At 68.5% G+C, this 57,283-nt stretch carries 46 protein-coding genes, 1 tRNA gene and 8 pseudogenes (2 of these 55 only partly in view); 22 read left to right on the forward strand and 33 right to left on the reverse strand.

From position 1 onward, the window contains the following. Positions 1-492 carry the 5' portion of a helix-turn-helix domain-containing protein gene (locus tag J7656_RS04715; RefSeq protein ID WP_017344133.1) on the reverse strand. Its footprint begins 249 nt before the window's first position, so the window shows 492 of its 741 coding nt (coding positions 1-492); its start codon is at positions 490-492; the stop codon falls past the left edge of the window. Positions 493-845: 353 nt separating this feature from the next. On the opposite strand from J7656_RS04715, the pseudogene J7656_RS04720 reads away from it, so the two are divergent. Beyond that, a pseudogene (locus J7656_RS04720) lies at positions 846-2,144 on the forward strand (RNA-guided endonuclease InsQ/TnpB family protein). Between the two features lie 772 nt (positions 2,145-2,916). On the opposite strand, the gene J7656_RS04725 reads toward J7656_RS04720, so the two are convergent. Next, positions 2,917-3,990 (reverse strand): aldo/keto reductase, encoded by a 1,074-nt coding sequence (locus J7656_RS04725; protein ID WP_017344136.1) that lies wholly within the window; start codon positions 3,988-3,990, stop codon positions 2,917-2,919. 145 nt (positions 3,991-4,135) lie between these two features. On the opposite strand from J7656_RS04725, the gene J7656_RS04730 reads away from it, so the two are divergent. Together J7656_RS04730 and J7656_RS04735 are read left to right on the forward strand one after the other, a co-directional pair. Next, positions 4,136-4,324, forward strand: coding sequence for a hypothetical protein (locus J7656_RS04730; RefSeq protein WP_017344137.1), 189 nt, complete (start codon positions 4,136-4,138; stop codon positions 4,322-4,324). Positions 4,325-4,387: 63 nt separating this feature from the next. Next, positions 4,388-5,290: an acyltransferase gene (locus J7656_RS04735; RefSeq protein ID WP_017344138.1), complete on the forward strand. Its 903-nt coding sequence runs from the start codon at positions 4,388-4,390 to the stop codon at positions 5,288-5,290. Positions 5,291-5,322: 32 nt separating this feature from the next. On the opposite strand, the gene J7656_RS04740 is transcribed toward J7656_RS04735, so the two are convergent. Then, positions 5,323-6,213, reverse strand: a complete 891-nt coding sequence (locus tag J7656_RS04740) for a hypothetical protein (protein WP_017344139.1) — start codon at positions 6,211-6,213, stop codon at positions 5,323-5,325. Between the two features lie 658 nt (positions 6,214-6,871). On the opposite strand from J7656_RS04740, the gene J7656_RS04745 reads away from it, so the two are divergent. Genes J7656_RS04745 through J7656_RS04755 form a run of 3 tightly spaced genes read left to right on the forward strand, consistent with a single transcriptional unit; the run spans position 6,872 to position 13,203 of the window. Next, positions 6,872-10,024 carry a tubulin-like doman-containing protein gene (locus tag J7656_RS04745; RefSeq protein WP_017344140.1) on the forward strand — a complete coding sequence of 1,051 codons (3,153 nt, stop codon included), beginning with the start codon at positions 6,872-6,874 and terminating at the stop codon, positions 10,022-10,024. 5 nt (positions 10,025-10,029) lie between these two features. Beyond that, positions 10,030-11,472, forward strand: a complete 1,443-nt coding sequence (locus tag J7656_RS04750) for a hypothetical protein (protein ID WP_017344141.1) — start codon at positions 10,030-10,032, stop codon at positions 11,470-11,472. Between the two features lie 6 nt (positions 11,473-11,478). Beyond that, the gene (locus J7656_RS04755) at positions 11,479-13,203 is read left to right on the forward strand and encodes a carboxypeptidase-like regulatory domain-containing protein (RefSeq protein WP_017344142.1); all 1,725 of its coding nucleotides are present in this window, start codon (positions 11,479-11,481) and stop codon (positions 13,201-13,203) included. A gap of 442 nt (positions 13,204-13,645) precedes the next feature. Here the strand turns inward: J7656_RS04755 and J7656_RS15250 are convergent. Then, positions 13,646-14,536 (reverse strand): annotated as a pseudogene (locus J7656_RS15250) (AAA family ATPase); the annotation flags it as partial. A gap of 283 nt (positions 14,537-14,819) precedes the next feature. Between J7656_RS15250 and J7656_RS04765 the strand changes: the two are divergent. Genes J7656_RS04765 through J7656_RS04775 form a run of 3 tightly spaced genes read left to right on the forward strand, consistent with a single transcriptional unit; the run spans position 14,820 to position 16,756 of the window. Continuing rightward, positions 14,820-15,413, forward strand: a complete 594-nt coding sequence (locus J7656_RS04765; protein ID WP_017344143.1) for a DJ-1/PfpI family protein — start codon at positions 14,820-14,822, stop codon at positions 15,411-15,413. A gap of 14 nt (positions 15,414-15,427) precedes the next feature. After that, positions 15,428-16,285: an Nmad3 family putative nucleotide modification protein gene (locus J7656_RS04770; protein WP_017344144.1), complete on the forward strand. Its 858-nt coding sequence runs from the start codon at positions 15,428-15,430 to the stop codon at positions 16,283-16,285. A 60-nt stretch (positions 16,286-16,345) separates the two neighbouring features. Further along, positions 16,346-16,756: a DoxX family protein gene (locus J7656_RS04775; RefSeq protein WP_017344145.1), complete on the forward strand. Its 411-nt coding sequence runs from the start codon at positions 16,346-16,348 to the stop codon at positions 16,754-16,756. A gap of 136 nt (positions 16,757-16,892) precedes the next feature. Here the strand turns inward: J7656_RS04775 and J7656_RS04780 are convergent, their stop codons facing one another. From J7656_RS04780 to J7656_RS04795, 4 genes and pseudogenes are all read right to left on the reverse strand, one after another. Continuing rightward, positions 16,893-18,266, reverse strand: coding sequence for an ABC transporter substrate-binding protein (locus tag J7656_RS04780; RefSeq protein WP_017344146.1), 1,374 nt, complete (start codon positions 18,264-18,266; stop codon positions 16,893-16,895). Positions 18,267-18,474: 208 nt separating this feature from the next. Further along, positions 18,475-20,132, reverse strand: a pseudogene (locus J7656_RS04785) (gamma-glutamyltransferase family protein). A gap of 100 nt (positions 20,133-20,232) precedes the next feature. Next, the gene (locus J7656_RS04790; protein WP_017344148.1) at positions 20,233-20,538 is read right to left on the reverse strand and encodes a putative quinol monooxygenase; all 306 of its coding nucleotides are present in this window, start codon (positions 20,536-20,538) and stop codon (positions 20,233-20,235) included. 119 nt (positions 20,539-20,657) lie between these two features. After that, entirely contained in the window at positions 20,658-20,861 is a 204-nt protein-coding gene (locus tag J7656_RS04795; RefSeq protein WP_017344149.1) for a hypothetical protein, read from the reverse strand. 87 nt (positions 20,862-20,948) lie between these two features. Between J7656_RS04795 and J7656_RS04800 the strand changes: the two genes are divergently transcribed. Beyond that, a complete protein-coding gene (locus J7656_RS04800) occupies positions 20,949-21,158 on the forward strand; it encodes a DUF1328 domain-containing protein (RefSeq protein ID WP_017344150.1) in 210 nt (69 codons plus the stop codon). A gap of 665 nt (positions 21,159-21,823) precedes the next feature. On the opposite strand, the pseudogene J7656_RS04805 reads toward J7656_RS04800, so the two are convergent. Next, positions 21,824-22,479: pseudogene (locus J7656_RS04805) on the reverse strand (HVO_0476 family zinc finger protein). A gap of 151 nt (positions 22,480-22,630) precedes the next feature. Here J7656_RS04805 and prs point away from each other — a divergent pair. Further along, complete coding sequence (gene prs / locus J7656_RS04810) at positions 22,631-23,491, forward strand: ribose-phosphate diphosphokinase (RefSeq protein WP_211554272.1); 861 nt, start codon at positions 22,631-22,633, stop codon at positions 23,489-23,491. A gap of 3 nt (positions 23,492-23,494) precedes the next feature. Here the strand turns inward: prs and J7656_RS04815 are convergent, their stop codons facing one another. From J7656_RS04815 to J7656_RS04840, 6 genes and pseudogenes are all read right to left on the reverse strand, one after another. Further along, positions 23,495-24,058: a maltose acetyltransferase domain-containing protein gene (locus J7656_RS04815; protein ID WP_211554274.1), complete on the reverse strand. Its 564-nt coding sequence runs from the start codon at positions 24,056-24,058 to the stop codon at positions 23,495-23,497. Positions 24,059-24,708: 650 nt separating this feature from the next. Next, positions 24,709-25,862 (reverse strand): annotated as a pseudogene (locus J7656_RS04820) (ATP-NAD kinase family protein). A 494-nt stretch (positions 25,863-26,356) separates the two neighbouring features. Beyond that, complete coding sequence (locus J7656_RS04825; protein WP_211554277.1) at positions 26,357-27,055, reverse strand: competence/damage-inducible protein A; 699 nt, start codon at positions 27,053-27,055, stop codon at positions 26,357-26,359. Between the two features lie 75 nt (positions 27,056-27,130). Continuing rightward, a complete protein-coding gene (locus tag J7656_RS04830; RefSeq protein ID WP_017344159.1) occupies positions 27,131-27,910 on the reverse strand; it encodes a DUF5803 family protein in 780 nt (259 codons plus the stop codon). Positions 27,911-27,925: 15 nt separating this feature from the next. Further along, positions 27,926-28,621, reverse strand: coding sequence for a DUF2110 family protein (locus tag J7656_RS04835; protein WP_017344160.1), 696 nt, complete (start codon positions 28,619-28,621; stop codon positions 27,926-27,928). Further along, positions 28,621-29,145, reverse strand: a complete 525-nt coding sequence (locus tag J7656_RS04840; protein ID WP_017344161.1) for a transcription factor — start codon at positions 29,143-29,145, stop codon at positions 28,621-28,623. Before J7656_RS04840 ends, J7656_RS04835 begins: the two co-directional genes overlap by 1 nt. A gap of 148 nt (positions 29,146-29,293) precedes the next feature. On the opposite strand from J7656_RS04840, the gene J7656_RS04845 reads away from it, so the two are divergent. Further along, the gene (locus J7656_RS04845; RefSeq protein ID WP_017344162.1) at positions 29,294-30,259 is read left to right on the forward strand and encodes a hypothetical protein; all 966 of its coding nucleotides are present in this window, start codon (positions 29,294-29,296) and stop codon (positions 30,257-30,259) included. A 28-nt stretch (positions 30,260-30,287) separates the two neighbouring features. On the opposite strand, the gene J7656_RS04850 is transcribed toward J7656_RS04845, so the two are convergent. Next, a complete protein-coding gene (locus J7656_RS04850; protein ID WP_211554278.1) occupies positions 30,288-31,808 on the reverse strand; it encodes a PAS domain-containing protein in 1,521 nt (506 codons plus the stop codon). A 72-nt stretch (positions 31,809-31,880) separates the two neighbouring features. On the opposite strand from J7656_RS04850, the gene J7656_RS04855 reads away from it, so the two are divergent. Next, positions 31,881-33,371, forward strand: coding sequence for an ATPase domain-containing protein (locus J7656_RS04855; RefSeq protein ID WP_211554279.1), 1,491 nt, complete (start codon positions 31,881-31,883; stop codon positions 33,369-33,371). 6 nt (positions 33,372-33,377) lie between these two features. Here J7656_RS04855 and J7656_RS04860 read toward each other — a convergent pair whose 3' ends face one another. Then, a complete protein-coding gene (locus J7656_RS04860) occupies positions 33,378-33,995 on the reverse strand; it encodes a tRNA (cytidine(56)-2'-O)-methyltransferase (RefSeq protein WP_211554280.1) in 618 nt (205 codons plus the stop codon). Positions 33,996-34,144: 149 nt separating this feature from the next. Between J7656_RS04860 and J7656_RS04865 the strand changes: the two genes are divergently transcribed. Then, positions 34,145-35,191 (forward strand): phosphoribosylaminoimidazolesuccinocarboxamide synthase, encoded by a 1,047-nt coding sequence (locus J7656_RS04865; RefSeq protein WP_211554281.1) that lies wholly within the window; start codon positions 34,145-34,147, stop codon positions 35,189-35,191. A gap of 97 nt (positions 35,192-35,288) precedes the next feature. Next, positions 35,289-35,993 (forward strand): DUF47 domain-containing protein, encoded by a 705-nt coding sequence (locus J7656_RS04870; RefSeq protein ID WP_017344167.1) that lies wholly within the window; start codon positions 35,289-35,291, stop codon positions 35,991-35,993. Between the two features lie 26 nt (positions 35,994-36,019). Here J7656_RS04870 and J7656_RS04875 read toward each other — a convergent pair whose 3' ends face one another. Beyond that, positions 36,020-36,577, reverse strand: coding sequence for a diadenylate cyclase (locus J7656_RS04875; RefSeq protein WP_017344168.1), 558 nt, complete (start codon positions 36,575-36,577; stop codon positions 36,020-36,022). 69 nt (positions 36,578-36,646) lie between these two features. Beyond that, the gene (locus J7656_RS04880; protein WP_017344169.1) at positions 36,647-39,421 is read right to left on the reverse strand and encodes an AAA domain-containing protein; all 2,775 of its coding nucleotides are present in this window, start codon (positions 39,419-39,421) and stop codon (positions 36,647-36,649) included. 134 nt (positions 39,422-39,555) lie between these two features. Here J7656_RS04880 and J7656_RS04885 point away from each other — a divergent pair, with 134 nt between their 5' ends. After that, positions 39,556-40,107, forward strand: a complete 552-nt coding sequence (locus J7656_RS04885; protein WP_017344170.1) for a hypothetical protein — start codon at positions 39,556-39,558, stop codon at positions 40,105-40,107. 37 nt (positions 40,108-40,144) lie between these two features. Here the strand turns inward: J7656_RS04885 and J7656_RS04890 are convergent, their stop codons facing one another. From J7656_RS04890 to J7656_RS04925, 8 genes are all read right to left on the reverse strand, one after another. After that, positions 40,145-40,582: a toxin-antitoxin system TumE family protein gene (locus tag J7656_RS04890; RefSeq protein WP_017344171.1), complete on the reverse strand. Its 438-nt coding sequence runs from the start codon at positions 40,580-40,582 to the stop codon at positions 40,145-40,147. 2 nt (positions 40,583-40,584) lie between these two features. After that, on the reverse strand, positions 40,585-41,112 hold the full coding sequence (locus J7656_RS04895) for a DUF7342 family protein (RefSeq protein WP_017344172.1): 528 nt from the start codon (positions 41,110-41,112) through the stop codon (positions 40,585-40,587). A 99-nt stretch (positions 41,113-41,211) separates the two neighbouring features. Continuing rightward, the gene (locus J7656_RS04900) at positions 41,212-41,610 is read right to left on the reverse strand and encodes a DUF7975 family protein (RefSeq protein WP_211554282.1); all 399 of its coding nucleotides are present in this window, start codon (positions 41,608-41,610) and stop codon (positions 41,212-41,214) included. 82 nt (positions 41,611-41,692) lie between these two features. After that, a complete protein-coding gene (locus tag J7656_RS04905) occupies positions 41,693-42,850 on the reverse strand; it encodes a DUF7118 family protein (protein ID WP_017344174.1) in 1,158 nt (385 codons plus the stop codon). Positions 42,851-42,853: 3 nt separating this feature from the next. Then, positions 42,854-43,237, reverse strand: coding sequence for a phosphoribosyl-AMP cyclohydrolase (hisI, locus tag J7656_RS04910; RefSeq protein WP_017344175.1), 384 nt, complete (start codon positions 43,235-43,237; stop codon positions 42,854-42,856). A gap of 139 nt (positions 43,238-43,376) precedes the next feature. Continuing rightward, entirely contained in the window at positions 43,377-43,868 is a 492-nt protein-coding gene (locus J7656_RS04915; protein WP_017344176.1) for a GNAT family N-acetyltransferase, read from the reverse strand. After that, on the reverse strand, positions 43,869-45,203 hold the full coding sequence (locus J7656_RS04920) for a DUF92 domain-containing protein (RefSeq protein WP_017344177.1): 1,335 nt from the start codon (positions 45,201-45,203) through the stop codon (positions 43,869-43,871). It abuts the gene before it with no gap. 275 nt (positions 45,204-45,478) lie between these two features. After that, positions 45,479-46,258 (reverse strand): HAD-IIA family hydrolase, encoded by a 780-nt coding sequence (locus J7656_RS04925; RefSeq protein WP_017344178.1) that lies wholly within the window; start codon positions 46,256-46,258, stop codon positions 45,479-45,481. Between the two features lie 155 nt (positions 46,259-46,413). Here J7656_RS04925 and J7656_RS04930 point away from each other — a divergent pair. The 4 genes and pseudogenes from J7656_RS04930 to J7656_RS04945 all read left to right on the forward strand — a co-directional run bounded on the left by J7656_RS04930 (position 46,414) and on the right by J7656_RS04945 (position 49,132). Then, positions 46,414-47,186, forward strand: a pseudogene (locus J7656_RS04930) (GTP cyclohydrolase III). 107 nt (positions 47,187-47,293) lie between these two features. Continuing rightward, positions 47,294-47,533, forward strand: a complete 240-nt coding sequence (locus tag J7656_RS04935) for a hypothetical protein (protein WP_004596760.1) — start codon at positions 47,294-47,296, stop codon at positions 47,531-47,533. 163 nt (positions 47,534-47,696) lie between these two features. After that, entirely contained in the window at positions 47,697-48,608 is a 912-nt protein-coding gene (locus tag J7656_RS04940; protein ID WP_017344180.1) for a 1,4-dihydroxy-2-naphthoyl-CoA synthase, read from the forward strand. Between the two features lie 86 nt (positions 48,609-48,694). After that, positions 48,695-49,132, forward strand: a complete 438-nt coding sequence (locus J7656_RS04945; protein WP_017344181.1) for a CBS domain-containing protein — start codon at positions 48,695-48,697, stop codon at positions 49,130-49,132. Between the two features lie 10 nt (positions 49,133-49,142). Here J7656_RS04945 and J7656_RS04950 read toward each other — a convergent pair whose 3' ends face one another. Together J7656_RS04950 and J7656_RS04955 are read right to left on the reverse strand one after the other, a co-directional pair. Continuing rightward, positions 49,143-51,566, reverse strand: a complete 2,424-nt coding sequence (locus J7656_RS04950; RefSeq protein ID WP_026046286.1) for an amino acid permease — start codon at positions 51,564-51,566, stop codon at positions 49,143-49,145. Positions 51,567-51,769: 203 nt separating this feature from the next. Then, a complete protein-coding gene (locus J7656_RS04955) occupies positions 51,770-54,055 on the reverse strand; it encodes a nitric-oxide reductase large subunit (protein WP_211554283.1) in 2,286 nt (761 codons plus the stop codon). 147 nt (positions 54,056-54,202) lie between these two features. Here J7656_RS04955 and J7656_RS04960 point away from each other — a divergent pair, with 147 nt between their 5' ends. Further along, a complete protein-coding gene (locus tag J7656_RS04960) occupies positions 54,203-54,646 on the forward strand; it encodes a MoaD/ThiS family protein (RefSeq protein ID WP_017344184.1) in 444 nt (147 codons plus the stop codon). Positions 54,647-55,418: 772 nt separating this feature from the next. Here J7656_RS04960 and J7656_RS04965 read toward each other — a convergent pair. The 4 genes and pseudogenes from J7656_RS04965 to J7656_RS04980 form a co-directional block, all read right to left on the reverse strand. Next, positions 55,419-55,503 (reverse strand) — tRNA-Leu (locus J7656_RS04965). Positions 55,504-55,549: 46 nt separating this feature from the next. Then, the gene (locus J7656_RS04970; protein WP_017344185.1) at positions 55,550-55,921 is read right to left on the reverse strand and encodes a ferredoxin; all 372 of its coding nucleotides are present in this window, start codon (positions 55,919-55,921) and stop codon (positions 55,550-55,552) included. Between the two features lie 86 nt (positions 55,922-56,007). Further along, on the reverse strand, positions 56,008-56,247 hold the full coding sequence (locus tag J7656_RS04975; protein ID WP_017344186.1) for a DUF7508 domain-containing protein: 240 nt from the start codon (positions 56,245-56,247) through the stop codon (positions 56,008-56,010). 19 nt (positions 56,248-56,266) lie between these two features. After that, positions 56,267-56,724: pseudogene (locus J7656_RS04980) on the reverse strand (DUF5796 family protein). 180 nt (positions 56,725-56,904) lie between these two features. On the opposite strand from J7656_RS04980, the pseudogene J7656_RS04985 reads away from it, so the two are divergent. Continuing rightward, positions 56,905-57,283 (forward strand): annotated as a pseudogene (locus J7656_RS04985) (hypothetical protein); it runs 964 nt beyond the window's last position.

The raw sequence follows: 57,283 nt of genomic DNA on the forward strand, positions 1-57,283 counted from the left end.
GGACGCCGGGAGCTGCGGCGAGCGCTCGATCGACGCCAGCTCGACGTTGCGCGCCAGCTCCACCTCGTTGCCGCCGCGTTCGAGTTCGCGCATCACCGCCGAGAGGTCGTCGTCGTCCTCCAAGTACGCCGTCCAGCGCTCGACGCCGCCGGAGATGGTCGTCCCCGTCCGGTAGTGGATCCCCATCCGCGAGAACCGGTCGCCGATCCCGTCCCAGTCGGCGGCGTCGACGTCGATCGTCAGGGCGACGTAGGCGTGCGTCCCCTCGATCGGCGCCAGCGGCTCCGCGGAGACGATCAGGTCGAACTCGCGGAACTCCTCGACGAACGCCTCGATCTCCGCCGACGGCCCGGTGAGCTCGGCGATCCGCTTGTGCTCGGGGCCGCTGCCGGTCATCGAGGAGACAGACCGGTAGCGCACCTCCGGGTGGCGCGCGCTCACCTCGCACTCCGGCTCCCCCGCGTGGTGGATCCGGAACGTCACTTCCCGCATGGTGGCGTCTGAGGCGTCCGAGGTTCAAACGGGTTCCGGACCGTCGCGAGCCATTTATACCCGCGACCGCGCAACGATCGGCGTGGTGGCGATGACATGTAGCGAGCGGAAGCCCACCCCTTCAGGGGTGGGTCTGAGCGATATCATTCCGTAGTAAACCACACGCTACGACTCGTCTGGATGTTCCACGTTAGCGAGTCCAGTGTTGACTAACTCGATATACGCTTCGGTGAGGGTTCGGTCAGTTTCTTCGGCCCACTCTTTCACCTGTCCGTGGAGCGACCACGGAATATCCACGTTTGGACGCATCAGTGACAAGACTTTAGGACCACAAGACTATATTAATTGGTGTCGTGAGGCGAACCAACACGTTCGCGATACGCCCGCTCTCCGACAACGACAAGCGGCTACTGCGGGACCTGTTGGACGCCTCTGCGAGCCTGTGGAACGAGTTGAACTACGAGCGCCGCCAGCAGTTCTTCGACGGCAAAAGCGTGTGGGACACCGCCGACTACCGGAAACAGTATATCGATGTTCTCGGCTCTGCCACTGCACAGCAGGTCATTCGGAAGAACAAATCGGCGTGGCAGTCGTTTTTCGCCACCCACGGGAACGGCGAGGACACCGCACCGCCGGGCTACTGGGGCAACGAGGACGACGGTAGAGAACTCCGCACGTTTATCCGCAACGACCAGTACACGCTGGAAACCGGCGAGCGGTCACGAATCGAGATACCAGTCGGTCAAGCCCTGAAAGACGAGTACGGGCTTGGGTATCACGACCGCCTTCGCCTCGAAGTGTGTGGCGCTCCGAAATGGGACGGCGAACAGGGCCGATTGGAGATACAGTACGACGAGACAGACGACACGTTCAGGGCCTTTCAGCCTGTCACCGTACCTGATTCTCGGCAGGATTCACCACTGGCTTCTCACGAAGCCGCGCTGGACGTGGGCGCAAACAATCTCGTCGCCTGTACCACCACGACCGGCCAGCAGTACCTCTACGAAGGCCGCGACCTGTTCGACTGCTTCCGGGAAACCACCGAGGAGATTGCCCGGTTACAGTCCAAACTCCACGAGGGACGATACAGCAGTTAGCGGATTCGGCGGCTGTATCGCACACGGACGCGACGGCGCAACCACGCACAGGACGCGCTGGTTCGAGACCTGATGGAACGGCTCTATGCCGAAGGGGTCGCAACGGTGTACGTGGGCGACCTCACGGACGTTCTTTCGACGCATTGGTGTGCTGAGGTGAACGCAAAGACGCACCACTTCTGGGCGTTCCGGGCGTTCATCGAGCGGCTGTCCCACACCGCCGAAGAATACGGTATCACGGTCGAAGTACGGTCAGAAGCCGACACAACGCGAACGTGCCCAGCGTGTGGCGAGCAGGACGACACCGACCGGGACGGCGACGTGTTCCGGTGTCCGTGCGGTCACGAAGCCCACGCCGACCTGTGCGCGTCTCGCACGTTCCTCGACGAGCAGGCTGGCGAAGCCGTTAGGTCGATGGCACGGCCCGTGCGCCTCAAGTGGGACGACCACACCTGGTCGGAGCTATCACACTCTCCCGAGAGGGCCAGTCCCAACGAGGAGCGCACAAACCGGAGTACCGGGGACGGGAAAGTTGCCTCTGTGGGGACAGCATAGCCAACATCCTCACCGGAGGAATCCCACTCCTGAACGGGTGGGGGGATGTCAAGAGTCGGTTACCCCTACGTGAGTCGATTCTTATTAGTAGATGTTAATTGACAAGTAGAATGCAGCGATACAATCAGCTGCTACAGTGGAATCCGACCTAGGTTAGAGAAGAGGTTTGGCCGTTCCAATTTGTACTTCGCACAGTTCCAAGAATATATTACAATTGAGGCTTTTAATTAAGTTAGACTTGTGAAGTTCGGTTTAGTAGACTCATTTACACAGATACAGTCATATTATAAGTCATGATGAAGAAATGACGTTGCTCTCTCTTCTTCAGAAGGAATGTAATGAATCTGGTTACCTACCTATCTATCAATGAAAGCATCTTCTATCGCAATCAGTTTATAATCGTGAGCGAGTACGTCGGACCGTGGTGGCCATGACGATCCGTTACCCCCTCTCGAGCCCCTTATGATGAAGACTTCCTACCGAGCCACCACTTCGACGCTCTGAGTAACAACTCTCGCTGATCCCACCGAGAAATCTACTAATAGTTCTCGCCCCTCCCCCACTGAGCCCCCTGTGACGACGGGTTTCCACCGAGCCACCGTTCCTACCGCCGCCAGCGACGCGGTCGCCGGTCGCGGCGGCGTCGGGAGCGTGGTGAAAGTGTTTCACACACGCCCTAACCGCTCGCAGTCGTGCGGTTTCGAGGCGAAAAAGGCGGGTCGAACGGCAGCGTCGAAACGGGCGGCGTCGAAGCGGGCGGCGGGCCCGCCGCTCAGTACGAGGCCGCGCGCTTGTCGAGGCCGGCGGCCTCGATGTCCTCGCCGTCGACGGAGGTGCGGAGGACGTCCATGCCGTCGTCGCGGTCGATATCGAAGTTGCGGGCGTACAGCGCTTCGAGGCGGTCGTACTCGGCGTCGGAGACCGGCGGCACGTCCGCGGCGGCGCTCCACTCGGCGATGTCGTCGCCGTCGCGGAAGGTGGGCGTGACGGAGGCGACCTCGTCGTGCGCGAGCAGCCAGCGGATCGCGGCCTGCGCCATCGTGCGGGTCCCCTCGCTGTGGTCCGGGTCCTCGAGGAAGCGGATCGCGTCGACCTTCTCCCAGCCCGTCTCGTACCACTCCTTCGGGCGGTGCGAGCGGTGGTCGCCGTCTTCGAGGACCGTGTCGGGCGTCACCTGCTCGTTGAGGAGGCCGGAGGAGTGCGGGACGCGGGCGATGACGGAGGTGTCCGAGCCGCTCTCGCGGATCGTCTCAACGAAGTGGCGGCCCGGCTCCTGCTCGAAGAGGTTGAAGACGGTCTGGACCGCGTCGAACTCCTCGTACTCGACGGCGGCGTCGCCCTCGGCGAGCCAGCCGATCGAGGGGCCGAGCGCCCAGCCGAGCGCACGGACGCGGCCGTCCGCCTTCCACTCGGCGAGGAGGTCGCGCACCTCGGGCGTCACCTCGTCGACGTCGGCGTTGTGGAGCTGGAGCACGTCGACGTAGTCGGTGTCGAGGCGGTCCAGCGAGGCCTCGAACGCCTCGGTGAGGTACTCCTCGTTGAGCTCCTTCGGGAGCTCGCCGTGGCCGGCCTGCGGGTTGTCGTAGAAGTCGTAGCCGATCTTCGTCGACAGCGTCACCTCGTCGCGGCGGCCGTCGATCGCCTCCCCGATGATCTCCTCGCTGTCGCCGTGACCGTACACGTCGCCGGTGTCGACGTAGGTGACGCCCGCGTCGAGCGCCTCCTCGACCATCCCGACCGCCTGCTCGTCCGAGCGGTCGCCCCACCAGTCGGTGCCGACGACCCACGCGCCGAAGCCGATCTCCGAGACCTCGACGCCCGAGTTACCGAGTTCGCGGTGTTGCATGCCCGCAGATTGGCGGTGGGGACACTTATCGGACGCGGTCGCTCCCGCGCCGGTGGAATCGGCGGGCCGCGGTCGCGGCCGGCGACGGCCACCGGGCGCGCGTCGCGCCTACAGACATTAGTTGGCCGCCGCCGATCGACCGCCCATGGACGACGCACTCCGCCGTCGACTCGACGCCGTCGTCGCCCTGCTCGCAGTCATCGCCGCCGCCGCGGTCACCGCGCTGTTGCTTTCGTTCGACGGGGCCGCGATCGCTCCGTTCATCGCTATCGCCTTCTTGATCGCCTTCGTGGGCACGGTCATCGGCATCTTCGTCGACGCCGAACTGTACTGACCGGATCGGGCACCGCCTTCGCACAACCGAATCCCTTTGAGTGACGGCGACGAAGGAGGGCCGATGACAAAGCGACACGTGTCCCTGCCCGACGGCGCGGAGGCCGGGGTCCGAGGGTTCATCGACGAGGTGGACGAGCGGCTCTCCTCGGACGAGGACACCTGCGAGGTCGTCCGCGACGTGCTGATCGACCTCCACGGCGACCGCGAGGCGTGGGAGGCGTGGCAGAGCGGCGAGTCCGTGTCGCGCGCCGAGCGCGTCCGCCTCCAGGGGTACGACCCGTGTAACGCGACGCTGGAGTCGGAGTACTACGCCGAGAAGGACGAGGACCGCTTCCAGCGCTCGAAACACCTCCAGTGGCTCTGGCGCCAGTTCGACGCCACCCCGATGGCCGACAACGTCGAGTTCGCGCTCCGCTTCCGGCAGATGCTCGGGAACCACCTCTTCGCCGAGTGCGGGGAGAACTGCCGCTTCTTCAAGGGAATCTCCGTCACCTACGGCCACAACATCGAGGTGGGCGACAACGTCGTGATCCACGACGACGTCCACCTCGACGACCGCGGGAAGCTGACGATCGGCGACCGCGCCTCCATCTCTGACGGCGTCCACCTGTACAGCCACGACCACGACATCGTCGACCAGACCGAGGTGCGGAACTTCCACACGACCGTCGAGGCGGACGCCCGCGTCACCTACGACGCGATGGTCAGGGCGGGCTGCCGGGTCGGCGAGAACAGCGTCGTCGGCGCGCGCTCCGTCGTTCAGGGCGATGTCCCGCCACATCACGTCGTCGTCGGGTCGCCCGCGCGCAGCGTCCGCGTGAAGCCCGGCTGGGAGGAGGCCGCCGAGGAGCTCGAAGACGGGCGGCTCCCCGACAACCAGGACGACCGCGAGATCGAGTACGAGCTCCCCGAGGACCTCGAACAGTTCGACGAGTTTCAGCGAGACCTCCAGCCGCCGAACTGAGCGCCCGTCGCGCGGAACGGGGTCGACGCCGGCTACGTGCTCTGGGTGAAGCCGTACGCGGCTTGGTCACGGCGGCGTGTAACTGCGTACGGGGTGGCAAACGCGTAGGTTTTGGTGTCGTTGAGCCAAGACAGCAGTGTCAGCGTCGTCGCCACGTCGTCGTCCACGCTCAGTTCTGCCACCGCCGTGTCGACGACCGCCGGTTGCCAAGGCGGGCCGTCACTGCTCTCGAGTTCGGACACGGTGTCGACACCGGCGTCGGCGAGTACCGTCGCTACCGGCTCTGGGACCGCCGGCAGCTCGCTGAGCGTGTGCGACGGTAGGTTTCGATCCGGCTGGACACGCACCTCCACCGGCGGGGTGAGCAGATCCCCGTCAGCGGTCTCGAGGAGTTCATTGGCCTCGGTGAACGAGTCTCGCGCCTGGCGGAACCGGATGCGCGCAAGCGTCTGGCTCCCCTGCGTGTACGCGATGATCGCCACCCGGAAACTGTGTTCGGCTGCGTTCAGTGCCTCTGTGACCGTCGCTCGTTGTTTGGCGCGCGTCTCGACCGTCGCTAACGACTGACGTGTCGTCTTGAGTTGGCGGTCGATCTCGGCGCGTGTTTCCGTAGCACCAGCGTCGAGAGCATCGCCGGCAGCCTCATACTGGGTGATCGCCGCGTTGTAGGCGTCGATCGCGTCGTCGAGGCGGTTGTTCTCTCTGGCGGTCGCAGCTGTGTCAAGCGCCTCGTCGGCGTCAGCTCGCAACTCCTCGACCGAGCCGGTCGTGATTTCGGATCGTGGCTCATGTCGCGTGGGATCGGTGGCAGCCTGCCCGTCGCCAGTGCCGGTCGCTCCGATGATCCAGAGCAGCGCAAGGGCGAATAGGAGCATGCCCAGCACAACCCCGACAAGCCACACCGCGTACGTACTCTGAAACACGGGTCGAGGTGGGTTGTCTCTCCATATCAAACTGTTTGTTTGACAACATTAGTGGTTTCAGACAGGCCGTGTGTGCCGTGTGCGCCTCGTTCTGGCGGTTGATCCCGTGAGCTAACCCCACTGCTCACCATAGGTGTTGCTGGACCCCAAACGTCGTGGTACGTAGTACGAGACATCCGTTGATGCGCAAGTTTGGGTGAGCAAGTGAGGGCGGCATCGCTCAACGCGTACTCGCATGACGAATCCGATCGCGTTTGCGACGCTGTCTTCGGGCGAACAAACTGCGGTTCGTGGGGCGATCCCTTGTCGTTAGGCTATGGGCATCCGTCGGATCGCTCCGTTGAGATCAAACTCATCTGACTGCTTTCTCGCTATACGATCGCGCCTGAGTATGTATGTAATAAAGTCGAGACGTACCCGAACTCGTTGCGAAGCGAACCTACTGCCCTCAACGCGAGATACTGTCGGTTAGGGTCTCTCTACCCACTCACCGCCCGGCCAGTCGGGCCGAGTCGCTGTTGAGCAGTTCGGCTTCTATTATTCAAAACCACACGTAATCCGAGCTTACCTCCCGATTCACTCCGGGCTGGAGTTATCAGTTAGTATGGACAAGACCGAATAGTTTATTGAACGATATTTCATCTGTGTGTGTGTCCAGATGAATCTACCAAGTCGGATCTTCGCGGTGGGTGGCGCCGGCAAGGCGATCACCTACGAGCTGCTGGAGGCAGACTGGGTCCAAGAGTCGGTGCTCCAGCCGCGACGAAACCCGCGGTCGCTGACGGTGACCGTGATCGACACGGCCGAAGAAGAGGAGAACAGAGATCTCGAGCGAATCCAGTCGATCAACGATTCGATTCAGGAGACAAAAAACCGGCTCCGCGAATCCGACGACCACGAGGGTCGACTCGGCGAGATCAACATCGATTACCTGCCGCTGACGCGGAACATCCAGCTCCACGATCAGAACGACCTGATCGGCGCGGAGGCGGTGCCGCGCATCGCGGCCGGCGCCGGTATCGACGAGGAGAACTGGTGGCTCAAGCCCGAGTTCATCAACGAGAACCTCGATTTCGCAACGGGTGTCGTCAGGAAACGCGGCCTCGGCAAGGGACTCTACTACAAGTCCTACGCCGAAGACGACAGCGTCCGCACGTCGATCGACCTGCCGGACCGCGGAAAGGTCGCCGTGATCGCCGGCCTGGGTGGTGGCTCCGGCTCCGGGATCTTCATCGACTTGGTCCGACACCTCAAGCGGACGAAACGGACCGCCGAGATCACGCTGTTCGGGGTGTTGCCCAACGACGAGGAGGGTGACGCCGAGAGCGCGAACGCCCACGCCGTCCTCTCCGAGCTGGAGTACATGAGCCTTCAGGGTGAGAACCTGTTCAAAGACCGGGTGCTCATCCCGATCGACCCGACCGGGTTCGGCGGGAAAAAGGGGAACCTCATCCAAAGTTCCGACGCGCTCGTCGAGTTCGACCGGGCGGCGATCTACCTCATCACGTCGTACTACAACATGATGGACATGGAGGACCCGTTCGCGGACACCCCCTCGTACGCGCCGTTCATCATGGGGATCCCGCAGGTCCTCCGGTACAACGTCGACGCCATCCAAGACGCGAAGACGGTCACCAAAGAGATACTCAACGCGAAACAGGACGCGCTGGAAGCGGAGGAGGACATCTACACGGGCGTCGACCGGTTCCTCTCGCGGGAGTGGAGCCCCGACGAGATGGAAGGTGAGCTCCACGACTCCGACCGGACGGATCTCGAGACGCGGCTCGACAACGTGTGGTCGCTCACCGAGCTCGATATCTTCACCGAACTCGAGTACGAGTCCGTCTCCGCCTACCGCGAGATCATGTCGGAAGCGGAGGCCGAGACCGACGACATCCTCGACCAGATCGACGTTATCGCGGGCTCGATTCGGGCGGGCACCGCCCGCATCGGCGACAACGAACAGTACGTCGATAGCATCGACAAGCAGCTGGCCGATATCATCGACACGGAGCTCAACCGGATCGCCCACCGCAAGGACCTGCTCGTCCGGCTCCGGTCGATCGACAACAACCGCGTCGAGGGGACGATCAGCTACCTCCTCGCCGTCGAAGACGAGGGGATCAACGCCGGGGTGCGCATCAACCGCTTAGAAGCGAAACGGGACGAGGTGACCGAGCGGCGGGACCGCCTCCAGTCCGAGCTCAAAGAGGCCGAAGCCGAGCTCGACACCCGCAAGCGCGAACAGCAGGACGAGGTGGACCGCCGGGTCGCCACGTGGAAGAACGCGGTCGAGCCGCTGTATCGAGAGTACACCGACTGTCAGTCGATGGCCGTCGACGAGCTGGTCGGCGACCTCCGGAACGGGCTCGAATCCTTCGCGCGCGCCGTCGAGAACGCCGAGGACCCGGACCAGGTGGAGGCCGTCAACGACAGCACCGTCCGGACGGCGCTCGACGACATCAGCACCGAGTTCGACACGGTCGGCGTCGACACGACCGACATCGAGCGGCGGATCAACTCCTCGCTCGCGGACCTGGCGGACGCCAAGAAGTCGTTCCTCACGATGAACGAGGAGGAGGGGACGATCGAGTCCATCCTCCCGTGGGACTCCTCGAGCGAGGAGGAACGCAAGAAGGCGGAAAAGAACTACCGCCGGAAGCGGAGTCAGCTTGACGACGCGGAGGTGTTCAAGATGTCGCGGGCGGGCAGCAACCTGTCGATCGAGGTTGAGTTCACCGTCACCGATCTGAAACACCTCATCGAGGCCGAAATCGACGAGCAGCAACAGGAGATCGTGTCGCGGACCCGGTCGGAACTCGACGAGGAACACCGGGCGGCGCTCGACGAGCTGGAGCGTGACCTCGAATCGGGGATCGGATTCGACCAGCTCACGCGCCAGTTCGAGGAGCTCGTCCGCGACGAGATCGTCGAGACCGCCGACATCGAACGGCGGCGTGACGACCTCGAATCGGATCTCGAAACCGCGGAGACGGAGGCGGATCTGTACGACGCGACCGTCACCCTGTTCGAGGAGCTGAACGGCCCCCGGGACTCGTTCCTGAGCTCCCAAGAGACGTATCAGCGGCTCCGCGAGGAGTACAACGCCGAGCAGGACTCCTCGGTCGCGACCGAAACGGAGGAGTACAGCTACGTGAAGACGATCCAGCCGAACGACATCCTCCAGCTCCGCGACGACACCGACATCGCCGACAGCAAGATCTTCGACGACGAGACCGAACGTCAGCGGCTGCGCGGCTCGCTCGAGGAGCTCGCTCGGAACGCCCACAACCCCCGCTACACCGGCATTCGGCGCCGCCGGATCAGCGGTGACCGCGCGCGGTACAACGAGATGAACGTCGTCGTCGGCGTGATGAGCCGGGCGATCGACCAGATCAACGACGTTGCCGACCTCAAATCCGAGTTCCAGGGGGCGTACAACCTCGGTGCGGGCGGCGAAAACTACGCCTCGTTCCCGGTGAGCGCGGGTGGCAGCTGGGATGTCGGCCTGGGGATCTTCATCGACGGGATCTTCCTGGATAACCTCCGGGCGGAGATCGAGGCCGACGGCTACCGGAATGGATACGAGTCACGGAAACAGTCCGACGAGACCGACATTCTCGTCCACCACGCGTACGGCCTCGACGAGGGGTACTTCGTGAAGCGCGACTCCGTGTTGAACCTCGAGCATCCCGACGACGTGGAGTTCTTCCTCAGAGACGAAGGCGAGATCAAAGCCGATCTGCTCGAGAACCACATCAGTCGAACCGACTTCGTCGCTCCCGCTGACGGGGAGGAGGGGGAGGAGTAACAGCGATGGACTCTCCAGTCGCGTTCCTCGAGGACCACGGCGAGAAGTTCTTCCTCGGCGTGTACTTCCTCATCATGATCGTCGTCGCCGGGCCGCTCTTCCTGACGCTCGGTGAGGCGTGGATCGCGTCCGACGTGTTCCGGCCACTGATACTCTCGTTGAACCCGCTGTTGTCGGTGTCGCTCGAGCAGTTCTCCGCCATGGTGTTCGGGATCTACCTCGGCCTGCTCGCGCTGATGACGGTCGACCCGAAAAAGCGTGTTCAGGGGGCCTTGCTCTGGCTCGGCACCGGCTCCGCGCTCATCGGCCTGCTTTCGATCGGCCTGTTCATCCCGAATATTGATTTCGTCGCGAACATCGCCTGGCTCGGGGCCGGCCTCGTCGGCGGCACGATCGTCGGCGGCGGCAAACAGCTGATGGAGGTCCGGACCACCTCCGCGCTCGAGTTCCGTCGGTCCGCGAGCATTCTGTTCTACCTGATAACCGCCATCGTCCTCGTCGGCCTCGTCGAATTCCACGTCAACTTCCCGCAGTTCGTCGACCCCTCAGGCGGCACTGTCGAGATCATCGCGCCGGAGCCGACGGTCTCGGTCGCGTGGGGTGGGATCACCACGAACGTGCTGATGGCGGGCGTCTTCGTCGTCACGCTCCGGCGGTTCGTCACGTACGACTCCTCGGAGAACTTCTTCGTTCTCGGGCCGCCGGGGTCGGGCAAATCGCTGTTCCTCGTCGGGAAGTATCTCGCCGCGCTCGACGACGCGGTCGATCGGAAAAGCGACACGCCGCTGAACCCGAGCGGCGACCTGATGGAGCTCGTCGGCCGGCTCGACGCCGCGACCCAAAACGCCGGTTGGGAGCTCGACTCGACGGGTGCGACCGAGGTCGAAGATCTTCAGTTCCGGTTCGTCAACGGGCGGGTCTTCCCGAAAAACATCGAGCTGTCGAGCCTCGATTACGCCGGCGAGTATCTCGAGGAGCTTCCGGGCGCGCTGATGAGCCCCGACTCGGAGATCGACAACTCCACGGTCCAGCTGCTGTCAGACCGCGTGCGCGCGGCGAACACGCTGATTCTGGTGATCGACGTCGAGCGGTATCACAACAACGAGCCGCTGGGGATCGAGCCGTACTTCGACATCCTCGATACGGCCGACAACAAGGACGTGCTCCTCGTCGCGACGAAGTCCGATATCTTGGCCCAGCAGTTCGAAGACGAGCAGGCGCTGGACCCGCACCAGTACTTCGAGGACTTCCGGCAGTACGTGAACGACACGCTAATCGAGAACAACCAAGCCGTTCGGACGCTCGTCCAGGACACCTCCGGCGCGGAGATCCACCCGGTGTACTACGAGACGACGGTGAACGACGACGGCGAACGCGTGCCGATGCGCGACCGCAATGGGAACGTGATGACGGTCGGCTTCGAGGAGCTGTTAGAGAAACTGGGGTGATCACGCATGTCAACGCTACGCATCTACGACACGAAGGGGAACGCCTACTCCCCTGATGGTACCGCGACGGGATCCAACGAGCAGATCAAAGAGCTGTTTTACGGCGGCGTTCGGCTGGCGATTCGGTCGGACCACAGACAGGAGATCAGTCTGTTCTTCCGTGCGCGTGAGTCCCGCAACGCGCGCACTGAACAGTTCTACGCCGTCTACTCCGTGGACAACTCCGCGGCGCCGCTTCAAGACCTCATCAGCGATCTCACGACGCGTATCGAGTCCGAGTGGGGGTACACGATTGACGAGTCCTCGGACGAGATGCAGGTGTACCGCGAACTGAAACGCGGGAACACGGCCGTCCCTGGCGACAGTACGGAACAGGATATCCTCGCCGAGCTCATCACGTCCCGGAGTTCGGTGACAGTGGGTGTGTCGGACGAACGCAACGCCATCGGCCTACTCAGCGAGTACCTCGGGCAGTACGACCAAGCAGCAGTCGCCGACTCGATGGATGCGGACGTACTCTCGACGTTCGACCTCGTCGTCACGCCGGGTGACCACCGCGGTATCACGCCGCTCGGCGCGACGGAAGAGCGGTGGGAGTCGACGTCTCGGTCCCTCCGCGACAAGCATATCAAACAGGAAATCGCGTCGATCCGCGAGTCGGTCGAGACGCTTTCGCGAGACTATGGCCTGTCAAACGGCGAAATTCGAAAGCGCGTCCAGAGTAGCGTGCCGGCGCTCAAACCCCCTGCGACCAGCTCTAACCTCGGGTCACGAGGGACCCAGTCGGACGACGATTCGCTGCTTTCTCCGGAAGTAGGGCTGTACATCGCCATCGGGGCCGTCGTGTTGCTCGTCCTGTTCGCTGCGGTTACTTTTGGCCCTTCGCTGTTGGGCCTCGATTCCGGTGACGCGGGCGACCAATCGACCGTGTCCGGTGCGCTTATCGATAATACGACTGGCCAGCAACTCAACAGTTCGACCGGGAACATCTCGGTTATTCTCCGCAACGAAAACGGCTTGCTGAACACGACTGACCAGCCGACGTATAATTTCAGTGTCAACGAGACGCTGATAGCGAACGCCACTCTGGTCGCCACCGCAGACGGCTACGAGGAGCAGCGGCTGAATATTTCTGAGGACCGTCTCGGAGGGAATATCTCCCTGGATCCGACCCCACCTGCCGACGATTCTTCCGAACGCTCCCGTGTTGAGGGCGCCGTGATCGACTCAAACACCAGCGAGGGTGTCGCCGGCGCCACCGTCGTACTCACCAATAGCGACGGTGGGACCAGGGAGGCCACCACGGAGAGCGGGGGGACATACTCGTTTGAAAACATCACGTACGGTGAGTACACGCTTTCGGCGAGTGCCACCGGCTACGTGGCGTCGGACAACCGCAGTATCAGCGTGAACAGCCCCGAAACGCAACTCGATAACCTCACGATACCACCTCAGGCCTCGCTGTCCGTCCGTTATATCGCGTCGAACACTAATGAGTCGCTGACTGACGGCCGCGTACGCCTGATCGACAGAGAGACCGGTGCTGAGATCGACAATACAACAAAAGGCGGCAGTGCTTGGTACAACAACAGCAATGTCGATCCCGGTCAGTATACTCTTGAGTTGTCTGAACGGAGCGGATACGAAAATAAGAGCATCGATATTACGTTGACCCCAGGAGAGACTTACCAAACAGAGGTCACCGTCCAGTGCACGGCGGCTAATTGTTGAGTTCACGGTAGATAACTACAACTCCTGTGTGCGTTTTCGACCAACGATGACAACCATATTGTTCCGACACGATCTCAGCGTATGTTGTAAGCTCCGTCAACATGCCGCTGACGCTTCACTGGTTCTCACCTCCTAGCGCCCCTATCTGCTATTTGGATGCGTCGTCTTCGGGAACTAGATCCACAGGAGACTCGATTAAAACACGACATATCCGTTGCTCACCGTGACGTCCGCTGATGAATACACGGACTTCAGTATCCAGATTACTCCGGTCAACCCCTGTCTCGTCGGTAGCGTTCAGATAAGCTGATCCATGCGAAGTTGAACGCTACCTTCACGACCGCCGTGGTGTTCCTGATGTAGGGGAGCGGCGGCGTAAATCGGCTCGTTGTGGCCGTCTTCGCTGGCGGTCGGCGGCCGGTCGCGGTGCTCCGCGCGGCGCCGCGGGGACCTCGATCCGCTCGACGATGTCGTTCACCACGGTCGTAGGCGAGGTGTCTTGGACCGTCGCCTTCGAAGTCAACGCGAGCCGGTTGACGAACGCGTCCGCAACGACGGCCTTGACGTCGTCGAGCGGGACGTACTCCCGGCCGTTCACGAGCGCCCGCGCCCGGCTGGCCTCGAAGAGGCGCTTGGATGCCGCGCGGCGACACCCCGACCTCAACCCGACCGTCAGCGCGGGTCGCCTCGCCGAGCGTGATCATATAGTCGCGGAGCGACCCGCCGACGGTCACGCGCTCCGGAACGTCCTGAAAGCGCGGGACGGTCTCGCCGTCGATGACCCGATTCAGCTCCGGAGCCCGAGCCGTGCGGTCGTCCCACCGGTCGAGGACCGTTCGTATCCCCTCGCCGTCGGGGGATCCGAGTGTCGCCTTCATGATGAACCGGCCGCGCTGCGCCTCCGGAAGGGCGAACGTTTCCTCCTGTTCGACCGGATTCCGCGTCTCGATGACGAAGAACGGGTCTTGGAGCTGGTAGGTGGTGCCGTCCGCCGAGACCTGCCCTTCCAACATCGCCTCGAGCAGGGCCGCCTGCGTCTTCGGCGGTGCGCAGTTGATCCCGTCGGCCAGCACGACGTTCGCGAAGATCGGGTCCCTCCGCGAACGCGAACTCGCCGGCCTCCTCGCGGTAGATATGCGATTCGGTAATATTCGACGGTAGCAGGTCCGGCGTGAACTGGCCGGTTGAAGAAGAGTCCGAGCACCGTCGCAAAGCTCTACGCCGTGGGGATTTTTCCGGTGCCGGAGACGTCCTCCAAGAGCACGTGCTCCCGGGACAACACGCCGGTGAGGACGGTTTTGATGACCGACCGGCCGACAAGGCGACGTCCGATATCGTGTCGATGCCATCACCGTACCCGCTGCTGCGTCACCGACAACCATACGTCTCCCTCCCGGGCACCCTATTTTATCCATCCAACATCTCAACACAGGTGCCAAACTCGGAATCGGCGCCGACCGTGGACCGACTCTCGGACGTAGCGGCCGCGGGACTCCGTGCGTCAGCACCCCCTCGGGACGCGGTTCGGGGAAACGCGCCGTGTAAAGCGACGTATGTTACCGCGTGCCAGTATCGTTATCTGCGAGCGGCGCCTACGTCCGCGCGGTGTTACACATATGACAGGACAACAGATCCTGCTGATCGTCGGCGACTTCGGCGAGGACTACGAAATCATGGTCCCGTTTCAGGCGCTTCAGGCGGTGGGCCACGAGGTCCACGCCGTCTGTCCGGACAAGGAGAGCGGCGAGACGGTCAAGACCGCGATACACGACTTCCGTGGCGACCAGACGTACTTGGAAACCCGCGGCCACGACTTCGAGCTCACGCACGGGTTCGACGACGTGGATCCGAGCGACTACGACGCCCTGGTCGTCCCCGGCGGACGCGCCCCCGAATACCTCCGCGGCTACGACGAGGTGCTCGACGTGGTGCGGCACTTCTTCGAGGCCGACAAGCCCGTCGCGTCGATCTGTCACGGCCCGCAGATCCTCGCGGCGGCGGGCGTGCTCGACGGCTACGAGATGACGGCGTACCCGGCCGTCAGGCCCGAGGTCGAGGCCGCCGGCTGCTCGTGGGTCGACGGCGTGACGACCGACGGCAACCTCGTCACCGGGCAGGCGTGGCCCGACCACCCCGAGTGGATCGCGCAGTTCCTCGACCTCCTCGGGACCGAGATCGAACACGAAGGGGCCGCGGCGACGGCCGACTGAACTCTTCGCTTTTCGTGTCCGACCCCCGCGCACTCGCCGTCAACGTCGCCGCCAACACGAACGAACCGGGGTTCCGCGGCCCCGTCTACCCCGACGGCTCGTTCACGTACGTCCCGATCCCGGAGTCGGCGTCGACGCTGGCCCGCGAAGGGTTCCCGGTCGACGAGCCGCTCCCGACGTACGGCGACCTCAACCTCCCCTTCGCGGTCCCCGAGGGGCTGCGTGAGACCCCCGTCCACGCGGACCCCGAGTTCCCGGGGGTTCACGGCCGCGAACGGGCGACCTACGGCGACCCGTACGGCGTGAAGGCAGGCCGGATCGCTGACCTCGTCCCCGGCGACTGGCTCCTCTTCTACGCGACGCTCACGCTGCGACCGCACGGGTGGAAGGGCCCGGGGGACGACCGCCCCGAGGCTGCGGACGCCGACGAGCGCGACGGCGACGCGGACGCCGACGAGCGCGACGGCGCGTGGCTCCGCGAGCGAGGAGTCGCCGTCGATGCCGACCTCGCGCCCGACTGGGGCGCGTACCTCTTCGCCGGGATGCGGGTCGATCGCGTGCTCTCGGCGACGGACGACGACGAGGGCGACGACGGTGTCGTCGACCGCGCGGCCGCGGTGGCGGCCGCGCCGACGAACGCGCACCTGAAGCGGGACCCGTTCGACGCCCGCGTGGTCGCGGTCGGCGACCCCGACGCGTCCGGGCTCTTCGACCGCGTCGTCCCGCTGAGCGCGCCCGACGCCGGGAGCGAAGCGAACCCGACCATCACCGACCTGTCGAGCGACTCCGGGAAGGGCCCCTGGTGGCGACGCCCGATGGCCTTCGACGCGCCGGCGACGAGCCGGGTGCTGGCGCGGATCGACGGGATCTGACGAAGCGTACCGCTCCCGTCGCCACCGCGATTTATGAGGCGCGGCGCCGTTGCGGGAGGTATGAGCGACGAAGACCCAGAGACGAGCGACGAGGCGGCAGACCGCGGCGCGCCGTCGCGGCTCGGCCGCGTCCTGCTCGGCGTCGGCCTCGCCGCGCAGGCCTCGGAGGACTTCCGCGACATGGACGACACGATCGAGTACGCCGAGTCGGCGGGGGTCCCGATGCCGGACGTCGCCGCGCCGTTCGCTTCCGGTATGATGGTGGTCGCCGGCCTCGGTATCGCGCTCTGGCGCGTCCCCCGGATTGCGACCGGCGCGGCGGTCGCGTTCCTGACCGTCGTGACCGCGACGATGCACGACTTCTGGAACGCCGACGAGGGCGACAAGAGCGGCGAGCGGCTCGCCTTCTTCGGCAACCTCGCGATGCTGGGCGGGGCCCTGGTGTTCCTTCGCGAGGCGTACAAGAAGTGACCGGCGGCGAGGCACGACGCGCCGCCGAGTCGACTTATAAATCACTCTCGGGATCGACCTCCACAGCTCCACCGCTCGTCGACGAGCGCGGCGGCTCACAAGTCGCGAAAAATCGGCGAACGGCTCGGGCAGACTCCTACTCGTTCAGCACGCTCGACCACTGGCTGGTGTACGTCGGCTGGTTCGGCTCGAAGGAGACGCGCTGAGTGATCGTCCCGTCGCGCTCCTGGAACGCGTTCACGTACGCCTCCTCGAGCGACTGCCCGTAGGCGTCGTTGAGGTACAACGTCCCTGAGCTCTCGGCGCCGACGTTGTCGCCCACGGCGAGGTCCGCCATCGCGGGCCCCTGGAGCAGGTCCGAGGGCGCGGTCCGGAAGATGTAGTCGTTGTCGTCTAAGTCCGTCACGTTCGGGTCGGTCGAGGACGGGGAGATACCGACGACGCCGTTCGGGATGAACACCTCGTCCGCGACCTGGAGGTTGACGTTCGAGGAGGCCGGGCCGACGACGGCGGCGAAGCCGGCGTTGACGAGGGCGTTCGCGCCGGAGATACCGGCCTGCGGGTTGGTCTGGGTGTCCTCAACCCGCGTCTCGACATCGACGTTGAGGCCGGCGTCGTTGACCTGCGTCGCGGCCAGCAGCGCCCCGTCGCGGATCGGACCGCCGAGCGGCCCGAGGTCGCCCGTCTCCGGCATCAGCACGCCGATGCGAGCCGTGAATGAGTCCACGCCGACGGGCTCGGCCGCGGTCGCGTTCCGGTCCTCCTCGGTGAGGTCGTTCCCGAACTCGACGGTGTCCAGGGTGACGAGCTCGCCGTCTTGGAAGTCGATGATGTCGTAGGCGGCGGTGGCCATGTCGCCGTTGACATCGAAGTTGACGCTGGAGGACGCGCCCACGTACTGGACAGGGTCGCCGGCGGCGACCGTCTCGACGGCCTCGGGGAGGTCCGCGGGACCGAACTCCTCGCCGCCGGGGTTGGCGACGGTCCGGACACGGTCGCGGATCGCCGCCCCGTCGTTCTCGCCCGCGGCGGTCGCCGCGAGGATCTCCACCGCCATCGCGTCGAACGCCTGCGAGGTGAACACGCCCGGTTCCTCGCCGTACTCCTCCTGATACGACTCCGCGAAGAACTCCGCGCCGGGGCCGCCCGCGGAGGGCGCGGTGCCGATGACGTTGTTCATGTCGTTGTCGACCTCGCCGGGGAGGTCGGCGTCGATCAGCCCGTCGGGGACGATGATGTCGAGGTCCGGCGCGCTGTCGGCGAACTCCGAGTAGAAGTCGCGGAACAGCTGAATGCCGGACTGCGGGAAGCCGACCACCATCACGGCGTCGGGGACGTCGGAGCCGTCACCGCCGTCGCCGCCGTCGCTTCCGTCGGAGCCGTCACCGCCGTCGCCGCCGTCAGAGCCGTCGCTCCCGTCGCCGCTCTCCGTCGAACAGCCGGCGAGCCCCGCGATTCCGACCGCTCCGGCGCCCCTGAGTACGTCGCGTCGCTGGATTCTTCGCGTCATTCTGTGAGCGTATACCATACGAGTCATTATAAGTGTATCCACGGCCACAAATACGACCCCGGCGGAACTCGGACGCATCAGGCCGGTTCTGTCCCGTACAGGTGCGCTCTACCAACCGTTCGCCGATCGACTCCCGAGCGCGAAAACGACCCTCATTCTCGTACGCTGATAAGAAATCGATCGGTGCCGCGGCCGCGCTCGCCCGAACTCAGTACCCCTGCGCGTTCCCGTCTTTCCGGGGCTCGGTGGCGGCCGACAGGACCCCGTCCCGGTTCCGGGCGATCTGCGCGCCGCCGAACATGACCGGCGAGAGCGTCCGCACGTCGTGGTCCTTCCGGACGAGCTTCGCCGCGGCGTCGTCGTCGAAGTGCGGTTCGAGCCCCAGTTCGCCGCTCTCGCGGTAGCGCCACCGCGGCTCGTCGAGCGCACGCTGGAGCGGCATGTCGTAGTCGACGATGTTCGAGATCACCTGGACGTGGCCCTGCGGCTGCATGTAGCCGCCCATCACGCCGAAGGCGGCCCAGTCGTCCTCGTCGAACCGAACGACGCCCGGGATGAGCGTGTGGAAGGGGCGCTTGCCGGGTTCGAGACTGTTCGGGTGCTCCGGGTCGAGCGAGAAGGACGCGCCGCGGTTCTGGAGGGCGATGCCGGTGTCGCCGGCGACCAGGCCGGAGCCGAAGCCGGCGAACCGCGAGTTGATGTAGGAGACGACGTTGCCCGCGTCGTCGGCGACGGTGAGGAGGACGGTGTCGGCGTCCTCGGCGTTCGCGTTCGGCACGCCGAAGGAGACGTCGTGCGAGGCGGTCTCGCCGACGCCGGCGGCGCGCTCGGCGGCCCACTCGCTCGACGCGAGCGGCGGGACCTCCTCGTACTCGGGTCGGTGATGTAGCGGTGGCCGTCGTGGAAGGCTCTCTTCAATGCCTCGGCGAAGTAGTGGACGCGCTCCGGCGAGTCGTAGTCGTACTCGCCCGCACCGAGTTCGGCGGCGACGTTGAGCGCCTCTAAGGCGATGAGCCCCTGGTTGTTCGGCGGGAGCTCGTACACCTCGGCGCCGTTGTAGGTGGTCGACACCGGATCCGGCCACTCGACCTCGAAGTCGGCGAGGTCGTCGACGGTCATGAACCCGCCCTGCGACTGGACCTCGTCGGCGATCGCCTCGGCGATCTCGCCCTCGTAGACGACATCGGCGCCCTCCTCGGCGATCTTCCGCATGGACTCGCCGAGCCGCGGGAGCGTCACCGTCTGCCCGACGTCCGGCGGCTCGCCGTCGAACAGGAACGCCTCGCGGGCGTGGTCGTCGGTGAACAGCGCGTCGGCGCTCGCCCAGTAGGAGGCGATGACCTCGGACACCGGGTACCCCTCCGTCGCGTAGCGGATGGCCGGCGCGAGCGCGTCCGCGAGGCTGAGCCGGCCCAGCTCCTCGACGGTCGCCTCCCAGCCGCGCGCCGTCCCGGGGACCGTGACCGCGTGCGGGCCGTAAAAGGGCATCCCAGCCTCGCCCGCGTCGTCGACCGCGTAGCCGCCGTCGTCGGGGTAATAGGAATCGGCGTCGTCGTCCTCGGCGAGCGCCGCCTTGACGTTCTCGATCGTCGCGTCCGCGGGCGCCCCGCCGCACGAGCGCATCGCGCCGACCTCGCCGTCGGCGGTCCGATACAGTGCGAACACGTCGCCCCCGAGCCCGGTCGAGGTGGGCTCGACGACGTTGAGCGCGGCGGCGGTCGCGACCGCGGCGTCGAACGCGTTCCCCCCCTCGCGGAGGACTTCGATCCCCGCCTCGCTCGCGAGCGGCTGACTGGTCGCCACCACGCCGCGCTGGCCGTACACGGTCGACCGGCGCGACGTGAATCGGTCTAAGTCTGGCTCCATACGAACTCGTCCGGCGCGCGAGTGAATAAAGCCCCGACCGGATGTGTCCGGTGTCGGTCCGCCGCGGTCGGCGGGACACGCGGCTGCGACCGCGGACTGCTTAGGAGTGTTTGGCCGCCAGCACGTCGATCTCGTCGACCTGCGGCTCCTCGGCGAACAGCTCGTCGGCGCGTTCGAACAGCTCCGCCGCGATCTCGCCGTCGAGGTGCGCCTGCCGGCCCTCCTCGTTCGGGAACGTGTCGAAGATGCCGAACGTGGTCTCGTCGAGCCGCAGCGCGAACCACGTCGTCGTCTGCTCCTCGGCCTCGGCCGCGGGCAGCGCGGACTCGAGGAACTCGGCCACCTCGCCGGCCTTCTCGGGTTTGGCTTCCAGCCGCGCCTGGAGCGCGTACTCGGAGTCGGACATTCCTGTAGATCGGAGGGCTGCGACGCGTAAAACACCCGTGACACCGGGTATCCGGACGCGAAGCCTGAGCTACCATCGACGGGCTGGGGGCACACGTCGACCGGTGCGACGCCCCCGCGTCACCCCTCGAACTCGACGTAGTGCCGCACCAGTCCGCACTCGGGACACATCACCGTCGTCAGGCCCTTGTGTTCGTTCACGCCGAGCTTGCCGAGCAGCCCCGCCCGCTTCTCGCCCGTCTCGACGTAGGCGTTCCAGGCGTCGCCCATTCCGAACCTGACTTCCTCCATCGTGACGGCGCAGTCTGGGCAGCGGTGACTCATGGGTGCCGACTCGCACACGGGCGTGAAAACAATTCGTCCGCGCGATAGCCCTCGAATAACTAACCGGGTGGCGGCGGTCGATAGCGTATGAACCCGGCCCAAGTGGTTCACGACGGTGCCGTGCTCGCCCCCCTACAGTTCGGCGGGGACCTGATCGGACTGGCGATCGCCTTCCTGGTCCTCGCGATCGTCGCGGCGATCGCCGGCGCCAGCGGGGTCGCCGGCCTGAGCATGACCATCGCCAAGTGGCTCGTCATCATCTTCGTCGTGCTCGCGGTCGTCTCGTTCGTCCTCTGATCGGTCGCCCGACGCGACCGGCGGTCGGGGCGGTTTCGCCCCTCGTCTGAGACGGCGATTTCCGTCGAAGCGCCCGGATTTTCGCCGCTCTCGGACCGTGAAAATGCTACCGAGGCTCGCGTAGCCGCCGCTCACTCGGCGTCGGTTCAGAAGGTGTGGCCTCGGCACTCATAGGGCTCGTCGTCGCCGGGTGCCGAGTCCGGCTCGGAGCGGTGGTTCGTCATCGGCCGCTCGTCGGTAGTCGCGCCGCCGAATAAAAGGATCCGGCCGCGCGGTCAGTGCGACGAGCCGGCGTACTCGTTCCAGCGGTCGGTTCCGTTCGCGATCCGCCGGGTGTCGGACGGGTCGAACGTCCCCGCACACTTGGCGACCGCCTCGGCGGCGGTCGGCAGGTCGTCGGTCCCGTCGTCGGCGTCGGTCGCACCGTCGTCGCCCGGGTTCGTCGATGGACCCGATCGGTCGGTCGTCGGTTCGGTCTCGGTCGCCTCGCGCGTGCTCGGACCGCCGGGACCGGCCGTCGTCCCCGCCGTCGAGCGTGCGTCAGTCGTGTACTACGGGTGGCACGACTCGACTAACGAGCGTATCCTTCATAATTGTTTATGTTGGTACGAGCTTTCGCCGGCCGGGTCGAGGTGACCAGGTCGACCGCGGCGAGCGCGCCGCGCCTACCAGGCCGACCACGCGGTGAGCGTCTCGTCGCGGGCGTACACCCGCTTGAGGTCCTTCGCGTAGGCGAGGTCGCCCGGGTGGTCGAGCTTCTCGTGGCGGTACTCGGGGCGTCCTCGCGGATCTGGAGCCCCTCGACGGTGAACTCCTCCTCGCCGAACTCGACGGTCTCGTCGACGGTGAACTCGTAGTCGCCAGGGACGTTCACCCGCAGCGAGCGGGTCTGGTCCGCCTCGCCGTCCTTCGGGTGGAGCGTGACGGGGACCGCGACGTTGTCGACCGCGCGGGTCCACAGCGTCTCCACGTCGGTGATGTCCGCCTCCTCGACGCGGTTCTCCGGCCCGAGCTCGATCCCCGTGATCCGCACCTGCATCAGGGCGTCGTCGGTGTCGACGACGAACTCCTCGCCGGTGCCGACGTCGCCCTCGGCGGGCACGTCCATCGTCGTCGTGAACGAGTCGCCGTCCTGCGAGACGACGATCGTCACGGCGACGGTCTCCTCCTCGGGGATTTCGGTCTTGTGGGTGTGGTCGCACTCGGTACAGCGCACGGTGGCCTGCCCGCCCGGACTGAGGACCTCGTGGACGGTCGGCTCGGAGGGCGAACACGACGGACAGGGGAGTCCGACGCGCGCGCCGGCTTCGGTGTCGCTCATTGGGCGCTCGTATCCGCCGCGCCCGTAAATATCCGCCCCTGTGGGGCCGGTGTGGGTCGCGCTCGCGTGGCGCGCGGCGGTCGAGAGCGGAGACGCGGTGCGTCCGCGCGGTAAGGAAACTGGTTTACCGGTGTCCGCGGAACGGTCGCCCATGATCGTACCCGGGTCCAGCTCGCAGCAGCTCGCGGCCGCGCTCGCCGCGGAGACGGGCCGGGCGCTCGCGACCCCGACATACGACCGGTTCCCGGACGGAGAGGGGCTCGCCGCGGTGCCCGACTTCGACGCCGACGAGGCCGTGATCGTCGCCGCGACCGACTCCGACGAGGCGTGGGTCGAACTGCTCCAGCTCCAAGACGCCGTCTGCGAGGCCGGCGCGACGGACGTGACCACCGTTGTCCCCTATATGGGGTACGCCCGCCAGGACGACTCCTTCGGCGACGGCGAGCCGGTCTCGGCCCGCGCGATGGCGCGGGCGATCTCGACCGGGACCGACCGCGTCGTCCTCGTCAACCCCCACGAGACGACCGTCGCCGACTTCTTCGACGTCCCCGCCGAGGCGGTCGACGCCGCGGGCGTCCTCGCGGACCCCCTTCCGGCCGATCTCGATGACCCGCTCTTCCTCGCGCCCGACGAGGGCGCGATCGACGTGGCCGCCACCGTCCGCGACGCCTACGGCGCTGGCGAGACGGACTACTTCGAGAAGCATCGCGACCGCGAGACGGGCGCTGTCGCCGTCTGTCCCTCGGACGCGCCGGTCGCCGACCGCGACGTGGTCGTCGTCGACGATATCATCGCGACCGGCTCCACGATGAGCGAGTCGGTCGCCGTCCTCACCGACCGCGGCGCCGCCCGCGTGCTGACGGCCTGCGTCCACCCCGTCCTCGCGGCCAACGCGGTGACGAAGCTCCGCGCCGCCGGCGTCGACCGGATCGTCGGCACCGACACCGTCGAGCGCGGCTGTAGCGTCGTCAGCGTCGCGCCCGCGGTGGCCGACGCGCTGGACTCGCGGTAGAGGTCACTCGTCGTCGATTTCTCGGATCACCTCGGCCGGGTTGCCGCCGACCACCGTCCGCGCCGGCACGTCGTCGACCGCCACCGCGCCCGCGGCGACAACCGCGCCGTCGCCGATCTCGACGCCGGGCGTGATCACCGCCCGCCCGCCGATCCAGACGTCGTCGCCGACCGTGACGGGGTCGCCGAATTCGAGGCCGGCCGCGCGCTCCTCGGGGTCGAGTGGGTGCGTCGCGGTGTAGACGTGGACGCCCGGCCCGAGCATACAGTTCTTCCCGAAGTCGATCGGCGCCACGTCGAGGAAGACGCAGCCGTAGTTCGCGAAGAAGCCGTCGCCGACGCCGACGTTGTACCCGTAGTCGCAGCGGACCGGCGGAACGACGGTCGCGTCGCCGCGGAACTCGCCGAACAGCTCGCTGAGGAGTCGGTCGCGCCGGTCGATCTCCGTCGGCGCGGTGTCATTGTACCGGCGGCAGCGGTCCCGTGCGCGCCGGCGATCGGCGACGAGTTCGGGGGCCGACGGGTCGTACGCCTCGCCGGCGAGCATCCGCTCCTTCTCGCGTCCCATACGACTCCCGATGCGGCGAGCGGCAAAGGGCTGTCTGTCGGCGGTGACGAAGTTTGTTATTTATAAACGGAGTTGCGTGTTGCCGGCTGCCTTTTATAAATCGTAAGCCGTGTCTCGGCGGGGAACTCTCTCCCAAACCCGGTCACTCGCTTATAAACGACTGACTGTAGATCGGCGGAGAACGCCTCCAAGGCCCCAGCCGCTCACTTATAAATGGCTGATCGCGGATCGACGGAGAACGCCTCCAAGGCCCCAGCCGCTCACTTATAAATGGCTGATCGCGGATCGACGGAGAACGCCTCCAAAGCCCCAGCCGCGAGGACTCGCGCGGCTCGCTGCGCGCCTCGCTCAGTCGCTCGCGTTGCTCGCTCCTTCGCTGCGGTGCTTACGTCGCCGTGCTTCGCCCTCGCGACTGCCCCTTTGAGTCCCACCCGACCGCGACCGCACAGCACCTCACGCCTCCCCAGCCTCGTCGCTGGCGCCGCGGGCGCCAGCGACTCCCTCGCGCGTGCTCCTCGCGGCCGCCTTCGGCGGCCACTCGGAGGCGCGCGCCACCGCAGTTCGGTTTATAAGTACTCGACCCGCCCATTTCTGTCTATTTAAATACCGCATCACTCGACGCAGTCGCGACCGGGGACGATGCGGCCCGGTCAAACGATCTTCATCATCCGCGTCTCGAACTTCCCGACGCGGACGCGGACCCAGCCCGCGAGCTCGTCGTCGAGGTCTGGCTCGTCGGTGTCGACGCGGAGCGCGCGCACGTCGTCGAGCTTGGCGCGCGAGGCGACGATCCGGAGGTCGCAGCGCCGGATCACGGCCGGCGATATCTGGGGGTTGCCGCGGCCGAAGACGAACCCCTGCCCGCCGATCGGTGAGACGACGACCACGTTCTCCTCGCCGAGCGCGTCGAGGATCTCCGCCTCGGTCGCGTCGCGGACGATCACCTCACCGTCGCGCCAGACGTCGACCCCGATCGGCGACGGCTCGAAGCCGAGCTCGTCTTTGATCGCGCCCACCGTCGACCCCGGGCCGAGGACGAAGGTGACGCCCTCGCCGTCGCGCTCGCGGATGTCGGCCGCGACCCCCTCCGCCAGCGACTCGACGGTGCCGCTCGCCGTCTGTTTCGACGACTGGAGGTTGTCCGCGACCGGGACGTGCGCGACCCCGCGGAGCGTCGGGTTGACCTCGCCCTCGCGGTAGGCGTCCTCGTCGATGTCCATCACTTCGCGGCGCTCGGTCCGCGAGAACGAGGCGGCGACCTCCGCGGCGTCCTCCGGCGACACCGCGAACACCGACGAGTACACCTTCACGCCGGCGGGGACGCCGAGCATCGGCACGTCGGTCCCCTCCAGCGCGTCCGCGACGTCCGCAGCGGTCCCGTCGCCGCCGACGAACAGGACGAGGTCGACGGGGTCGGTCTCCCCCGCTTCTCCATCGGCCGCGGCCGCACCGTCGCCGTCGAGCCCCGCGAACGCCCGGACGACGGCGGCAGTGTGGGCCGCGGTCGTCTCCGTCGGCTCGGGGGAGCCGCCGACTCCGACCCCTCGCTGTCGAAGGGGTCGACGACGCGGGCGGGATCGAAGCCGGCCTCGCGGACGATCGACTCACCCATCGGGTCCGCGGCGACGGAAATCTCCGTCTCGGGCGCGACCGCGGCCAGCCGCTCGGCCATCCGTCGCGCCCGGTCCGGCGCCCGGGGTTCCGCGCCGCGCTCGACCGCCTCGGCCACCTTCCCGTCGGTCCCCTTCAGTCCGACGCGGCCGCCCATCCCGGCGACCGGGTTCACCGCGATCCCCACGTACATGCCCGACGTTCACCGCGCCGGCCTCTTAAGCGGGCCGCGTCCGGCCGAGCCGCTGCGGTTCCCGAGAGCGGCGGCCCGTCCGACCGGTTTTAAAACTCCTCAACAACGAGGCACGGGAACCAACAGGTGTCCACCCGTCTACACGAGTGCCGATGGAGTGAGCCCGCCATCGGTGACGTCTGCTCGTCTCACCGGGACTGGATCCCTCTCGCGGTAGCTGCCACACGCCCACGCCGCCCGGTCCCGTTTTCGCGTCGCGCGGCGGTACTCGTCCGTGAGATAACTCCCTCTTCGCCCGAGAATCAATACTTAAGATGCCCCCAGAACAACCCCGAGATATGATCCTCGAAGCCGCCGTGACGGAGCCGCTGCCGATCAGCGCGACCGCGGGCGCGGTCCTGCTCGCGAGCCTCGCGCTCGTCGCCGTGTGGGTCGCGTACCTGTACCGCTAGAACGCCTTTCCCGACCGCGGTCCCCCTTCTCTGCCCGACGACTCAGACGGACTCCTCCTCGACCGCGTCCGCGTGTTCGCGGATCCACGCTGCGGCGCGTTCCGCCTCCGCCTCGCTCTCGGCGGTGATCTTCACCGTCACGATCTCGCCCGGGTAGGAGCCGACGCGCACGTCGAACCGCTCGCGCAGCGACGCGATCCGGTCGAGCAGCTCGCTCTCCGGCTCGTCGACGTCGACCGTGACCACGTGGGTGAGCGTCCCCGCGAACTCCTCGGCGATTAGCTCGAACATCGTCTTCATCTCCGTCGGCACGCCGGGCAGAACGTAGACGGACTCGACGACCGCGCCCGGCGCGACTCCGGCCTCGTTCGGCAGCGGCCGGCAGTCGGCGGGGAGGTGCGTCGTCTCCGCCGCGAGGTCGCTCCCGCTGTACCCGCGCTCGGCGAGCCACGCGGCCGCCTCCTCGTTCTCGACGAGGTCGCGGCCGAACGCGGCCGCGACTCCCTCCATCGTCACGTCGTCGTGCGTCGGCCCGAGACCGCCGGTGACGATCACCGCGTCGTACTCGGCGTGGTACTCGTTGACGACTCGCGCGATCTCGCTCACCTCGTCCGGCACGACGGTCACCCGCCTGACCGCGACGCCCCGCGCGTCGAGGCGGTCGCAGAGCCAGGTGGCGTTCGTGTTCTCGGTGTCACCGACGAGGAGCTCGTCCCCGACGGTGACGACGGCGGCGTTCATACCGAACGCAAGCGCCGCGCGGTAGAAAAGGACCGCGGCGGGGGCGGCGTTCGGGGATCGACGCGCCCGCGGCCGTCAGAGCAAGCCGTCGTCGTCATCGTCGTCGTAGACGCCCAAACCGAGGTCGCGGCGGCGCTCGCGGAGCGCCTCCAGCTGTCGCCGGAAGTAGACCGTCCCGGCGACCGCGGCGACCGCTCCGATCACGAGGATGACGCCGAACACCACTAAGTCGCCCTCGCGGTACGACTGGACGACGATCGAGCCGCCCGACACCCCGTCCCAGACGATCCGGTCGCGGTCGCCGACCGCCTCGACGGAGTGGTCACGCGGCGACACGTGGCCGACGATCGGGAACTCCGTGGTGAAGCCCGGCGGGAGCGTCACGGCGTACGACCCCTCGACGTAGGCGCGCATCGTGAACCGGCGCGGCGACCCGGCGCCCGAGAACGCCGCCTCCCCGCCGGCCATGTCGTCCGCGAACCGGATCCACGTCTCGTCGGTCGTCCGCTCGATCTCGCCGCCGCGGGCGCGGAACTCGCTGCCCGTGATCACCTCGCCGTCGGGGTACCGATACCGGAACGCCTCGAACTCCAGGGGCTGGTCGCCCGCGTACGGCGTCTGCTCGTACAGCCGGATCTCCTCCCGGTCGCCGACCGCGTACACGGCGGTGTACCTCGCGTCCGTCGAGAGGGTGAACGCGGCGTCGCGGTCCGTGTCGAACTCGTACTCGCGGGGCGGCTCGGCGTCGAGCGTCTCGTTCGTCACCTCGCCGCCGCCGGTCGCGTAGCCGAGGCAGCCGGCGCTGACCGCGAGGAGGGCGATCGCCGCCGCCGCGAGCGCGAAGCGTCTGTTCACGGTTCTCGGATCTGGTTAGACCACACAGCGCATCTCGGCCGGGAGGTACGAGCCGATGGCGGCCAGCAGTCCCGGCGGGTCGGTGCCTTCCGCGCAGACGATGCTCTGTTCGAGGAGGCCGAGCCGCTCGACGGTGACGATGTCCTGCGCGTGGCCCGCGCGGTTCACCGTCGCGCGCGTCTCGCCGCGCGTCGCCGAGTTGACGTTCACCCGGCCGTCGCCGCGCTGCCAGTCGTACAGGCGGTCGCGCTCCGCGTCGGCGAGCCGACTCGGCTCCGCGTCCGGGTCACCGGCGTCGCCGCCGTAAACGAACCGCATCGGGAGGTGCTGGACGAGGCCGAACCGCTCGACGACCTGCTCCGGCGAGCCGACGCCGAGCCCGAGCTCGTCGGCCGGGACGAACACGTCGACGCCGGCGTCGAGCGTGAACCCGACGTCGTCCCACGACTCGAGCGTCCCGACGTACTCCTCGCCCGCTTCGAGGCCGCCGTCGTGGGCGACGATCTCGCCCCACGTCTCCGCGAGGACGTTGCGCGCGACCGGCGCGTCCTCGCCCGTCACGTCGATCTGGACGAAGTCGTCGTCGCGGACGCCCACCTGCCAGTCGACGTCGAGCTCGCCCACGTCGTTGGCGACGAGCGAGTTCATGCCGTCGAGGGCGCGCTCGCGGGCGTCGCCCTCGACGTAGCACTTGGTTGCGAGGACGACCATCAGCCGGTCACGTCCACGTTGAGCTCGTCGCGCAGCGCCTCGATGCGCTGGTCCATCGCGTCGCGGAGCCGGTCGTTGTCCATCGCTTCGAGCGGCGAGCCGCACTCGGGGCACTCGAAGCCGAAGTCCATCGCCTCGCCGAACTCGAAGCGGATCGAACACACCTCACAGAGGTAGAACTCGTGGGTGCGCTCGTACTCCTCGCGCTCCTCTAAGGCCTCGAGCAGTCGGTACATCTCCTCCTGGAGGTTCTCCGGGATGTTGTCGTAGTGGAACGTCCACAGGTACGTGAGCCACCCGGAGTCCTCGTCGCGGACGCGCCGGTACGTCGCCAGGTCGTTCTCGTACAGGATGAACAGCGCGCGCCGCACGTCGTTGAGCTCTAAGCCTAACTCCTCGGCCAGCTCCTCGTCGGTGACCTCGCCGTCGGGCGGCGCGGCCGCGACCGGCATCCCCGTCGGCCCCACCAGCTCGTGGAGGTACTTCTGGATGACGGGGTCGTTCAGTAGATCCTCAAAAGCCATTACGGGAAACTGGTGGTGGAATCCGGTTAAAACCTCCGAAAGGCGCGGTCGCGCTCCTCGCACGATCCCGGAGCGATCACCCTTCGGACCCCGCGGCCGACCCGCGGGTCCGGCAGAGCTTTACGGGCCGTGGCTCACACTCGCCCGTATGGCAGACTCGGTGGACGGACGGGGGCGACGCGCGCTCGGGGCCCTCGCGCTCCTCGCGGTCCCGGCGGTGCTGGCGGCGGTCCCGCTGGTCCCGCTCGCCGCGCTGCTCGGCCCCGGCGGGCTCGGGCTCGTCCCACTCGGCGCGCCCGGGGGACTGCTCGCCGCGGTCGTCGTCGGTCCCGCTGCTTCGGCGATGCTCGGCCCGGTCCTCGTCGACAGGCGGATCGCGCGGCTCCCCGCCGCCGACCTCGACGACCGCCGCGCCGACTTCGTCGCCGACCGCGTCGAGACGCTCGCGGCCGAGGTCGGCGTCGACGCGCCCGAGGTGACCGCGGTCCGCGCCGACGCCGCGAACGTCGCTGCGACGGACGGCTACCGCGGGTCGCGGCTCGTGGTCTCGACGCGGCTGCTCGCCCTCCCGAAGGCCGACCGCGACGCCGCGCTGCGCCACGCGCTGGTGCGGATCCGGACGCGGCAGGCGCTGCTCACGACCGCGACGCTCCCGGCGCTGGCGGCCGTCGAGACCGCGGCGCTGCTCGCGACGCTGCTCGTGGGACGGCGCGGAGACCGCACCGCCGCGGACCGGCGCGTCAACCGGATCCACGGCTACGAGCCGGACCGCGAGCGCGTCCCGTCGTGGGCGTACGCGGCCGCCGGGGTCTGCTGCTGGCTCTTGCTCCTCCCGGCGTGGATCCCCGCGACGGTCGGCGATCGACTCGCTGTCGCCGGCGGGCGGCGCGCCGCGGACGCGCTGGTCGCGCGGGCCGGGAGCGAGGAGCGGAACGGGCTCGGCAACGCGGTCGCGTTCGCCGGCGACGCCGCGGGCGCCGGCGACTGGCCGCCGCTCCTCGACCGGCTCTCCTTCGTCTCCATGGCCGACGCCGAGACGGGTCGCGTGCGCGGGACGAGCCGCCAGGAGGCGCGGACGCGGCTCGCGCGGCTCCGCTCGAAGCGGGCGCTGTAGGCGGCCGCGCGGCGGGCTCGCCCCCCGATCAGGGATCGACCGGCACTTCGATCCGGATCGTCGTCCCGCTCTCCGTGGTGTCGACGTCGAACTCGCCGCCCGCCTTCGCCACGACCCAGTACATGAGCCAGATGCCGAGCCGGTCGGCGTGGGTCAGCGACGTCTCGCCCGCCACTAACACCTGCGTCTCGTGGTCCGGGATCCCGGGGCCGTCGTCCTCGACCTCGATCGCGACCCACCCCGGCGGACTGCGCTCGACGCGCACCTCGACCGACGGCGACGGCGCGTCGTTGTGCTTCACGGCGTTCTCGACCGCCTCCGCCACGGCGACCGGGAGGCCGACGACCGTCGCCTCTATCGGGTCGTCGTCCGGGAGCGTCAGGCTCACCTCGGCGTCCGGGTAGCGGCTCCGCATCCGGTTCCGGAGTTCGATCAGCTCGTCGCGGAGGTCGATCGGGGCGTCGAGCGCGGGCGCCGAGACCGTCTCGTCGACTTTCTGAACCGCCTCCGCGATCCCCGTGAGGTCCGCAGCCGTCTCGGAGATCACGTCGAGCGCCCGGCGTTGCGACTCCTCGTCGGGACCGTTTCGGAGCAGGCCCGCGTACCCCGTGATGAGGTTCATCTTGTTCCGGAGGTTGTGGTTGAGCACCCGGGCCATCACCTCCAGGCGCCGCTCGCGGATCTTCCGTTCGGTGATGTCCGTCTGGAACCCGACGAAGTGCGTGGTCTCGCCCGCCTCGTTTTGTAGGGGCTCGATCTGGAGCCGGTTCCAGAACTTCTGTCCGTTCGCTCGGTAGTTGAGGATGTCCACGTCGACCGACCGCTCCTCGTCGAGTCCTGCCCGGATCTCGTCGGTCGTCTCGTCGGCCGTGTCGGGACCTTGGAGGAATCGGCAGTCCTCGCCGAGCCGCTCCTCGCCGTAGCCGGTCAGCGCCTCGAACTCCTCGTTGAGGTACGCGAGCGGGTTGTCGTCGCCGTCCGTCGCCCGCGCGAGGGTGATTCCTACGGGGGCCTCGTCCATCGCTCGCTCCGTGAGCCGCAGCTCCGCGACGGTCCGCCTGAGGCGGAGCGAGGTGGTCCGGCGCTCGATCAGGTTCGAGACCCGAGTGAGCAGCGCCCGTCGGGTGACCGGCAGCTCGATGACGTCGTCGACGCGATCCCACGCGCGGTCGGCCGGCCGCCCCCGAGACCCCTCGCTCACCAACAGCACGAACGGAAGGAACGCGGGATCTGCGCGCTCGCGCCGGGAGTCCAGCGCGTCGCCGGCGGCGTCGAAGGCCTTCGCGTCGAGGACGCAGCAGTCGAACTCGCCGTCGAGCGCGGACGGGTCGCTCCCGGTCCGGATCCGATAGCGCTCGCCCAGCGCCTCGGCGAGCAGGTCGCGGTCGCGGTCGGCGTCCATCAGGAGAAGGACCGTCGCGTCGCCGCCCGCGGTCGGCGTCTCCCCGCGCACGCGATCGGCGGTTCGGACGTTGTCGCCGACCGCCTCGCCGGGGTCGGACCCGTCGCTGTCGACACCAGCGACAGTCGGACCCGACTCCGAATCCATCTCGTTTCAACGAGGCAGGGAACGCACTAAGAACTACCCATATATATGGCGGTCGCGGCCGACCGGGGTGGTATGACATCGCCAACGGCCGAGCGAGCGTCGACCGGCATCGCCGGGCTCGATGAGATTCTGTCCGGCGGCCTCGTTCCCGAACGGAGTTACATGATCCGCGGGCAGGCCGGGAGCGGGAAGACGATCTTGAGCCTCCACTTCCTCCAGCAGGGCGTCGACGAGGGGGAGACGGCGCTGTTCGTCAACCTCGAGGAGGACCTCCGCGACCTGAAGGCGAACGCGGCCGCGCTCGGCTTCGACACCGACGCGATCGAGTTCCTCGATCTGAGTCCGGGCGCCGACGCGTTCGTCGAGGACGAGTCGTACGAGGTGTTCGAGCCGGCGGAGGTCGAACGCGAGCCGCTGACCGACCGCATCGTCGAGGGCGTCACCGCGGTCGACCCGGACCGCGTCGTCGTCGACCCGCTGACCCAGCTCCGCTTCCTGCTGTCCGACGACTACCAGTTCCGGAAGCAGGTGGTCGGGTTCATGCGGTTTTTAAAGGACCGCGGGGCGACGGTGCTGTTCACCGTCCAGAACACCGAGTCGCTGCCGACGGACGACTTGGAGTTCATCACGGACGGGACGATCCGACTGGACGCCGCGTCGTACGGCAAGACGGTGAGCGTCCCGAAGTTCCGCGGCTCGGCGACGCAGGGCGGCGACCACGCCTACCGGGTCACCGACTCGGGGATCGAGGTGTATCCGGCGCTCCAGCCCGGTGTGCGCAACGCGGGCGACGGCCGGTTCGAGCAGATCTCTTCCGGCATTCCGGAGGTCGACGAGCTGCTCCACGGCGGCATCGAGCGCGGCACCGTCAGCATCGTGAGCGGGCCGACCGGCGTGGGGAAGACGACCCTCAGCACGCAGTTCATGAAGGAGGCCGCGGGCCGGGGCGAACGCTCCGTCATCTACCTGTTCGAGGAGACGAGGGGGACGTTCCTCGCCCGGTCGCGGGCGGTCAACATCCCGGTGGACCAGATGATGGAGAAGGGGACCCTTGAGGTGGTCGAAGTGGAAGCGTTAGAGCGGTCGCCACAGGAGTTCGCGCGGATGGTCCGCGACGAGGTCGAGGGGCGGGACGCCGACATCGTCATGATCGACGGCATCTCCGGCTACCGGCTGACGCTCCGCGGCGGCGACGACCAGATGCTCCAGCAGATACACGCGCTCGGTCGCTACCTGAAGAACGCGGGCGTGACGGGGATCTTCGTCGACGAGACGCGGAACGTCACCGGGGAGTTCCAGGCGACGATGGAGAACGTCAGCTACCTCGCCGACAACATCCTGTTCCTCCGCCACCTCGAGGTCGACGGCGAGATCCGGAAGGCGATCGGCGTCTTAAAAAAGCGCACGAGCGACTTCGAGCGCACGATCCGCGAGTTCAAGATCACGGAACACGGGATCACCGTCGGCGAGCCGATGTCCGGGCTCCGCGGAATCTTGAGCGGCACGCCCGAGGTCCTCGACCGGGAGCGGCGCGGGGCGGAGCGCGGCGACCGCGACGAGTAGCGCGTCTCAGCTCGGACCGGCGGGGTCGGAGCCGTCGTCGTCCGCAACCTCTTCCCCCGCGTCGACCACCGTCTTGCCGATCGCCTCCGGGACCACGCGACGGTCGGCGTCCGCCCACTCGCGGTCCAGCTCCGCGCCCTCGAACAGGCGGTCGAGGAAGACGGAGAGCCCGGCGACCTCGGAGTGCGGCTGGTTCGTCACGCCCACGTTGAAGTCGGCGCGCTCGTACAGCGCCCACGGCACCTTCTCGCCGCCGACCACGACGAGGAGGTCGCGCGGCGGCGACGCCTCCCCGACGACCTCGGGCTCGTCGAGGCCGACCGCCTCGCGGACGTCTTCCTCCACGTCCTGAACGCGCTCGCCGTACATCGTGAGGTGGACGACGACGCCCTCGAAGTTCCCGACGAACGCCTTCTGGTCGTCGCGGAGCTCGACCGCGAACGGCCCGCCGAACCGGTCGGTGATATCGCGGACCGTCTCCGCCGACTGCCCCGCGTTGTCGGGGAGTATCACCCGGTCGGCGCCGAGCGCCCGCGCCGTGAGCCCGACGTGCGTCGTCATGCGGTCGTCGCGCCCCGGCCGGTGGCCGTACCGGAGGACGACGACCTCGCGCGCATCGTTCATGCCACGGAGTGCGAGGGCGAGTCGGGTGTCGCTTTCGATGCGAGGGCGCGGCCGTGTTGATCCGTACTCGTGGATCGAATTGGAGCGAGTCGACCCGAGGTGACCACGTAACTGAAACCTTCTTGTGGGAGGCGGTCGCGGTATGCGCCATGACGAGCGTCAAGGAGTTCCGCGTCGACGAGCCGGCGACCGCCGACGGGCTCGGCCGGGGGCGGTTCGTCTTCACGGACGCCTACTCGGTGTTCGACTGGGGGCAGATGCCCGACGTGATCCCGAACAAGGGCGCGAGCCTCTGCGCGATGGGCGCGTTCAACTTCGAACTGCTGGAGCGCGAGGGGGTCCCGACCCACTACCGAGGGGTCGCGGACGCCGACTCCGGCGATGTCGTCCCGCTCGACGAGGCGAGCGCGCCGCCGACGGAGATGGCCATCGACCTGACGCAGGTCCCCGACCTCCCGTACGAGGGGCCGCACGCCGGCTACGACTACGACGCCTTCCACGCCGCGGGCGGCGAGAACTACCTCGTCCCCCTCGAAGTGGTGTTCCGCAACCGCGTCCCCGTCGGCTCCAGCCTCCGGCGCCGCAGGGAGCCCGCGGATTTCGGCCTTGACGACCTCGCGGGGGGCGACGGCGAGTGGCCCGACGAGCCGGTCGACCTCCCCGAGCCGGTCGTGGAGTTCTCGACGAAGTACGAGCAACAGGACCGCTACCTGACCCGCGCGGAGGCCGACGCGGTCGCGGGCGTCGCCGACGTCGACGCCCTCGAGTCCCTCGCGCGAGAGGTGAACCGCGTCGTCACCGAGCGCGCCGAGGCGGCCGGCTTCGTCCACGAGGACGGGAAGATCGAGTGCCTCTACGTCGACGGCGAGCTCCGGGTCGCCGACGTGGTCGGCACGTTCGACGAGAACCGGTTCTCCTACGGCGGGCGCGGGATCTCGAAGGAGGTCGTCCGCCAGTGGTACAAGGCGAACGACCCCGACTGGGTCGCGGCCGTGAAGGAGGCGAAGGAGTCGGTGGCGGGCCGCGACATCGACGACTGGCGCGAGCTCTGCGACGAGTCGCCCGACCCGCTGCCGCCCGCGGTCGTCGCGGCCGTCTCCGAGATGTACGCGGCCGGGACGAACGCGTACACCGACCGCGAGTGGTTCGACGTACCCGACATCGAGGCGGCGCTCGACGCGGTCGACGCGCTGTAGGCCGGGGGCGGCAAATCCGCTGCGAGTCGCCGTCAAACCCTCACGATCGACGAAACGCGAGGGAACCTCTTTACCGCCGACGCGCGTGGTTCCGCGCATGACCACCGACGCCGACTTCGGGGAACGGCTCGAGAACCGGACGGTCGCGTATCTCGACCGAATCGACGACTGCGTCGCGCTCCTCCCGCGAGCGCTCGATGCGTACGCGACCGAGGGCGCGTTCGACGAGACGGTCGACGAGATCGCCGCGGTCGAAAGCGAGTGTGACGAGCTCGTCCGCGAGATCAGGGCGCTCATCACCGACGCCGGACCGGACGACATCGGCCTGTTGAACACGCGGATCAACTTCAACGAGTCCGCGCTGCTCGACTTCTACAACGAGCTCGACGTGGTCGCGAACCACACCGAGCGGATCGTCCAAGAGGTGGCGATGATGCGCCCCGCGGCCGGCGTCGAACCGTTCGACGACATGCGCGAGATGGCCGACCGGATCGCCGAGATGACGGTCGTCCTCGCCGACGTCGTCGAGGGGTTCGTCAGGGGACTCGCCCGCGCCGACGCCACGGAGACGCTCGCCGAGGGGATAGCGTCGATTCGCGCGCTCGAAAGCGAGTGCGACGAGCTCCGCAACGACGCCATCGAGACGGCGTTCGCCGACGGCTCTATCGACCAGCCGCTCGTCTACCGCGAGCTCGCGGTCCTGTTGGACGAGCTGGCGAACACGATCGAGGACCTCACCGACCGGATCGTCGTTATCGCGAGCAAGGAGCCGGGGATCGTGACCGAGACGGACGGCGAGTAGCGCGCGGCGCGTCGGCCGCGGCGCAGCTACCCCCCGGGCCGCCACCGACCGCCGATCTCCTCGCGGGGGTAGTCCTGATACGTGCCGTCGAGGTACGTGGTGACGCGGCCGTCTTCCTCGCTGAGCGTGATCGCCCACAGGACGTTCTGCCGGAGCGACGTCTCCAGGGCGCTCATGTGTTTGGTTCCCATCCAGTCGGGGTACTCGAGCTCCGCGACTCCCGGTACCTCCGCGTGGTGAGGGCTTCGGACTCGGACCATCTGTCGCTGGATCGTCCCGTCGCCCGTCACGACGATCGCGCCGTCGCGGCTGAACCCGACGTCCTCGGCGACCCGCCGAAACGCCTCCGGCGAGTCGAGCACGATCTTACACCGGTCGGTCGGCCAGACGTTCTCTCCCAGCGGGTCGGTGTACGACTCGAAGTCGGTCTCGGCGACGACGAGGAAGTACAGGCTCGGACCGCTCACGTACTGGTCGTCCCACTTGTCGAACTCCATGCTCAACGCCTCGGCCACGTATCGGATCTGGTCCATGAGATCCTGACTGGTGGCGTACTTCTTCAACACCTGATCGAGTTCTTCCATTCGGCTCTACCGTCGATAGGGGCGGAGGCGTGTTAAACGCTCGTGGGGTCGAATTCGCCGCCGCTCGCCTCACCGCCGCGCCCAGTCGAGCACCCGCTCGTAGAATGGGTCGGAGCCGAGCGCGTCGGCGTCGCCGACGAGCGTCAGCTGCTTTTTCGCCCGGGTGAGCGCGACGTTTATCCGGCGGTGGTCCTCGAAGATGGGGCCGTCGAGGTCGCCGGTCGCGACGAAGGAGACGAGGATGACCTCCTTCGAGGAGCCCTGGAAGCGGTCGACGGTGTCGACGGTCACGTCGGTCCGGCGACCGATCTCCGCGACCTGCGCGCGGAACGGGGCGATGACGCCGATGTCGTCCGGATCGACGCCGGCGGCGACGTAGGCGTCGACGACCGCGGCGACGCGCTCGGCCTCGCGGACGTTCCGGTTGCCGTCGCGCTCGCCGTCGGGGTCGACGAACCCCACGCCGCCCGTCAGCTCGGGCGCGAGCGCGTCGGGGTCGACGCCGAGATCCGCGAGCGTCTGCCCGGCCACTTCGGGCGTGGCGGGCCGGAGCGCGCCGTCGTAGAACTCCGCGGAGGCGAACGCCTGGATGCGCTGGCTCATCCGGTACTGGCGGTCGAGCATCACGCTCGCGTCCGGATACTCTTCGATGAGGCGCTGGAAGAGGGAGGTCTGGAGGTCGTTCTCGGCGCGGACGACCGGCGGGAGCTGCTCGTGGTCGCCGACGAGGACGAACCGGTCCGCGCGGTTGATCGCGGCGTGGGTTCCGGGCTCCGTGAGCTGGGAGGCCTCGTCGACGAGCGCCACGTCGAACTCGCACTCGCGCATGACCCGGGAGCCGCAGGCAGCGGTCGTTGCGGCGACGACCGGTGCGTCCCGCAGCTCGGCCGCCTTCGCGTTCGGCTCACCGCGCTGGACGAGCCGCACGTCCTGCATGTCACCGCGGACGCCGGTCTCGGTGCCGACGCGCAGGATTCCGCCGGTTTCACCGGCTCCATCTGGTCGCGAAGACGCGACCCAGTCCTCGAACCCCTGGTCGCGCAGCGCTTCGAGGGCGTTGTCGACCGCGCGGTTCGTGAACGCCGACAGCAGCACCCGGTTCCCCTCCGCCACGAGCGCCCGGATCGTCCGCGCGATGGTGTACGTCTTCCCGGTGCCCGGCGGCCCGTGGATCAGCGCCAGGTCCTCGGCGTCGACCGCGAGTTCGACCGCCTCGTTCTGGGACGCGTTGTTGTCGATGTACGCCTCGGGCGCGTCCGGGCCGTCCGCGTCGCCGCTCCCGGGACTGCCCGGCGGGCGCTCGGCCGGGTCCCGGAACTCCGGTTCGCGCCGGCCGAAGATCACGTCCTTGCGGTCGGGGTCGCCCTTCAGCACGGCGTCGTGGAGCGCGGTGAGCGATCGGTCGACGGAGATCTCGGAGGGGTAGACGTCGAGCCGGCGCAGCTCGACCGGCTCGTCCGTCTCGACGACGACCTCGTCTTTCCCGAGTTCGGTGATCCGCCCGAGTTCGGCGTGGCCGGAGACTGGGTCGCCGTCGCTCGCGAGCGCCACGTCGCCCTCGCGGAGCTTCGAGACGGCGTCGCCGGGCTTCCGGGCGCGGAGCTCCCAGCGCGCGTCGTCGATCTCCGTCTGCGCGACCGGTTCGAGGTCGATCAGCGCGCGGTCGTCGGCCGCCCGCTCCTCCGGGGTCTGCTCCCACAGCTTCCGGTACTCGGCGTGAGTCTCGCGGCGCTCCTCCTCCAAGGCGACGTAGAAGCGGTCGAAGTAGTCGCGCTCCGCGTCGGGCACGGGCGTCCCGACCTGCCCTGCCTTCGACTCCTGATCGAGGCGGCCGGAGACGACCATACACGTGTCCTGCTCGAAGCAGTAGCTGCACGTCGCGTCCGCCTCGTACCCCGTCGGGACGGTGGGGCGCTCGCCGGGGTCGTTGAGCGCGCGCCACTCCATCGCGGCGAGGGCGTTGCGCTCGCGCACGACGAACTCCAGGAAGCCCCGCCCGACGGTGAACTCCTTGGCGGGCGCGAGGTCGCCCGACTCCTCGTTGCGGTCGAGGGCGGTGTTCTTCGTGTACAGCAGCGTCCCGATGTCCGGATCGACGCCGCGCTCGTCGAGCATGAGCGCGTAGCAGGCCGCCTGAACCTTGTCGTGGAACCGCGGCTCCCGCTTGGTGTTCTTCCCGGTCTTCAGCTCGACGGGGGTGCCGCGTCGGAGCGCGTCCGCCCGCCCTTTTAAACCGAACGTGGGCGAGATGAGCGTGAACTCCGAGCGCCACGTGTCCTCGTCGCTCAGGGTGCCCTGCGCGAGCCACCCCTCGACGGCGGCGGCGTTGCGGCGCACCTCATCTTCGACCTCCTCCGTCTCGTAGCCTAAGAGGCCGAGTTCGAGGCCGGCCTCCGCGACGCGGTCCTCGATCGACTCCTCCAGCTCCACGCCTCGGAGTAGGTCCCCGAACACCTCGTGGACGATCGTCCCCTTGACGACCGGGTAGTTGAGCGGGACCCCGGAGAGCTTATTTAAATAGTACATCCGCGGGCACTGGACCCACGACCGGATCCCGGTCACGTCGACGAGGAAGTCGGGCTGGAGGACGACCCACGACTCGTCGGTCGTCGCGTATCCCGTCTCGCCGCGGTACTCGTCTTCTTCCGGGTCGGTGACGAGCAGTTCCATCCCCGGTTCAGCGTGCTCGGCCGTCTCCGTCCACTTCCCCCACAGCGTCACGTCGACCGGATCGCCCGCGCCGCGGTCGGGCCGGACCCGCAGCTCGCGGAGGTCGCGCTCGCCGTACGACGTCGACACCGTCCGCGCCTCCCCGACGGAGACGATCGGCCCGCGAACGTTCACGTCCCCGCTCGGCGGCGGCCCCGAAAAACGCTGTCGGTGGGGGCGGTCGGCCGTCGACCGCGCGCGACTCCGTCCGTCCCGATCCGCCGGCACCGACACGCTCTTGCGCTCGCGCGACCGATGAGTCGACCGACATGCGCGTACGAGACTGGGACGACATCCTCGCGGACGTCGCGAGCGACTCGACCGACCCCGACGGCTGGCGGGCGGTCGCCGGCTCCCGCGAGGGCGGCCTCGGCGAGGACCTCTACTTCGGCCACCCGAGCGTCGGCCTCTACCACCTGAAGACGTACGCGAAGAACCCGCGCGACCTCCGCGGCGTGGGCGCACAGGTCGCTCGCAAGGTCGACGACGAGCTCGACCCGCTCCTCCCGGACGCCGACAGCGACGGCCGGTTCGCGGTTCAGTCGGCGCCCGAGGACGAGGAGCACGCCGAGGAGATGGCGACGCGGCTCACGGAGGCGCTGCGGGTCCACGCCGAGGCGCCGACCGACCCCGACCACCTCTTCGAGGACGTGATGGAGGCGGTCGAATCGCCCGCGTTTGGTCCGATGGAGTACGAGTTCGACGGCCGCCCCGACGAGCTCGACGAGCTCTCCGACACCTTCGACGAGGCCGAGGAGCTGCTCACCTCGGAGCTCGACGACCTGATCGAGGACGACGACGTCGACCGCGGGTTCCACTGAGGCCGGCGCAGTCGGAAAGTCGGTCCGAGCGACCCCCTCACCACAGCGATTCGACGCGCCGTTCGATCGCGTCGAACGCCGTCGAGTACACTTCGAGGGGGTGGAGCGACGGCAGGTCAAGGCCGGACACCTCGGCGCCGGTCGGCGGCTCGTGGAAGTGGACCCGAGCGTCGTGGGCGTTCGGGTGGCGATCCCACCGACACTCCCAACGGTCGTCACTCCGGTCTTCGACGTAGTGGATCGAGAAGTCGTCCGTCGCGAACCACCGGACGTCGACCCGGGCCGCGGTCACCGGATCGGGATATCGCTCCGTGTCCAGTTCCGCTCGCAGCGACCGCGGCTCGTACGGGTCCGGCTCGAACTCGGTCGCGGCGACGAGGGGATCCGACGCCAGCTGTCGTTCGAGCAGTCGCAGCGTCTGTCGGTCCGGCGGGCCGGTCGAACCGTTCCTCGCATCTCCGTCCGACGGACCCATCTTCAGGCCGGGATCAGGCGCCCGTCGTTCTCCGCGAGCCGGCGCGCGAGCTCGTAGAGCCGGCGGTCCCGAATCGCTCGGCGCCAGTCGCTCACCGCCTCCATCCGCTCGTGGACGGTCTCGTGGTCGGCGGCGTCGAACACGGAGACGACGCTCGGGTCGTCTGCGTCGAACCGCGCCTCGTACTCGGACCGCCGCTCTTCGAGGTCGGCGACCCGGTCGATGATCTCCTCGACCGAGAGGTCTGCCGCGATCCGGCTCGCGTCCTGCCATTCGAGGTACCCCTCGTTCCGCTCGTACGTCGCCGGGCGACTCTCTCGGTTCGCGCGGGCGACGCCCATCTCCGCCAGCCGATCGAGGTGCTTCTTCGCCGCGTTCGGCGAGCAGTCTGCGAGGTCGGCCACGTCGGTGTAAGCCGTCGGCGACGTCAGACCGAGGACCGCGTCGTAGACGCGACCGAACGTGTCGGTCCCCGCCTGCCACCGCGACTCGCCCGCCTCGGAATCGGGGGCGGGATCGAAGTTGGTCATGGCGACGCGTACGGACCGGCCATCAAAATATCTTTGTGCCTCTCAGATATTTGTGTGTCGCCGGCACCGTACCAGCACCTCGTGCCGAATCCGCCGCCGTCAGATCGCCGTCACCCACGCCTGATACTCGGCGTCGAGCTCGTACACCTCGCGGAACGCGCGCTCGACGAACCCCGCGACGCGGTTCGCGTCCGACCGCGCGGTGACGACGGCGTTCGTCCCCTCGGCCTCCTCGGGGCTGACGAGCTCGTCGATCCGGAACTCGGGGAACTCGGAGAGCAGGTCCTTCAGGCGGTCTAACTCCTCGTCGGTACAGTCCAAGATGAGTTCCGTCCCCGCCAGCTGGATCCACGGTGGCACCTCGCCCCCCTCGGTGTCGTCGCTGTCGGGGTCGACGTCGACGGTCATCACGTCGCCGGAGCGCGCGCGGTGCGCGGCCGCGGCGTCGGCGAACAGCTTCAGCCGCTCGTCCTCGGTCGCGGCGTCGAATCTGGTCATACGGTCGCTCGGCCGCGACGGGGCTTAAAAATCCGCACTCCGGAGCGGCGGGCGTCCCGTCACCGACTGCGCCGCGTCGGACCTACTCCCGCTCCGTCTCCGCCAGCACGTCGTCGACGAGCGAGCGCGTCCGCTCGGCCTCGGCGAGCCGTTCGTCGGCCCCGCCGCGCTCGATCAGCGCCAGGTCGTCGCCGTCGAGCGCGTCGCGCACCTCGGCCGCGCGGCGGAGCCGCTCGTACTCGTCGCTCCGCGCCAGCTCCCGGACGGAGCGGAGCGTCGCGACGACCTCGTCGTCCGCGATCCGGCCGACGAGCGGGACCAGCTCGTCGATCTCGTAGGCGAGCTCGTCGCCCGGCTTCGGCGGCCAGTCGAGCGTCAGCGGCTCGCCGTCGAGGCGTTCGAGGTACGTCCGGTGGACCGCGACCGCGGTGCGGAGCGCCCCCGGGTCGTCGACGTAGTGCTCCAGCTTGGAGTTGGTGTAGTCGGCGTACTCCAACAGCGTCGCGGGCGGCTCCTCGCCGGCCGCGTGCGTCTCGACGTACTCGGCGAGGTCCGTCGGCGGCACGTCGACGTCGACGAACGGCGTCGCGTCCGCGCGGTCGAGGAAGTCGAACACCTCGCGGGCGGACGCCGACTTGAAGAACTCCCGGAACGCCTCCCGGATCCCCTCGTCGTACGCCTCGATCGGGTCGCGGAGGCGATCGAGGTCGGCGTCGAGGTCGGCGTCGGCCATCCCCGCGACCTCGCGCAGTTCGTCGAGCCGCGAGTCGAGGCGCTTGCGGGCCTCGCGGGCGTCCTTCCGGGCCGCCCGGTAGTCGTCGACCGCGTCGTCGTACGCCTCCAGCAGGTCGACGAACTCCCCGGCCGGCTCCAGCGCCTCGCGTGCGGCCGCGAAGTCCGACTCGGAGAGCCGGCGCTTGTCGACCGCCTCGTCGGCCGCCTCGAAGGCGTCGCCGGCGGGCGTGTCGTCGTCCACGTCGACCGCGTCGCCGAACTCGCCGCGGAAGCGGACGTACGACTCGAAGTCGCCCGAGCCGACCGCGTCCTCCTCGAACCGGTCGAGAACCCGCTGCGCGCGGCGGTAGGCGTCCGCGGCCGCCTCGACGCGGTCGCGCCCGTAGCCGTCGATCCGGGACTCGATCCGGCGGAGCTCGTCGTAGCGCTCGCGGAGCCGCGCGGCCGCCTCGCCGGCCTCGGCGACGGGGTCGGCGCCGTCGCTCTCCGTGACGGCCTCGGCCATCGGTCAGTACACCTCGTCGGGGTCGAAGACGCGCTCACCGACGTGCTCGCCGTCTATCGTCCGGTGGAAACACGAGCGGTGACCGGTGTGGCAGGCCCCGCCAGCCTGGTCGACGAGGTACAGAAGGGTGTCGGCGTCGCAGTCGACCCGGACCTCCCGGACCGACTGGGTGTGGCCGGAGGTACCTCCCTTGTGCCAGATCTCCTCGCGGGACCGGGAGTAGTAGTGGGCCTCGCCGGTCTCGCGGGTGCGCGCGAGCGCCTCGGGCGAGACGTACGCGAGCATCAACACCTCGCCGGAGTCGGCGTCCTGGGCGACCGCCGGCACCAACCCGCTCTCGCCGAAGTCGACGTCGATCGGCTCGGCCTCCGCGTCGGCGTCACTCATGGCTGTCCGGAGGCGTGGCGCTCGAATAGTCCTTGTGTCTGCGGTCACCGCGCGGGAGCGCCTGCCGCGAGGCGACTCGGGTGCGCTACCCGTCGCGAGCGTCTCGTGTGCGCTACCCGTCGCGAGCGCCTCGGGCGCGCTACCCCAGCCGCAAGACGAGCGCGTCGCCGTCGGCGTACGCGTCCGGCCGCCGCTCGACGACTTCGAAGCCGAGCGACTCGTAGAGGGCGAGCGCCGCGTCGTTGTCCGGGTGCGCCTGGAGCGTCACCGGGCCGTCGGCGTCGGCGATGGCCGCGCGGAGGAGCCCGCGGGCGCGCCCCTCCCGGCGGAAGGCGGGCGCGACGACCAGCTCGGCGACGTGGACGCCCGGGCGGTTCGGCGCGTCCACCGGGAGGAGGTAGCCGACGACGCGGCCGTCGGCGACGCTCACCTGGGCGGCGCCCACCGCGAGCCCGTACTCCAGCAGGTCCGGGCTCGGCTGCCGGAGGTGCGACTGGAGCTCGCGGATCCGGTCGGCGTCGGCAGTCCGTCCCGGGCGGACTCGGGGGTCGGGGCCGTCGCGTTCGTCGGACGCTCGGTTGTCGCCGTCGCGTTCGTCCCTGCCGGAGCCGGACGCGTTCTCGCCCGCCATTCACACCACCGCCCAGAGCGCGACGGCGACGGCCGCGCCGCTGAGCGTCGCGAGGAAGTTCACGGCCTGGTTGCCGACCCGGTCGCCCTCGATCAGGGCGCCGAGGAGGCTGTCGACGGTCATCCCGGCGACGCCGGCGGCGACCACGGCGCCGCCCGCCGCAACGCCGCCCGGGGTTACCGGGTCGAGCACCGGCGTCCCGCCGGCGGCGAGGGCGCCGACGAGCAGGGCTCCGGAGAGGCCCGCCAGCTCCCCCTGCCAGGTGATCGCGCCGTCGGTGCCGGGCTCGACGCGGCGGAGCGTCGTCACCAGCCGCGGGCCGTCGAAGAGGCCGCCGATCTCCGAGGAGAGCGTGTCGGCCATCGCGGTCGCCGTCGCGCCCGCGAACGCGAAGCCGAGGGGGGCGGCCGGGACCGCGAGGTGCGGCGCGGCCGCGTACCCGACCACCGCCGCGAGCGCGACCGCAGAGTTCGCCAGCACGTTGCCGGTGCCGCGGGCGCCCTCGTTCTCCTGGGCGACTCCCCGGGCCGCCTTCTCGTCGAACCGGTACTTCGAGGCGAGGCCGCCGATCGCGTAGAAGGACATGAGCGTGAGGAACCAGCCGACGCCGCCGAGGACAACCGCGAGCAGCGCCGAGACGACGCCGGTGAGCATCCCGGCGACCGAGGCGGTGCCGATGGCGAAGGAGACGTAGCCGAGCGCGCCGGTCACCGCGAGGCCGACGACGATGAGGAGGGGGCCGACGGTCGGTTCCAAAGCGAGGAAGCCCCAGACGACGAACGCGACGAGGATCGTCGTGATGTGCGCGTCCCGGGAGAACACGAGCGAGCGGACGAGCGCCGCCGTCAGCGCGGCCGACGCGGCGAGGAAGACGAGGAGCGGGACCGTCTCCCCGTCGACGGGGGCGCCGGTCTGGAGCCGCACCCCGATCTGTCCGACGAGGGCGGCGGCCGTCCCGGCGGCGACGTAGCCGGCGACGAGCGGGAACTCGTCGGTCGTCCGGCGGGAGACGAGCGTCCGACCGAGGCGGCCGGCGCCGACCGCGAGCGCGGCGGCCGCGAACGCCTCGTACGGCAGCGGGGCGCGCGGCAGCGAGGCGAACAGCGCGAGGCCCGCGCCGGCGAGCGCGAAGGAGACGAGCCCGTAGAGGCGCTCCGCCTCGCGGTCGCCGGGCAGCGCGAGCGTCTCGAACCACTCCCCGTCGCGGACGCCGAAGAAGGCCGCGCCGGCGACGGCGAAGAAGGGGACGGCGGCGGCGGTCTCGAGCGACGGCGCGAGGACCGCGAGCGCGGCCACCGCGGCGAAGACGCTCGCGCGTCGGAGCCTCCGTATCACACCTTCGGCTACCCCCGACGACCACTTAACGGTCCCGACAGCCGTCGGGCGGTCGATCGCCGACCGAAGCGCCCGCGACGCCGCTTTCAGTACCGGTACTCGTTGAACTGGACCGCGTGTCCCTCCAGTACGCGGACGGACTCCTCCGGATCCTCCTCGTCGTCCCCGGTCCGATCTTCGTGTGAGTCAACCACTCCCATATGCGAGCGGTGCGCTCGCCGGTACATAACTGTTTCCCACACGGCGAACGTAGTTGGCGGCTCGTTGCGGGGTCCTCAGTCGACGACGCGATCGATCTCTCCGAGATGGTCGATCACGTGGTCCGGGTCGATCGCGGACGCGGCGAGGTCGTCGTCGTCGGTGACGCCGGAGCGGACGAGCACCGTCGTCATCCCGGCGCGCTCCCCGAGCGCGATGTCCGTGTCGAGCCGGTCGCCGACGACGAGACACTCCTCGGCGGGGTAGGGGAGCCGCTCGCGCACCATCTCGATCGCGGTGTCGGAGGGCTTGCCGAGGACGGCGTCGGGCTCGCGCTCCGCGACGCCCGCGATCGCGTTGATCACGGCGCCCGACCCGGGCACGTCGCGCTCGGGGGCCGGGATCACCACGTCGGGGTCGGTTCCGATGAACGGGATGTCGCGCTCTAAGGCCCACAGCGCGGTACAGAGGTCGTCGTAGTCGAACTCGCGGTCGATGGAGGCGACCAGGGCGTCGGCGGCGTCGACGTCGTCGGTCGTCGAGAGCCCCGCCTCCGCGAACTGGTCGAGCAGTCCCGGGGCGGCGATACAGAGCAGGTCGTCGTCCGCGTGGCGTTCTCGGAGGTACCGCGTCGTCACGCTGCCGGCGGTGAAGACGCGGTCGGCGTCGACGTCGTACCCCGCCGCGCCGAGGCGGTCGACGTACGCCGGCGGCGCCTTCGTCGGGTTGTTCGAGACGAACAGGGGCTCGACTCCGGCCTCGCGGAGCCGCCGGTACCCCGCCGGGGCGCCCGGGATCGGATCGTCGCCGCGCACGACCGTGCCGTCGACGTCGATGACGGCGCCGCTGTATGTCATACCCCGAATGCGGGCGCCACGGCCGTAGGGGTTGCGCCCGCGTCCGTGGCGAAGGACGACCCCGGGCTAGGGCACGCAGATCACGAACTCGGTACCGGTTCCACCTTCGGGATAACGGAAGGGTAAAGCGGCAGCGTTCCGTATCGGTGTTCACTGTGACGACGACTCAGGTGACCCTCGTCCAGATCGACAACTACGGGCCGTGGACGACGACGCCGGAGCCGCGCCGGGAGATGGACCTCCAGACGCTCCAGTCGCGGCTGTTCGCCGACGTCGCCCAGTTCCTCGGCCACCGCGACGCCTACGTTTTCTTCACCCGCTTCGACAACATGATCGCGGTGACGAACGGCGTCGACGGCGCGGCCCACGCGACCCTTCAGGAGTCGATCGGCAACCGCTACCCGGTCAGCGTGAGCCTCGGGACCGCCGTCGCCGAGCGCCCCGTCGACGCGCTCGAAGCGGCGAACCGGCGGCTCCAGACGGAGGGGAGCGCCCAAGACGAGAGCCGGACAGAGGTGCTCGCCGGGGAGTACCTCTCCGAGACGGATCGGTCGGACCTCCAGGTCGCACACTTCGACGTGGTCAACGCGACCGGCAAGTACACCGACCGACTCAACGAGTTCGACACGTTCATCAACATCGAACAGGCGTACGGCTCGCTGATGCGCCACCTCCGGGAGGCGCACGGCGCCCTCTCCTTCTTCGTCGGCGGCGACAACGTCGTGGCGGTCTGCCCCGACCTCCCGAGTCGGCGTTCTCGTCGGCGGTCGCCCACGTCGCGGACGACGTCGACGTCGAACTCCAGGTCGGCGTCGGCCGCGGCGCCTCCGCCCACGAGGCCGGCTTCACGGCCAAACACGCGCTCGAAGACTGCCGACACGACGGGACGAGCGTCGAGCTGTTCGGCGCGCCCGCCGCTGGCGATTAGCGGGTCCAGCCGCGCAGTCGGCCGGTTTCGTGGCGCGGAACGGCAGATTCAAATCTGATAATTTCGGTGCGAGGTTTTTATACACCGGCCGGGAACCCCCGCACAGCATGTCAGAGGAGATAGTGTTCGTCTGTACGGCGGACGGCTGTGACGAGGGCCCGTGGGAGGGCTCGCACGACGCGATGGCACACTGCTCCGAGCATCCGGACCACGGGTACACCGGGATGCCGCGGTCGGAGATCGACCCGACCCGCGAGGTCATCCCCGCGACCGCGACGCGGAAGCGCGACAACCGCAACCTCCAGCACAAGGGGCACCCGAAGGGTGCGTACGCGCAGAACGACTGACGAGTCTCGACGGGCGAGCCGCGACTCCGGCGTCCGTCCCAGACGCTGGGAGCGGCTCCCCGTCCTCGTCGCGGGGCGCGGCGGCGCCGCGTCCGACTGAGTCGGCGGTTTCTCCTCATTCGATCCGACGCCGTTTATGAGCGGGCCGGACGTAGGAGCCGGCATGGTCTCGGAGATCTTCGATCCCGACACGTGGGAGCCCGTCACCGACGAGTTCGACGACATCACCTATCACCGCGCCGTCGACGTCCCCGCGGTCCGGATCGCCTTCGACCGCCCCGCGGTCCGCAACGCCTTCCGTCCCGGCACGGTCGACGAGCTGTACGCCGCGCTCGACCACGCGCGCAAGCAGGCCGACGTCGGCACCGTCCTCCTCACCGGGAACGGCCCCTCGGAGAAGGACGGCGGCTGGGCGTTCTGCTCGGGCGGCGACCAGTCGGTGCGGGGCGGCTCCGGCTACGAGTACCGCGACGACGACGAGGCGGGCGACGACGACGACGACCTCGTCCGCTCGGCGCGCGCCGGTCGGCTCCACATCCTCGAGGTCCAGCGGCTGATCCGATTCATGCCGAAGCCCGTCGTCGCGGTCGTCCCCGGCTGGGCGGTCGGCGGCGGCCACTCGCTGCACGTCGTCTGCGACATGACCCTCGCCAGCGAGGAGCACGCGAAGTTCCTCCAGACCGACCCCGACGTGGGCTCGTTCGACGGCGGGTTCGGCTCCGCCTACCTCGCGAAGCAGATCGGCCAGAAGAAGGCCCGCGAGGTGTTCTTCCGCGGGAAGACCTACTCGGCCGAGGAGGCCGCGGACATGGGGATGGTCAACGAGGTCGTCGCCCACGAGGAGCTGGAGGACGTGGCCCTGGAGTGGGCCGACGAGATGACCCGGAAGTCGCCGACCGCGATGCGGATGTTAAAGTACGCGTTCAACATGGCCGACGACGGGATGGTCGGCCAGCAGGTGTTCGCCGGCGAGGCGACGCGGCTCGCGTACATGACGGAGGAGGCCCAGGAGGGCCGCGACGCGTTCTTGGAGGGCCGGGAGCCGCAGTTCCGCGACTATCCGTGGCACTACTGAGCGGCGGCCCGCCGCCCGGCGGGACAGCGGATCGGCGCCGCGCCCCCCGCAGCCACCTACAAGTACCCCGCCGCGGTAGCTCCGCTATGCTCGTCGAGGAGGTGATGACGACGGACCTCGTGACCTGCGACGTCGACGCCACGGTCCGGGACGCCACGGAGCGGATGCTCCGCAACCGGGTCGGGAGCGTCGTCGTTACGGACGGCGGGACCCCGGCCGGGATCCTGACCGAGAGCGACGTCCACCACGCCGGATACGTCACCGACGATTCCCTGTCGTCGATCCCAGTCCGGAAGGCGGCGAGCGCTCCCCTCGTCACCGTCCGGCCGAGCGCGACGCTCCGAGCCGCCACGGAACGCATGCGCTCGGAGGGCGTCAAGAAGCTCGTCGACGGCGTGACGCCCGAGGGGATCGTCACCACGGGGGACGTCGTCGACAACTACGCACGGATCCGTCAGGAGGTCCGGGACCTCGCGACGGACACGACCGGCTGGTCGGAGCGGACCGACGACCTCCGCGACTGAGCGGGGGAGGTCACTGTTCGAGCGGGCTTCGGTCGGGGGTCGCCCCGCGACGCCGGACCAGCCGGCGCAGGAACCGGTAGACCGGGAAGAGGTAATCTTCGAACCGCTCGTAGACGCCGCTCTGACTCGCGTAGACGATCACCGGGACGTCCGCCGCCCGTGCGGTCTGAATCACCGCGTCGGGCGTGCTCCCGAACACCCACTGGCGGAAGCGCCTGTCGCGCGACGCCCCGATCACGAGGAGCCCGCCGGCCTCGGCGGCCGTGTCGACCAGGCCGTCGGCGATCGTCCCGGCCTCCACGTTCATCACGCGGAGGTCCTCGACGCCGTTCAGTTCGGACACGGTCGTCGCCGGGTCCTCCGGCGGCTCCTCGCCGCCGGGATCGACCGTGATGACGTTCACGTTCGCCCCCTGTCGGCCCAGCACTCGAACGACCGACAGCGCGGCGCGGTGGTGTGGACCGCCGCCGGCGCCCACGTTCACCGTCTCGACCGTCTCGCCCTCGTACCCGCTCGTGAAGACGACGTCGCAGGGGGCGCCGTACTCGACCCCTCTGGTGATCTCCTCGCTCTCCTCGGGGTATCCCATCAAGATCAGGTCGGCCCCCTGATTCCGGGCGGTATTGTTGATGTCAAACGCGATGTTCCGGCAGGTGTGGGCGGTCACCGTGTACTCGACGGGGTGGTCGTCGGCCGCCAGCACCTCGGTGATACGGTCCGCTCGGTCGGTGGCGATGTCGCTGACGACCTCGTGGGGCGTCTGCTCCGGGATCTGCGTCACGGTGAGGACGGTGACGGACACGTCGCGGTCGCTCCCAGACGCGAGCACGTCCGCCAGTTGGAGGTATCTCACGGCGTTCTCCGGGCGCGCGACCGGGATCAGTACCCGGAACGGCCCCGCGTCTCCCTCGTCGACCGCCGCCCCGCCGGAGGCGGGGGTTTCGTCGGGTGCCGGCTCGTCGGGTGCCGGCTCGTCGGGTGCCGGCTCGTCGGCCGCCGGCTCGTCGGGCGCCGCCTCTTCGGATACCCCCTCGTCGGCCGCCGCGGCGGTCTCGGACCCCGGCACCTCCCGAATGAGGTCCTCGACACCGGGGGCACCGCCCCAGACGAGGTAGGCGACGACCAGCACCCCCGACAGCAGCAGTCCGACCGCGACGCCCCGCCGCGGGAGGTTGTACACCAGCCCGAGGTTCGCGACGACCCCGACCAGCGGCACGAGGGGGACGCCCGGAACCCGGAAGCCGCGCTCGATATCCTCGAACCGCCGCCGGTGGACGATCAGCGCGACGTTGACGACCGCGAGCGGGAGCAGCAGGTTCAGCGTCGCGAACCCGGTGAGCGCGTTGAGCCCGAGGTCGATACCCGCCAGCCCGTCCTCGGCGGGGAACACCGCGATGAACGTGACGATCAGCGTGACGATCACCCCCGTCGCGGTGGTCACGCTCCAGAACGGCGTGCTGTACTCCGGATGGATGCGGGCGAACGGCCGCGGGGCCTGCCCCTGCCGGCCCATCAGCGACCCGATCGACGACGCCGCGAGGATCGACGCGTTCGACGCGGACACCATCGAGAAGACCGCGCCGGCGACGATCAGTGACTGCCCGACGGGACCGAGGAACCCCGCCGCGACCCGTCCCATGGCCGTCTCGCCCTCCCGCGCGATCACCTCGGGCGGCACCGGCGAGTTGGTCATCGCGACGATCACCAGCGCGTACAGGATTGTGACCGAGACGATGCTCGCCGCGATCGCTCGCGGGACGGTCTTGCGGGGTTCGATTATCTCCCCGGCGCTCGCCGCGATCGCCGAGAACCCGAAGAAGGTGATGAACGCCAGCGCCGCGACCGAGAGGATGCCGACGACGTCCGCGGAGAACTGCGCCGCGAAGGTGTCCACGGCGGCCGTGGGGCCGCGGAACGCGAGCGCCCCGGCGATGAACGCGAAGAGCACGGCGACCTTCGCGCCCGAGACCAGGAGCTGGAACGTCCCCGACTCCTCGGTTCCCCGGCTGTTCAGGACGCCGAGGAGGACCGCGGCCGCTACGCCCGCGGTCCCGTGCGGCAGCCAGCCGAGCGATTCGGGGATGATGAATCGGACGAACCACTCGTCCATCGTCGCGAGATAGAAGGCCGTCGTCCCGGTGTACCCGAGGAACAGCGACGCCCCGATCCCGTACGTGAGGAGGTCCCGGCCCTCGAACGTCCGAGAGACGAACAGGTAGCCGCCGCCGTTCTCCGAGTAGATCGAGGCGAACTCCGAGTAGGCGGCTGCCGTGATCCCGGCGATCACCGCGGCGATGACGAAGGAGATCACGGCGCTCGACCCGATCCGGGCGACGGCGGCGCCCGAAAGCGAGAAGATCCCCGCCGCGATCATCGTTCCGAGCCCGATCGCGAAGGCGATCTTGAAATCGAGCGTTCGAGTGTGTTCTACCACGTCGACCACTCCCGTGACGATGAGTAGGTGTTCATGATCGCGATCCGCGAGGGGAGCATTCGGCGGCCTCTCCCGACGCTAATTAGTCTGCGCTTTCGTAAATTGCGGTCCCTGTTAAACCCCGGTGATATCCGTGCGGAGCCGACCGAGGAGGGTCGGCGATTGTCGGACCGACCGGCGCGACGGCCGCCGAACTCGACCGGTCAGTCGTCGCTCACGATCCCCTCCGCGACCGCCATGTCGTCGACGCTGGGGTCGTCCTCCGACGCGCGGAGGACGAACCGCTTGCGGATCAGGTCGGTGACGTAGATGGCCGTCCCGGCGATGATCAGCGTGTCGCCGGGGAGCCGCGCCCAGAACAGCGTCTGGACGAGGTCTTGCTCGTAGAACGCGAGGCTGCGCGCCGCGGCGTAGCTCTCCGTGAACGCCACGTCGAGCTGGAGGAACCCGACCGGGAGGACGGAGACGAACACCATCAGCGCCAGCCCGACGTTCCAACACCAGAACGCCGCGCGGAGCCACGAGGCGTCCCAGCGCTCGGGGTCGATCGACAGCTGGAGCATGTACGTCACCATGCCGAGCGCGAGGAAGCCGAACGCGCCGAACATCGCGGCGTGCGCGTGGCCGACGGTGAGGTACGTCCCGTGTTCGTAGTAGTTGATCAGCGGGAGGTTGATGAAGAAGCCGAGCACGCCCGCGCCGACGAAGTTCCACACCCCGCTGGCGACGATGAACATGAACGGGAGCGTGTACGGGAAGCCGGTCTCGCGCATCGCGCGGTACTGGCCGATCGCCTCGTAGAGGATGAAGATCAGCGGGAGCAGCTCCAACGTCGAGAAGACGCTCCCGATCGGCACCCAGTAGTCGGGCATCCCGATCCACCAGTAGTGGTGCGAGACGCCGATGACGCCGGTCCCCATCACGAGGAGGGCTTGGAGCATCACCGCCTTCTCCGCGCTGCGGCGACTGAGCAGGTTCATCGAGACGAGGGTGATCCCGATGATGGCGACGATGAAGAACTCGAAGGCGCCCTCGACCCACATGTGGACGACCCACCACCGCCAGAACTCTGTGACGGCGATGTTCGTCGACGGCGTGAACATGAACCCGGCGACGAACAGTAGGGTGATCGAGCCGCCCGCGTAGAGGATCATGTGCGCGAGCCCGTAGGGCGGCTCGCGGTCGAGCAGCGGCTTGAGGCCGCGGATCGCGAGAACCGCCCAGAGGATGAACCCGGCGAGCAGGCCGGCCTGCCACACCTTCCCGACCTCGAGGTATTCGAGCCCCTCGTTGCCGAGCAGCCACCAGAGCTCGCCCGGGAGGTAGCCGTTCGCGCCGAGCCAGATGCCGCCCATGCCGCCGACCACGACGACGACGAGCGCGCCCAGCAGGACGCTCACGTACGTCCCCTGCCGCTTCGGCTCGTGGCCGGTGAGCAGCGGCGGGAGGAACAGGCCGGCGCCGAGCCACGTCGACGCGATCCAGAGGATGCCGAGGTCGATGTGCCACGTCTTCGCGATGGAGAAGGGGAGCAGCTGGAGGATGTGTATCCCGAACACCTGCTCGATCCCGAAGAACCCGGCCCGCTCGATGTAGAAGTGCGCGAGCAGGCCGCCGAGCAGCACCTGCGCCATGAACAGCCCCGCCGCGATCGGAATAAAGCGGAGCGCGGCGCGCTGGCTCGGGAAGACGCTCACGTCGCCCGGCTCGGGCACCGAGATTCCCTTCGACGAGGGCTCGGGAAGCTTCACCGACTTGTAGAGGAGGATCGCCGCGCCCGCGGCCCCGACGAGCAGCACCATGGCGATCACGCTCCAGATCATCGCCGAGCCGGTGGCGTCGTTACCGGCGCCGGGCGCGTAGGGCCACTCGTTGGTGTACGAGTGGTCGGCGTTCGGCCGGTCGGTGTGCGAGAACCACGCGGTCCACAGCGCGAAGTCGGCGAAGTCCTCGGCCTCCTCCGCCGAGCCGATCATCTCGACCGGGACGCCGCGGTCGTGGTCGCCCTCGTGGTAGCGCTCGACGTACGTCTCGCGCACCTGCTCGTGGGCGTACAGCTCGGCGGCGGAGTACTCCACGACGTCGCCGCGGTCGTGCGACTGGTCGAGCTCGTCGCGCACGAGCGCGTCGACGCGCGACTGCTCCCCGGAAGCGAGGTCGTCGTACGCCGCGCCGTACTCGGCGTCGGCGTAGTACTCGCGCATGTGTTCGACCTTCAGTTCGAGTGCGTCGGCGGTGTAGTCCTCGCCGTAGTACGCCCCGTTGCCGAGGATCGACCCGTGGTTCATCAGCCCGTACTGCTGGAACGCCGCCTTCCCGTCCTGGACCTCGGCCCCCGTGACGACCGTCTCGCCGTCGGGGCCGACGACCTCGTCGGGTATCGGCGGCGCCTCCTGATACGCGAACCACGCCCCGGCGCCCATCACGACCAGGTTGAGCAGGAACGCCGCGACGATCACCTTCGCTATCGTCTTCCTCGTGAGTCGCATGTGCGAACGTCCCGTCGAGACGTCCTATGCGCTTAGCGGCAACATGTTCGGTCGGATTCCCGACGCCCGGAAGCGTCACCGTCGGGCGGGGCCCCCGCGAACATGTTCGTAACCCGGCTTACCCGGAACGGCCGCGTACGCTCGTACATGGCCCAAACCAGCGAGATGACCGACCCGCCCGAGGCGGAGACCGGCGGACCAGAGGCGGACGCGACCGCGACCGAGGCGGAGACGACCGTCACCGTCCGGTGTACCGGCCACGTGCGCACGGAGCTGGACGTGTACGAGTTCGAGTACACCTTCGAGGGCGACACGCTCCGCGCGTTCTTAGACGAGCTGTTCGAGGAGTACCCGCAGCTCCAGGACATGCTGATCGCGGAGTCGGAGTCCGACGCGACCCACAGCGGCTGGGCGCCGACGCCGGAGGAGCTGCCGGGCACGTGGTCGAAGAACCCGGTCGGCGAGCAGACCATCGCGTACGCTCGGATCCTCGTCAACGGCCACTTCAACGAGAACGAGAACGGCTTCGACACGGAACTGGAGGAGGGGGACCGCGTCGCCTTGGTCTACCCGTTCATGTTCTGCTGTTGATCGGGACGGATCGATGTCACCGGGGTCGCGGTGATATTCTCAGACTTCCCGGCGATGGTTTATAAATGATTGCGAGGAGATTGGCAGCAAATATCTCCAAAGAGGCAGTCACTCGTTTATAAATAGTTGATCGCGGATCGGCAGTAGACCCCGCCAAAGCCCCAGTCGCTCGGCACTACGTCGTCGCTAACGGATCGCTGGAGAACACCGCCAAAGCCCCAGTCGGGAGGCGGGCGCACGCTCGCTGTGCTCCTCGGTCGCTCGCGTTGCTCGCTCCCTGCGGTGCTTGCGTCGCCTGCGCCCGCCTCCCGACTGCCCCTTTGAGTCCCGCCCCGCACGGCACCGCACCTCACGCCTCCCCAGCCTCGTCGGTGGTCCTCCGCTTCGCTCCGGACCACCGACTCCCTCGCGCGTGCTCCTCGCGCCCGGTGGGCGCTCGGAGGCACGCGCCACCGCACGGGTTTATAAATGGCCGTGGCTGTCGCTCATCAACTGCTCGCCGCAGGAGTGCGGGGGAAGGGATTCGAACCTCAGTCGCTCCCGTTCGCTCGCTCCGCTCGCTCACCTCCCGCTCCCTGGTTCAAATCCCTTCTAATCCGAGACGCGGCGCTCACGATGTGTGAGCGCCGCGATATGCGGGGGAAGGGATTCGAACCAACGAAAGACGGTCCGGGCGTGCGGCTCGCTCCGCTCGCCGGTCCGGGCTGCGACTCTCTGGGTTCGAAACCCTTCTGTGCCGAATGCTGTCGCTCGCGAGTTGCTCGCGACAGCATGCGGGGGAAGGGATTCGAACCCTCGAACCTCTACAGGAGCGGATCTTAAGTCCGCCGCTTTTGGCCAGGCTCAGCCACCCCCGCGCGGATTCCGCTACCGGCGGCGGGGTGAAACCCCTTTCGAAAATCCCTACCAGTCGACCGAGAGCGTCCCGTCGCCGTGTGGGTCCGGCGCGATCTCCTCGTCGGTCCGGCGGTCGACGACGTGAATCACGCCCGCGTCCTTCTTGGCCGGACACGCCTCGGCCGCAGCGACGTTCTCTTCGAGGTCCTCCTCGCCGATGTAGTACGCCTCCGGCTTCGCCATCCCGCTCACGACGTCCATCGCCCAGTTGTCCGCGACCTCCGCGCACTTCCCCGCCCCGAAGCACTTGTTCGCCTCGAAGACGATCTTGTACGGCTTCTCCTCGATCGGCGGCCCCTCGCCGCCGATGTCGCTGGCGCGGAGTACCTCGTCGCCGCCGTCCGTCGCGGCCTCGTCGCCGTCGGCCTCGTCGCTCATGTCGCTCCCTCGGCGGTCGCGGGACTTTCGTCTGTCGGTCGTTCCCGCACGTTCGGGAGGGGGTGGGGCCGAGACGGGCGAGCCCGTCACTCCTCGACGTGGTCCGCGAGCAGCCGCTCGGCGTGGTCGGGTGAGTCGGCGAGCTCCCACCGCACCTTCGCGGCGTCGCCGTACGCGAGCGCCTCCTTCAGCTCGTCGCGGAGGACGCCCGTGCCGAAGCCGACCGTGTCGCCGTCGGCGTCGCCGAGTTCGTAGAGTGCGTAGCGATCGGGCGCGCTCCCGACCGTCGACCGGTCGAGGTCGCGCCAGGGTTTCGCGAGGCTCATTTCCGTGACTGCGGCGCGGTCACCGGTGCGCGTCGAGGCCGTCCTCGGGCCCTCGACGATCTCGTAGCTCCCCTCGGTCCAGCCGTCCTCGACGAAGACGAACACGCGCCCGCCGGCGACCTCCGGGTCGGCGACGACCTCGTTGCGCTGGCCGTCGCGCCCGACGATCACGCCGGGGAACACCTCGTCGCGCTCGCCGTCCTCGACGATGACGCGGCCGACGCCGGACTCCTCTAAGATCTCGTCGTCGGTCTTGTAGTCGTTCACGTACGTCATCACGCCCTCCGTCTCCGTGGGGTCGGTGACGAGGACGTGGGTCTCCTTGCCGGGGCCGGCGGTCACCGATCCCTCGGCCGACTCGGGGACGCCCCGGTAGAGGGTCGTCCGGCCGTCGAGGTACTCGACGACGACGCCCTCCTCGCGGAGGTCGACGCCGATCGACGTCGGCGGCACGTCGCTGCGCGTTGGCGCGGACATACGCGACGCTCGGAGTGCCGGCCTCAAAAGGGACGCGCTCGGGGGTCGCGCCGGAGTGCACCGGGCAGTGCGATTCGACCGGGACACCGAAGGACCGCCCGGCGCGCCCAGCGTCGGGGCGGCCTCAGCCGCGAGAATCGGCGTACCACATTTAAGTTCCTGCCGCGGGGAGTGCGTGTCATGGAACGGACGCGACGGACGCTTCTGGGCGTCGGCGCCGCCCTCGTCGGGACCGCCGGGTGTCTCGGCGTCGAGGGCGTCGAGTACCCCGACGACCCGGAGGACGCCGACGCGCCGGGCGACGGGGACGACCCTGACGGCGACCCGCCCGGAGACGCCCCTCCCGACGACCCGCCAGAGCAGACCGACGGCGACCCGCCGGCGGTGAACGCCGCGCTCGCGGACGCGACCCGCGCGGTCGTCGACGACGCGGTGTGGTTCGCGACGGAGTACCCGGAGGCTGTCGCGACCTACCGCGACGCGGTCGCCGACGCGGTCGCGAACGTCCGGTCGGTCCGCGCGACCGTCGACGAGGAGGCTGAAATCACGGCCGAACAGG

Origin of the sequence: Halorubrum ruber, from assembly GCF_018228765.1 — an archaeon.
In the GTDB taxonomy this organism is placed as follows: Archaea; Halobacteriota; Halobacteria; order Halobacteriales; family Haloferacaceae; genus Halorubrum; species Halorubrum ruber.

What these genes read in the sequence shown, in the direction of transcription:
- J7656_RS04725 (WP_017344136.1), bottom strand. Translation starts at nt 3,990, where the DNA reads ATGCAACACCGCGAACTCGGTAACTCGGGCGTCGAGGTCTCGGAGATC.
- J7656_RS04730 (WP_017344137.1), top strand. Translation starts at nt 4,136, where the DNA reads ATGGACGACGCACTCCGCCGTCGACTCGACGCCGTCGTCGCCCTGCTC.
- J7656_RS04735 (WP_017344138.1), top strand. Translation starts at nt 4,388, where the DNA reads ATGACAAAGCGACACGTGTCCCTGCCCGACGGCGCGGAGGCCGGGGTC.
- J7656_RS04745 (WP_017344140.1), top strand. Translation starts at nt 6,872, where the DNA reads ATGAATCTACCAAGTCGGATCTTCGCGGTGGGTGGCGCCGGCAAGGCG.
- J7656_RS04750 (WP_017344141.1), top strand. Translation starts at nt 10,030, where the DNA reads ATGGACTCTCCAGTCGCGTTCCTCGAGGACCACGGCGAGAAGTTCTTC.
- J7656_RS04755 (WP_017344142.1), top strand. Translation starts at nt 11,479, where the DNA reads ATGTCAACGCTACGCATCTACGACACGAAGGGGAACGCCTACTCCCCT.
- J7656_RS04765 (WP_017344143.1), top strand. Translation starts at nt 14,820, where the DNA reads ATGACAGGACAACAGATCCTGCTGATCGTCGGCGACTTCGGCGAGGAC.
- J7656_RS04775 (WP_017344145.1), top strand. Translation starts at nt 16,346, where the DNA reads ATGAGCGACGAAGACCCAGAGACGAGCGACGAGGCGGCAGACCGCGGC.
- J7656_RS04780 (WP_017344146.1), bottom strand. Translation starts at nt 18,266, where the DNA reads ATGACGCGAAGAATCCAGCGACGCGACGTACTCAGGGGCGCCGGAGCG.
- J7656_RS04790 (WP_017344148.1), bottom strand. Translation starts at nt 20,538, where the DNA reads ATGTCCGACTCCGAGTACGCGCTCCAGGCGCGGCTGGAAGCCAAACCC.
- J7656_RS04795 (WP_017344149.1), bottom strand. Translation starts at nt 20,861, where the DNA reads ATGAGTCACCGCTGCCCAGACTGCGCCGTCACGATGGAGGAAGTCAGG.
- J7656_RS04800 (WP_017344150.1), top strand. Translation starts at nt 20,949, where the DNA reads ATGAACCCGGCCCAAGTGGTTCACGACGGTGCCGTGCTCGCCCCCCTA.
- prs (WP_211554272.1), top strand. Translation starts at nt 22,631, where the DNA reads ATGATCGTACCCGGGTCCAGCTCGCAGCAGCTCGCGGCCGCGCTCGCC.
- J7656_RS04815 (WP_211554274.1), bottom strand. Translation starts at nt 24,058, where the DNA reads ATGGGACGCGAGAAGGAGCGGATGCTCGCCGGCGAGGCGTACGACCCG.
- J7656_RS04825 (WP_211554277.1), bottom strand. Translation starts at nt 27,055, where the DNA reads ATGAACGCCGCCGTCGTCACCGTCGGGGACGAGCTCCTCGTCGGTGAC.
- J7656_RS04835 (WP_017344160.1), bottom strand. Translation starts at nt 28,621, where the DNA reads ATGGTCGTCCTCGCAACCAAGTGCTACGTCGAGGGCGACGCCCGCGAG.
- J7656_RS04840 (WP_017344161.1), bottom strand. Translation starts at nt 29,145, where the DNA reads ATGGCTTTTGAGGATCTACTGAACGACCCCGTCATCCAGAAGTACCTC.
- J7656_RS04845 (WP_017344162.1), top strand. Translation starts at nt 29,294, where the DNA reads ATGGCAGACTCGGTGGACGGACGGGGGCGACGCGCGCTCGGGGCCCTC.
- J7656_RS04850 (WP_211554278.1), bottom strand. Translation starts at nt 31,808, where the DNA reads ATGGATTCGGAGTCGGGTCCGACTGTCGCTGGTGTCGACAGCGACGGG.
- J7656_RS04855 (WP_211554279.1), top strand. Translation starts at nt 31,881, where the DNA reads ATGACATCGCCAACGGCCGAGCGAGCGTCGACCGGCATCGCCGGGCTC.
- J7656_RS04860 (WP_211554280.1), bottom strand. Translation starts at nt 33,995, where the DNA reads ATGAACGATGCGCGCGAGGTCGTCGTCCTCCGGTACGGCCACCGGCCG.
- J7656_RS04865 (WP_211554281.1), top strand. Translation starts at nt 34,145, where the DNA reads ATGACGAGCGTCAAGGAGTTCCGCGTCGACGAGCCGGCGACCGCCGAC.
- J7656_RS04870 (WP_017344167.1), top strand. Translation starts at nt 35,289, where the DNA reads ATGACCACCGACGCCGACTTCGGGGAACGGCTCGAGAACCGGACGGTC.
- J7656_RS04875 (WP_017344168.1), bottom strand. Translation starts at nt 36,577, where the DNA reads ATGGAAGAACTCGATCAGGTGTTGAAGAAGTACGCCACCAGTCAGGAT.
- J7656_RS04885 (WP_017344170.1), top strand. Translation starts at nt 39,556, where the DNA reads ATGCGCGTACGAGACTGGGACGACATCCTCGCGGACGTCGCGAGCGAC.
- J7656_RS04890 (WP_017344171.1), bottom strand. Translation starts at nt 40,582, where the DNA reads ATGGGTCCGTCGGACGGAGATGCGAGGAACGGTTCGACCGGCCCGCCG.
- J7656_RS04895 (WP_017344172.1), bottom strand. Translation starts at nt 41,112, where the DNA reads ATGACCAACTTCGATCCCGCCCCCGATTCCGAGGCGGGCGAGTCGCGG.
- J7656_RS04900 (WP_211554282.1), bottom strand. Translation starts at nt 41,610, where the DNA reads ATGACCAGATTCGACGCCGCGACCGAGGACGAGCGGCTGAAGCTGTTC.
- J7656_RS04905 (WP_017344174.1), bottom strand. Translation starts at nt 42,850, where the DNA reads ATGGCCGAGGCCGTCACGGAGAGCGACGGCGCCGACCCCGTCGCCGAG.
- hisI (WP_017344175.1), bottom strand. Translation starts at nt 43,237, where the DNA reads ATGAGTGACGCCGACGCGGAGGCCGAGCCGATCGACGTCGACTTCGGC.
- J7656_RS04915 (WP_017344176.1), bottom strand. Translation starts at nt 43,868, where the DNA reads ATGGCGGGCGAGAACGCGTCCGGCTCCGGCAGGGACGAACGCGACGGC.
- J7656_RS04925 (WP_017344178.1), bottom strand. Translation starts at nt 46,258, where the DNA reads ATGACATACAGCGGCGCCGTCATCGACGTCGACGGCACGGTCGTGCGC.
- J7656_RS04935 (WP_004596760.1), top strand. Translation starts at nt 47,294, where the DNA reads ATGTCAGAGGAGATAGTGTTCGTCTGTACGGCGGACGGCTGTGACGAG.
- J7656_RS04940 (WP_017344180.1), top strand. Translation starts at nt 47,697, where the DNA reads ATGGTCTCGGAGATCTTCGATCCCGACACGTGGGAGCCCGTCACCGAC.
- J7656_RS04945 (WP_017344181.1), top strand. Translation starts at nt 48,695, where the DNA reads ATGCTCGTCGAGGAGGTGATGACGACGGACCTCGTGACCTGCGACGTC.
- J7656_RS04955 (WP_211554283.1), bottom strand. Translation starts at nt 54,055, where the DNA reads ATGCGACTCACGAGGAAGACGATAGCGAAGGTGATCGTCGCGGCGTTC.
- J7656_RS04960 (WP_017344184.1), top strand. Translation starts at nt 54,203, where the DNA reads ATGGCCCAAACCAGCGAGATGACCGACCCGCCCGAGGCGGAGACCGGC.
- J7656_RS04970 (WP_017344185.1), bottom strand. Translation starts at nt 55,921, where the DNA reads ATGAGCGACGAGGCCGACGGCGACGAGGCCGCGACGGACGGCGGCGAC.
- J7656_RS04975 (WP_017344186.1), bottom strand. Translation starts at nt 56,247, where the DNA reads ATGAGCCTCGCGAAACCCTGGCGCGACCTCGACCGGTCGACGGTCGGG.